The organism is Rufibacter roseus (assembly GCF_001647285.1).
Taxonomy (GTDB): Bacteria; Bacteroidota; Bacteroidia; order Cytophagales; family Hymenobacteraceae; genus Nibribacter; species Nibribacter roseus.
The window spans coordinates 1-57,671 of the sequence record NZ_LRML01000006.1 but is presented as its reverse complement, the minus strand read 5'-3'; the positions used below and the strand labels follow the sequence as shown (position 1 = coordinate 57,671).

Below are 57,671 nucleotides of genomic sequence, written 5' to 3'. Positions count from 1 at the left end.
TCCTTTCACAAACAACTCCACTCCAACCCCAGGGTTCAGATAAGACACCCGAAGGTCAGCAGTGACAACGTGCTGATCTGCAGGCACCAGGCTGACGGCGGCAAAACCCATAACTATATCGGCCAGCGTAGCGGTCACCCCTCCGTGCACAAAGCCTTTATGCTGTTTGTGCTTCTCCTCCAGCTTTAACCTTCCTTCAATGAAGCCTTCTTCAATGGTTTCTATTTCAAAACCCAACAAATGCATGTAAAATTGCCGCTGAAGTTTTTCTTTTACCGTATTTCTAAACTGAGGATTATAACTCTTGATCATTTGGCAAAAGTACAGCCATTTGGTCTGCGCTACAACCTATGGAGAACATACATCCGCTAGCGGAATCATATAGTTTCAAAACCAGAGTAAGAGTCTGCGGACTTCTAGTACAAGACAACAAGCTGTTGCTGGCTCGACATAAAGCCGCTTTCGGTAATGGATACTTCTGGATGCCCCCCGGGGGCGGTCTGGATTACGGTGAAAAAGTAAAAGATTGCCTGCGGCGGGAGTTTAAAGAAGAAACAGGTCTTGAAGTGGAAGTAGGGCGGTTTCTCTATATCAATGAATTTCTGCGGGAGCCCCTGCATGCCATTGAGATATTTTTTGAGGTAAAACTGGTACAGGGCGACCTTGCTTTAGGCATTGACCCTGAACATGCCCCTGACGCGCAGCTGCTGGAAGAAGTAAAGTTTTTGACCACAAGAGAAATTTTTCAATTTCACCGAGAAGAGCTGCACCCAATTCTGCACGCGGTTGTCAACTTTGATGACTTGTTTATACCAAGGCATCAGTTTGTGGATTAGTACAGCTGTCAATATTTGATAAAGAAGCTGTACCAGAAGAATGTTTTGGAGCTGTTTTTCAAAAAACAACTCCAAAACAGCCCTATTAGTCGTTGTAAATACCCACTAACGGCTCCTGCCCTTCCACCCAGCAAGCACGGTACATTCCCTCTGAGTTGAACGGCATGGCTACTTCTCCTTTTGGTGATACAGCTATCAATCCCCCTTCCCCTCCATGGTTTTTAAGCTTTTGGTTTACCACCAACTCTGCCGCCTCCCTTAAAGTCATTCCTTTGTACTCGATCAAACAGGAGACATCGTAGGCCACTACGTGGCGGATAAAATACTCCCCATGACCTGTACAAGAAACGGCGCAGGTTCTGTTATTGGCATAAGTTCCGGCCCCAATGACTGGGCTATCACCAATACGGTTGTAGTTCTTATTTGTCATACCTCCCGTTGAAGTGGCGGCCGCCAAGTCTCCTTGTTTGTCTACCGATACAGCCCCCACAGTACCGAACTTTTTCTCCTGGGTATGGTCGAGCATAAACACGTCAGAATCTCTGAGCATTTGCCACTGCTCATAGCGGTGCTGGCTGAAGAAATATTCATCCGGTTCAAAAGTAAGGCCTCTGCTGCGGGCAAACTCTTCGGCTCCGGCATGGCTCAGAAACACATGATCAGAATGATGTAACACCTGACTGGCCAACTGAATAGGATTGCGTACATTTTGAACTCCTGCCACCGCTCCTGCAGCTAACTGACGCCCATCCATAATGGCGGCATCCATTTCATGGAGGCCCCGCTTATTGAAAACCGAGCCGTGCCCTGCATTGAACAAAGGGCAATCTTCTAACACCACCACTGCCGCCTCCACGGCTGCCAAAGACGTGCCACCTGCCTTAAGTATTTCATAGCCAATGTTCAGTGCCTGCCGCAGCATTGCCCTGTACTCAAGATCCATTTCAGCCGATAAAGAATCTCTGGTAATGGTGCCAGCCCCGCCATGAATGGCCAGGGCAAAAGGAGTGTTTTTTTCCATAGTAGATCGTGATGGGTGAAAAGATACAGGTTCTATAACGTGTGCAAAAACTGCAAACACTACCCTGTTCCGTCTGGTACCGGTGGATAAATTTAAGTGCCGCCAGTGGAATTTTAAACCTGTGTTCTTTGTATATTTGTATGAGTTTACTTTACTAATAATTACTAAATTTATCACCTATGTCTTTTGATGTTCAAGGAAGATTGCACGAAATTTTTGACGAAACCCAAGTGAGTGAAAAATTCCGCAAACGTGAGTTCGTGTTAGAGATTCCGGACGGTTCTTATACGCAGTATGCCAAGTTTCAGCTTACTCAGGACAAGTGCAGTATACTAGACAATTATAAAACTGGCGATGAAGTAAAAGTAGCCTTTAACCTGAGCGGCAAGCCGTTCACTAAAAATGGCACTACTATGTACTTCACCAACCTACAGGCCTGGAGATTAGAGCATGCTAACAGCGGTGCACAGCCTCAGCAGGGCGGAAATGGCGGATATGCACAGCAGCCAGTTAAGTCCAGCTCCTTCATCAGCGATGACATGGACAATGACCTTCCGTTCTAATTCATCCCAGTTCGGTTTATATTAAAATGCGGCTCCTACGGGGCCGCATTTCTTTTTTTAAAGCACTTACAGGTAAATAATTAGAGGCAGCTAAAACAGCAGAGTTTGCGTAATGAGGGTATCTGTAGCCGAAGACTTATACGCATACATGACAGACAAGCCTGACAGAAAAGTTGTAGTGATCACAGGAGCCAGTTCTGGTATTGGCAAAGCCACCGCAGAAGCCTTGGCGAAACAGGGAGTCATGATAGCCATGGTGTGCCGTAATAAAGAACGCGGTGAAAAGGCCATTTCTAAAATTAAAGAAAAAACTCCGGAGGCACAGCTGAGACTGCACCTGGCAGATTTGTCTCTGATGGAAGAGGTTAGAACTCTTGCCAAAGAATTGAATGACAATTACCCTGTGATTGATGTGCTCATCAATAATGCAGGCATGATACCGGGCAAGCAATACATTACCATTGAAGGTTGGGAACAGAGCTGGGCCACTAATCATCTGGCGCCTTTTCTACTGACAAATTTACTCATGGGACCTTTATTGGCGGCAGAGCAAGGTCGGGTGATCAATGTTTCTTCTGAGGCACACCGGCTGGGGCAGCTGGACTTTGACAACGCGGGTAAACCTAAAAACTATAGCGCTATTACCTCCTACGCAGACTCTAAACTGGCTAACATTCTGTTTACTTACGAATTAGCCCGCCGTACCGAATTCACTAATTTAACGATCAACTGCCTGCACCCAGGCGTGGTAGCCACTAACTTCGGCAATTCCAGTAATCTTCTCATCAGATCCATGATGAAAGTAGGGCGGCTGTTCATGAAGTCCCCAAGAGAAGGCGCTAAAACATCTGTTTTTCTGGCTTCTTCCCCATCCGTGAAAAGTATTAGTGGAAAATATTTCAAGAACAGTGTTCCAGTAAAATCTTCTGCCGATTCATACAATACCCACACTGCCCTGCGCCTTTGGAAACTGAGCGAAGAACAAACCGGTTATCAGAACTAGAAAAGTATCTTCTGTGAAAACTAACCACATGCTGGAACTGCAACTGCTGATACTTCAAGGGGAAGGAGAAACTCTGGAGTTCAAGCAGAAAATAACGCACGCTGACCGTATTGCCCGCACCCTGGTTTCCTTTGCCAATACCCGGGGTGGTCAGATATTGGTGGGTGTAAAAGACAATGGCTCCATTTCTGGTGTTGACCCCGAGGAGGAAAAATATACCCTTGAAAAAGCGATAACTTTTTTCTGTGACCCTCCGGTGAAGGTGAGGTATGAGGAGATAGACACGGAAGACGGTACTATCTTGAAAGTGATCATACCGGAAAGTGCCACCAAGCCACATGTAGCTAAATTGAAAGATAATGACTGGCGCAGCTACATCAGGGTAAAAGATGAAAGTGTGCAGACAAGCAAATTGGTGGAGAAATCTTTAACGCTTGAACCAGAACCTGAAGAAGAAAAGCCCCTACCAGACCCTCAGCAATTGCGGATTCTACTTCTGCTACAAAAGCACCAAAAGCTGACTGTAAAACAGTTTATGCACTACGCCAACCTTTCAAAACGCCGCGCCCAGCGCCTACTGGTTGAACTGGTGCTGCAAGGCGTTGTGCGGATGCATGACAAGGAAAAAGAACCTTATTATACGCTAAGCTAATTCTATCTGGAAAGTAAATCTGTTTTTGACGTGTTTTCTGAAAATGAAAGTAAAAACGGAGTTGGTATTTACCTTACAATGCTTCTTTTAACAACACTCCTGCTGCTCATGGCAACATTTGGTTGTAAAATCAGAGGTAGATTTCGTCAGATCATTTCCTGGCGCTAGTTGTCTTTTCTTCAGGCATGATAGGTTTTTCACTTGTGGCCGTACCTTTTACGTAGGTTTTGCTGCCAATATAGTTACCGTTCTCGTCATAGAACTTCCATTCGCCGTCCCAGTAGTAATTCCAGATCCCTTTGTTTCCTTCAAACTGGTAAGCAACTCCTTTGTGCGATACCTTTCCGTTGGGGTGATAATAAGTGGTTATGACTTCCTTTTTCTTCGGCTTGAATTTCTCTTTAAAATAGAGTTTGCCTTCTGGGGAATAGGTTTTCCAGCGGCCCCACTCCTTCCCGTGCTTATAGCGCCCCTTTACCTGCAAAACTTCAGGATTATCGTGCTGAAAGGTTCGCCACTTTCCATGCCTCAGCTCATTTTTATCTACCTTATTCCATGACCATGGCCACACAATGGCATGTGCCTCTAAATTGCCCAGCAGAAGCAAAAGACAAACGGCAGTAGCTTTAAAACCCAAAGCCACAGCAGAATAAGATGACGCTTTCATAAAATTACTTTTTAACTAAAACATTAGTTGAAGTAACGAAATAATTAAATCAATGTCAACTTCTTGTGCAGATAAGCTGAATTTAATAACCTGCATTGCCCGTTCTTCCGTTAAGAACAGTATTGAGAACCTTCTGTGTTATGTACTTAACTAATAGCCTGTGAAGCAACCTTCTAAGCCTCGTAAAAAAGCCAGCTCATCTGTAAAGGAAAATTTAAAAACCAGAAAAGCTTTTGTGTTAGACACCTCTGTCATTCTCTACGACCACAGTGCTGTAGAGCATTTCGGGGAGCATGATGTAGCAATACCTATCACGGTACTAGAGGAGCTGGACAACTTCAAAAAAGGAAACGACATCAAGAATTTTGAGGCGCGGGAATTCATACGGTTTATAGATGCCCTGTCAACAGAACATATGCTGCAGAATTGGATTCCTTTGCAAGGAACTAACAAAGGGCGCTTCAAAGTACTCATGAGCCAAAGCATAGCTGTTGACGCCGAGAAAATCTTCAGCGACAACAAAGCAGACCATAAAATTCTGAACGCTACGCTGGGGTTACAGCAGGAAATGCCTGACCACAAAGTCATATTGGTTACCAAAGACATTAACCTGAGGCTGAAGGCAAGAGCTTTAAATCTGGCTGCTGAGGATTATGAGACCGGTAAAATACAGAATGTCACAAACCTTTACCGCGGCAACGACATCATAGAAGATTTTCCGCAGGAAGTAATCACGCGCTTGTACGAGGATGGTTATTGTCCGGCTGAAGAGGCTTTGCCTAACCCTCCCTCAGATAACCACTACTTTATCTTGCGCAATCATAAAGTTTCTGCCTTAGCGTATTACAACCCGCAAGAAAAGGTACTGGAACGGGTAGACAAAATTACGGCCGTGGGTATAAAACCGCGGAACGCAGAGCAGACATTTGCGCTGCACGCCATTCTGCACCAAGATATCAAACTCGTTTCTATACAAGGAGTGGCCGGAACAGGTAAAACGTTGTTGGCCTTGGCGGGTGCACTTGAGCAGCGGGAAACATACCATCAGATTTACCTGGCCCGTCCTATTGTTCCTTTGAGCAACCGCGACCTTGGCTTCTTACCAGGCGACGCCAACTCGAAAATAGGTCCTTACATGGAGCCATTGTGGGATAATCTTAAGTTTATTCAGAACCAGTTTCCTGACCACAGCCGCGAGAGCAACCGGATAAAAGAAATGGTGGAAGATGATAGGTTAGTTATTACTCCGTTGGCTTACATCAGGGGCCGAAGCTTGTCTAACATCATTTTTATTGTGGATGAAGCTCAGAACCTGACGCCGCACGAGATTAAGACCATTATTTCCCGCGCCGGCGAAAACACAAAAATCATTTTCACAGGTGACATTTACCAAATAGATACGCCTTACCTTGACAGCCAAAGTAATGGTTTATCTTACCTGATAGATAAGGTAAAAAATCATCCGCTGTATGCCCATATCACTCTGCAAAAAGGGGAACGCTCTGAACTGGCCAATCTAGCCAATGAGCTGCTTTAGGTGATAATGTAATGTTATTAGTGGCCAGTGTGTTTTATAGTGGGTATCATGTTTTCAAACTGTTTTTACAAAAAGAGGTCTAAAACGTGTTACTACAGATTCTGATCACTGGCTACTAATTACAACTTACAGTTACCGGCTATATCTTTACTAGATAGCGCTCTTTTAAAATGTTCAGGTGGTGGCGCTCATGTCCCGCTATAATAAAGGCTAATGCCGCTACTGATACCGGGCTACCATTGGCATTACCTATTCGGCTAAATGTTTCTTCAGATAAAGTATTGAAGAAAAAGACAGAGTTTGCCCTGATAACAGCATGTTCCTCTAAAAGACTGCTCAAGGTACGGTCTTTAAAATTTGAATTTGCTACGTAGGTGTTTTCGTCAAAACCAGGCAATGGCTGATTTTCACCACGGGCAACACATAAGGCTCTGTAGGCCATTATTTTTTCTGTATCATTCATGTGCCCCAGTAACTCTTTAATAGACCATTTGCCTGGCTCATAGGCAAAGTCAGCATCGCCCTCAGTAACTCTTCCTAACAGTTGAACCACTTCCTGTTGCTGCTTCTGTAGAAGATCCAGCACATCAGTATCATTGGTAAATAACTGAAGATATGGTTCGTAATATGGATTATATTCTCCGGGCTGAGGTTTTTGAATCATGGTGCAAGAGTGTAGAAATTTTTACAAGTAACTTAAGTTGCGGAACACTTGCAAACCCAGTTGCCACACTTGTGTTGGCAAATACCTTCAGGTTGATATCATACCCCGACAAAACTACTTACGGCTCTTCTACCCTAGACATGTATTTTCAATGCACAAACTTTCACAGAAGTTCTAAGTAAAAATCAAAAGATGTAGTAACATTGAACTATGGAAATAGGAATCACTTCTTTTGTTGAAAATACCCCAGACCCAACCACCGGCAAATTACTTTCTCCGCAGGAGCGGATGAGAAATTTGATGGAGGAAATTGAGCTGGCAGATCAGGTAGGCCTTGATGTTTTTTCCATTGGCGAACACCATAGGCCAGATTTTATAGTTTCGTCACCGGCGGTAGTTCTGGCAGCGGCGGCTGTTAAAACCAAACAGATAAAGCTTTCCAGCGGGGTTACTGTACTCAGTTCTGATGACCCAGTGCGTGTTTTTCAGGATTTTGCCCACGTAGATCTTCTATCAAACGGCAGAGCAGAAATTATGGCTGGCCGAGGATCTTTTATTGAGTCTTTTCCGCTCTTTGGGTATGACCTGCAAGACTACAATACTCTTTTCGCTGAGAAACTGGAGCTACTGTTAAAAATTAATGAGAGCGAGAAAGTAAACTGGAGTGGTAAACATAGAGCCTCAATCAATGATTTGGGAGTTTACCCGCGGCCTGCTCAACAAGAGTTGCCAATTTGGGTGGCAGTAGGCGGCACACCAGAATCGGTGGTCAGGGCGGCTTCTAAGGGTTTGCCCATGGCTTTGGCCATTATAGGTGGCATGCCTGAAAGGTTTGTTCCCTTCACTAACCTCTACAAAGAAGTTTCCCAAAAAGCGGGACACGACGCAGACAAAATGCAGCTCGCCATCAATTCTCACGGTTTTATTGCCGATGATTCACAGAAAGCCGCAGACCAGTACTATGGTTCTTATGCTTACCTCATGAGCAAAATTGGACAGGAGCGCGGGTGGTCTGGCATGAACCGCGAACAGTACGAGCAAATGAGAGCGCCTGAAGGTTCTTTGTTGGTAGGCAGCCCACAACAGGTAATAGATAAGATTCTATGGCAGTACGAGTTATTTGGCAATACCCGCTTTTTGCTGCACATTAGCGTTGGCACCTTACCACATGCGCAGGTTTTACGCGCTATTGAATTACTTGGTACAGTAGTGGCACCTGCCGTAAAGAAAGCACTACAGAAATAGTTATTGGTAAAGTAGGAACAGACTATTGTATTCTCCTTTTCTAATTCGGAGGGTTTAGGTAATTTTTATAAATCTACATTGTTGTTATATGGTATTTATGAAAAATAGAATCTTTACATTCTTAATTGTCATAATCACCTCTTGCAATACTTTTGAGGAGGGCAGACCCTTGAAAGGAATTTTTGGGACACTAGAAAAAGGAGGTGTCAAAGAAAGGGACATTAAATTGATTGTTTTACCTACTGACTCTGGACACTATTACTTGACAGATGATAGGAAAATAATAAAAGAATTAGTTCATGGGTTTTCTGTAAAGCAAGACAGAGAGTGTTTGAAGTTACTTGAGGAAAGGCAAAACTGGTCGGAATTCTCTCTGGAGCCAATTCCTCATAAAGAATTTTTTTTACAAGGAGATATAATTTTCAAGACTAAAGACCAAGAAAGACTATCACTTATTGGGTTCTTCTACTGCAAGGGCTCCAAAACAAACTCGCAGGACTTTACTAACAGAATGTCTAGAGCTGAAAGAATAGACACCTCATTTCAAGAGAGAGAAGCCAACAAGTTCCTTGCATTTTTGGCAGAGAGTAAAGATTTAAAATTGAGGAAGAAGTTCAGTAGAGTAAATGACAGCATTGTAGATATCAGCTATTATAGAATAAAGAAAACACCATATAACAACAGCTAAGCGCCCGTCTCGGCCGACGGCCTCCGCCGTCGTTTAGCCAAACCGATATAAAAAGACCAGAGAATAGAAAATAGATTTTTTCAAATATCTGGGGCTGGAGTTCTTATTGTGTTCCTGTTTTTGGGCTATTTTCCTGAAAATAGGCTTAAAACAGCAATCGCTACACCACTGTAGCTGAATATAGCTTCAGCTTGCACCAAAGAATTTAATGTAACCGAGCTTTTTCTTAAACTACTTATAGAAGTCAATGAAGTTCCTTCTAAAATTTTGTTTGCCTATTTTGGCTTTAGGCGCCTGTACGTCTTCCCATCACACAAATTCTACTTCCTCTGGAGTTTATCAGGCGGCTGGGGTACAGGAGAATAACATCACCCAGTCTTTGTTTCAAGATAAGGATGCCACCATATCAGAGGAGAACATACAGAGAATCATGAACGGCACTTACAGCCTGCCAAATAAATTAAGGGTGGCCCTGGTAAAGCTGGAAAATTCAAAACAGAGGCACTACTATTGGAACGATGAAGATTACCTCAAAACCCAGCAGGCTTATGTAGATTTATTTAGCGAGCAGTTGCTGATTTCTGGAAGAGTTACAAAAAACAATACCATTCCTGATTTACTGCTTCCCTCCTCTCCTGGTTTTACTACTATACGAGAGGCAGCCGTTCGCATGCAGGCCGATGTGGTCTTAGTCTTTACCATTACCAATGATGTTTACTCCCGGTACAAATTCCTGTCAAAAAATGACATCAAAGCTTTTGCCACCACACAGGCCGTATTGATTGATGTACGTACGGGTCTGGTACCTTTCTCTACCGTAGTGACAAGAGATTACCTGTCGCAAAAACAGGAGGAAGAGCTGAACCAGTCTGAGGCGGTTAGGCGAATTCAGAAAGAGGCGGTTTTACTAACTATACAGGAAATTGGTCAGCAGCTAAATGAGTATCTGGCACAATAAAACGTAAGTCTTTAACTACCCGCTAACTCAAGCAACACCTCATAATAAGATTTGTTTACCATTTTAGATTTTAGCCAGGCGTAGTAACTCATAGAGGGTAAATCTTCCTGCTCAGTTGGTTTAAACTGCAGAAGATCTTCTACCTGCTGCAAGAAAATCTTTCTGGATGCCACATCTGGCTGTAGGAAAAGGTGCTCCAACAATTGTAAAAAGCCTGAGGCATTGCTGTAAAATGGCTGCTCCAGCAAGTGCTGGTAATTCTTTTTTACAAGCTTAATTTGCTCCAGTGCTACATCGGGGTTTCCTATCTCATATTGAAGAATTAGCTCTCCTAATTTTTTCTTCAGTACCCACTCCTTGCCCATTACTTTCTCGCACCATTTGTCTGACTTGTTTATGAACAGCAAGGTGTTATTGGATTTTTGGAAAGAGCCCTGTGCGAAATAAAGAAAGCTTAAGCCTAGCCTTGCCGTCAGGAATTCACGGGGTGCCAATGGATTAGATTTTTTCTGCAGCAAATTCTCAAGTGCCTGTATTGCTTCAGGCAGACTGCGCATAAAGGCGTCGTTCGCCGATTTAAGAAATATACATTTTGTATAGAAAGCCCCGTAGTAACTTTTAGCTTCATTTTGCAGAGCATTCTGCAACTGTGCCAAATAATGATTAGACTGCTGAAACTTACGGTTGCGGTAAAGCACATGCGCAATCATGTACAGCAGGTGGACCTTGTAATATTGATTTGCTCTTGAAAATCCGTTTGCGTTGGCTGCCGCGAGGTATTGTTCTATGATGTAAGGTTCAAACGTATAGAAATCTTTGCGAGCCAATACTGCGCTTCTTGCTATTTGCATGAGTTTGTAGAGCAAAGAAGGCCTGCGGCTGATGGCATTCTGCAGGCCATAAGCCGACAACACTTCCTGTATGGTGCTTTCAAACTGCAGGTACCTACCATCAACCCTAGCTTGCTCCAGCCTTTTTTGAATGATGCTACTGGCAATGTTGGCCCGCTCATCTTCATCGGCTATGGCTTTATTCTCATTCCGCTTTTGAATGATCAAGTCCAGATCATCAGAGTAAGCACTGCCGGCCTTTTCTATCTGTAGGTTATAAACTGTATTCAATAGTTCATACTGTTCGTTTTGCTCAGCTGTCTTTTCTGCTTTGCGGAGCATGTTCCAAGCTAGCCGTTCTGCTTGGGCATCAAACAGATACCGGGCAAGCGACAACAGACCCATCACAGTGGAGCTTGCGGTGGGGTCTTCTGTGGTGCGCTTAAGCATGATAAAGTCCGTCAGGTGCTGCATCAGCCGTTTTCGCAGCGCGTAATAAGCCACCGTACTCTCCCCCTCTGGGTAAAGTTGCGCCATTAACTCCTGCGGTTTCCATCTCTTCTTCTGTAGCAATAGTTTAAACAGCTCATAGTCTTTCCGGACTTTCTTCTTTTTCTGCCGCTGGATGAAATAGGTAAACTCTCTCACATCTTCCGGAGAAAGGGTTTCAACAGTAGTTTTTAAATCATCCATGCGTTTGCTATGACTTTAGGTTTGATTAGATTTTCAAAAGTAATATTTTAAAGCTACAAACTATTGTATATCAATGTTTTATTATTATTTATTTAAATTACAAAAGTAAAGAATACGCAAAAATTAGATGTATATGCCTTCACAGCTTATCTACCTTTGGTCAACAACATTCACCTGATACACAACCACTTCATATGAAAACACTTCTACACACCCTGCTTCTTCTGATCTGCTGCCTTCAGGTAGTGGCTCAAGACATTATTGTAAAGCGGAACGCGGACGAAATCAATGCTAAGATTTTGGAAATAACGCCAGAAGTGGTCAAATATAAGCGGTTTGATTATTTAGATGGGCCTACCATTTCACTGGCAAAATCAGAAATTTTCATGATTAAATATGCCAATGGAACCAAGGAAGTTATAACTGCGGCCACTGCCCCTTCACAAAGACCAGCCTTAGCTAATCAATATCAGGAGCACCCCATGCAGCAGGTGATTAAACTGGCAGGGCCCAGGGTAGGATTCACACTTATAACTGGTGCGCAGGTACAGGAGGCTAGAGAAGAATACAACCTCTCCCCTTTTATAACCCAGTTTGGCTGGCAGTTTGAGACCCGCATTTTCACTACTTCTAATGGGTTGTCTGGCCTAGTAGAGTTTGTACCGCTTATTGGTGGCTTAGAGCAAGGAAAGTTTATACCCAGCTTGAATGGCATTATAGGATTGAGAGGTGCTAAGGGGTTTGAGTTTGGCATTGGGCCAAATCTGACACCAACCGGTGCCGGTTTGGCACTAGCCTTGGGTACTAATTTTCATACTGAAGGAATTAATTTCCCGGTTAATCTGGCGGTGGTACCAAGTAATTCAGGGGCACGTTTCAGTCTGCTGTTTGGTTTTAACTCCCGCAAATACTAGAGCAAACAGTAGCCTGCATTGGCCTTATATAGGATAGCCAAGTATTCAGTTTTCTTCTTTGCCACTAGTAATATCTCCATAGCAAATCTACTTCACCCCTATTAAAAAATCAGCATGAAAAGAATTTTACTTTTTTGGCTTCTTCTGCTTTTCACTGTTCATGTGCAGGCACAGGATCTTATCATCAAAAACACAGGCGAAGAAATAAAAGCAAAGGTGCTAGAAATCTCTATAACAGACATTTTGTATCAGCTTTCAGATTCCGCGGGGTCACCTACTTTTTCCATCACTAAAAATGAGGTGTTCATGATCAAATATGCCAATGGAGAAAAAGAATTAATAGCAGCAACTCCTGCCGAAGAAAACATGGATGCCCAGCCTTTGACACCTCAGCAAATGTATGAACTTGGGCGCAGAGACGCTAAAATCTATTACAAAGGCAATGGAGCCATGTGGGGCAGCGCTGTCTCAAGTATTTACACCATGTTACTGGGTCCGATTGTTATTGCCGCAGTTCCACCAAAAATTAAGCCTACTGAAGTTTCTGAACCTTTGCTGCTCAATGACTGGAACTACGTGAGGGGCTACAAAAAACAAGCACATAAAAGAAAAATAGGGAAAGCCGCCACAGGCACTGCTATTGGAGTTGCCACCATATTTATAGGCACTATCATCTTAGTCAGTAATCATAAATAAAAAGCGTTTATATCTAACATTCAATTCAATATACTTTTAAACATTTATATTAAATATCTTATTCTACTTGCTCCTGTTTTAGGGCTCTTTTTCTAAAAGCAGCCCTAAAACAGGAGCTTATTCATTTTATATCAGCGGTAATACAAATTCACCTCTGAAAAAAAACAGCTTACCAACCAGCTTTCACATTTCTGGTTTAAAAAATCAAGCTTTTGCATATTCAGACATATACTATGCAGAAGTTATTATTTTGCGACCGCAATTAGTAAATGTACGCCTATGGCCTGCCTCCTTAATGTATCAGCTTTAGATCAATTTATAGAATCAAATTTTACTTCTGGTGGGCCGGGTGCTGCTATTCTTTTGAAAGTAAACGACGAAACAGTATACCAGAAAACGGTAGGCTTAGCAAATGTGGAGAAACAGGAGCAAGTAACACCCCTTACTAATTTCAGGCTGGCCTCTGTCTCTAAGCAATTTACCGCCATGGGTATTGCATTGCTGGAGCAGAGAGGAAAATTAAATTTTCAGGACTCCCTTCTGAAGTTTTTCCCGGACTTTGGTGCAACAGGTGAAAGTTTAACCTTGCAGCATTTACTCAATCACACCTCAGGCCTTTTAGACTATGAAGCTTTTGTGTCAGAGACCAGAGAAGAGCAGGTCGCAGATCAGGAAGTGCTGCAGATAACCACAGGCCATACCCATACCTATTTCACCCCTGGTTCTGAATTCAGATACAGCAACACGGGTTATGTTTTGCTAGGTCTAATTATAGAGCAGGTATCAGGCAAGTCATTACAGAGTTTTCTGGAGGAAAACATCTTTCGCCCTCTGGGTATGTATTCTACTACTTTGTATGCACCAACTATACCTATTCCGCACAGGGCAATGGGGTATGCCCAAAATGATCTGGCTGAAACAGTATTTTCTGACCAAAGTACCTGCAGCGCTACAAAAGGCGACGGCTGCCTTTATACTTCCGTACAAGAATATGAACTGTGGCACGAGGCATTGAAAGAAAATCCACGGTTTGACCTTGAAACATTGCTAAGGAAATCGTCTGCTGTTATAAACAGCAATAGGAACTGGCACTACGGAATGGGGTGGTTCTTTTCTGAACGGCAAGACGGATCTCTTGAAATGTACCACACGGGCAACACGTGTGGTTTTAGCAATTTAGTTGTTAGATTACCGGCGCATGACCTTTTGCTTATCTGCCTAACCAATATCGCAAATAACCATTTGCTACTTCCTGACCTAGTGCAAAAGGTTTTAAAAACTACTTCTGTAGAACTAGCTTCAAATTTAATCTATGCTCTACCAGAACTTACACGCTAGCGCCTTGGCTGTTTTAGGCTTATTTTCAGAAAAAAACGTCTAAAACAATGCCATTTACCTAACTACCGTTTGCATTTACTTACATTTTTCAAAACTAACAACTGTTTTAATGAAAATTTTAAAAACATTTTTCTAAAACCTTTGGAAGTTGTGATTTGACCTAGTATGTTTGAGCATCATTAAGAAAGAAACATGGTACAGCACAACGCATACTTTTACGGTTTTTACTTTTTTGGACCTCAGCCGGGGCTCAACAGGTAAGACTTTGCGTTGAATAACAATAAGAAACCTTAGAGCCCCGCCAAAAGCGGGGCTTTTTTCATTATGAACAGAGCCATAAAAATCGCCATTCAGGGAGGCGCCGCCTCTTTCCATGAAACCGCCGCGAAAGAACTTTTCGCCGCCTCGTCTATCAGCACTCTGCCCTGCTCTTCCTTTGAAGAGTTGTGCCACACTTTGCAGTCTGGCGTGGCAGACTTTGCGGTCATGGCGGTGCAAAACTCAGTGGCTGGACCCATTCTCCCCAACTACCGCCTGTTGGCTGAACATGGTTTTTCTATCACGGCTGAACGGTGGCTGCTAATAGACCAAATGCTGATGGCGCTGCCGGGGCAGCAGCTGTCTGACATCAAAGAAATTTGGTCTCACCCCATAGCGCTGCTGCAATGCAACCAGTTTGTGGAGGCCCAAACAAACACCACCTCCAAAGCCACCGCCGATACCGCTGACACTGCCCGCGTGATCAAAGAACAGAAAATAGAAGGCGTGGCCGCCATTGCCAGCCGTAAAGCCGCTGAACTGTATGGTCTGGAAATACTGCAGGAAAATGTAGCCAATGAACTGGATAACTTTACCCGCTTTTTGGTCATTGCACCTACCCCTTCATTGAAGGTAGCAAACAAGGTTACTTTGCTTCTGCCCTACCCGGTGGTAAGATTCTCCTTAGACGCCGTGCTTGATGTTTTGTCCACGCGTAACCTTGAGCTGACCATGCTGCAGCCACTGCCCTCTGTTCATCCGGGTCAACCGGAAGCTTGGGTACTGGAGGCCGAGTGCCATAATGCCTGCCAAATAACAGAGGCACTGGCGGCGCTGCAAGTAATATCTCCCAACCTGCAGGTTTTGGGCTTGTACGAGAAAGCAAAAGCCCCACTTCCGCAGAACAGATTGAACGGATGCCTTTCTTCTGTGCTACAAAAAGAACCTGAATTAGTATGATCATTGAAGGCGCAAAACGGCTAGAGCAGGTACAGGAATACTACTTCTCCAGAAAACTGGCGGAAGTAAGAGCCCTGAATGCCGCCGGTAAAAAAATCATTAACCTGGGCATTGGAGACCCAGACATGGCTCCTTCAGAAGAAACCATCAGTGCCTTGGTAAGAACTTCTATGAGCGAAGGAGTTCACGGATACCAGCCCTATAACTCTATACCGGCCTTGCGTCAAGCCATTTCACATTGGTACAAGCGCACGTATGGGGTAGAAGTAAACCCTGAGGAGGAAGTATTACCGCTGATGGGGTCAAAAGAAGGCATTTTCCATGTTTCCATGGCTTTCTTGAACCCCGGTGACAAAGTACTGGTGCCCAACCCTGGTTATCCGGCTTACGCGGCAACTGCCCGCTTAGTAGGTGCTGAACCAGTCTTCTACACGCTCTCAGAACAAAATGGCTGGTTGCCAGATGCTAATGAACTGCAAGAGCTGTTAAAAGACGGTGACGTGAAGCTGATGTGGATTAATTACCCACACATGCCAACAGGCGCCGAAGCCACTGCCGACGCTTTATCAGGTTTAATAGAATTAGCCCGCACCCACCGCTTCCTGCTGGCCAACGACAATCCGTATAGCCTGGTATTGCCCAACGATAAGCCTTTGAGTCTCCTATCTCTGCCGAACGCATTGGAATGCTGCCTTGAGTTCAACTCCCTGAGCAAATCACATAACATGGCCGGTTGGCGGGTAGGCATGATACTGGGTCATAAAGAGTATTTGCAGTGTGTGCTCCGGGTGAAAAGCAATTTAGACTCCGGTATGTTTCTGCCAGTGCAACAGGCAGCCATTCAGGCCCTACAGAATTTTGACGGGTGGCACGCAGAAAGAAACGCAGTATATGCGCAACGCCGCGAGAAGGTTTATGAACTGCTTGACCTTTTACAGTGTTCGTACGAACAGAATACAGTAGGGCTGTTCGTCTGGGGCAAAGTTCCAGAAGCCATTACTGATGTTGAGGCCTTTTTAGACGAAATACTCTACGAAGCCGGTGTGTTTCTGACACCAGGCAAAATATTTGGAACACAAGGAGAGCGATATTTACGAATTTCCCTCTGCTCTGCAGAAGCACAATTAGAAGAAGCCATTAAACGAATTAAATCACATGTAACGGCTACGGCCGCCCTTTCTTTATAATACCATGACAAAGACCTTAAACCTGTCCGCCCAGTCCGTATTCAGAACCACTAACGGACAGCCACTTATCATAGCCGGCCCTTGCAGCGCCGAAAGCGAAGAGCAAATGCTAGAAACAGCCCGTGGCTTAGCCGCTGTACCAGAGGTAACCATTTTCAGAGCCGGTATCTGGAAGCCACGTACCCGCCCAGGTGCCTTCGAAGGCATAGGCAAAGTAGGCTTGAAGTGGTTGAAAACCGTGAAGGAAGAAACCGGATTAAAGACCGCTTGTGAAGTTGCCACGGCTGAGCACGTGAATGATGCCCTTAAACAAGGAGTAGACATTCTCTGGGTTGGTGCACGTACCACAGTAAATCCCTTCTCAGTACAAGAGATTGCTGATGCTCTGGAAGGTGTTGATGTTCCGGTACTTGTAAAAAACCCGGTGAATCCTGATTTGCAGTTATGGTTAGGTGCCTTGGAGCGTTTGAACCGTGCCGGTATCACTGATTTAGGCGCCATTCACCGTGGTTTCTCCAGCTTCGATAGTAAACCGTACCGCAACCACCCGAAATGGAACATGGCCTATGAGTTCAAGAAACTGTTGCCAGAGATTCCGTTGATCTGCGACCCAAGCCACATTGCCGGCAAGCGCTCCCTATTACAGCAAATTAGCCAGGAAGCCCTAAACCTGCAGGTAGACGGCTTAATGATTGAAACCCACTGTAACCCTGATGTAGCTCTTTCTGACGCCGCTCAGCAAGTTACGCCAGAGGGGTTAAGACAATTATTAGATTCATTAGTAGTTACAGTGGCAAACGCTACCGCTACCGCCAACGAAGAAGAACTGGCAGAACTGCGTAACCTGATCGATTACTTAGACAATGAATTGATCAATGTTTTGGCCCGTAGATCTTCTGTGTCAAAGCAGATTGGTATCATCAAGAAAGAAAACAAAATGAACCTGTTGCAAACCGGACGTTGGGAGCAGGTAATGGAGCAGCGTTTAAGCAAAGCACAACGCGAAGGACTTGAAGAAAACTTTGTGAAAGCTATCTTCCAGGAAATTCACCAGTACTCACTGCACACGCAAGCTGCCACCGTAGTACCGGAAATTGCCCCTCAGGTGTAAGTTGAACTTAATCTAACAGATAGACAAGAGTAAGAATTTCAATAAAGATTTTACGTTTACGCTTTTCTTCTTTGGTTAGTACTAAAGCCCCGACTACTAAATAGTCGGGGTTTTGTATTTCTGCGGCATTGGGTATCTGCAGTAAAATACAAAGTAATCTGGGCTCCTCTCTTAATGTTTTACGAAAGCAAATTGCTTTAATATACTCTAAGTTTAAGTTTCCGGTTTAGCACTTGTTTTGAACCTCTTTTAGTTAAAACATGACTAAAAAAGGCGCATTGTTAATTACAATTCAAACTTTATTAGGCACTCCCTTACCAGTACAAAATTTTATACTTAGTAGAAACTGTGTCTGAATACATAAAAAGTTGAGCAGGTCTATTAGCAAATTAATAAGTTATTTTTCAGCCGTGTGATGTAGTAATGATGTAGTACCAGAATGTTAGGTGATGTAGTGTTGATGTACAGACAAACTAGTCATTTTGCGCTACATAAAGGTTATTTGTGTAACAGACAATGATATAATAGTGCCTGTCCTGCGCTACCTCTTCTTCTGTAGTAAAGAAATTTTTCACTAAAACGTAAGATGCCCATGGTGTACTTTTCCTATTTATTGAAATCAGTTTCTAGTCTAAATAAACTATTATTCACAGGTGCTGCCACAGTAGCCATGGGGTTTCAAACCAGTGGCCAAACGTTGGTGTGGGAAGAGAATTTTGATGGTACGTCCATTAATCCAGAACACTGGAGCTTTGAAACTGGAGATGGTTGCAACAGGGGAATCTGCGGCTGGGGGAATGCGGAGTTACAGTACTACACTGATCGTTCTGAGAATGCCCGTATAGAAGATGGCAACCTAGTTATAGAAGCCCGCAGAGAAGGATTTCAAACAAGACAGTTCACTTCTGCCAGAATCAAAACAGAAGGGAAAGTGCAGTTCAAATACGGAACGGTAGAGGCTCGTATAAAGATTCCCAATCTACAAGATGGTTTATGGCCAGCTCTATGGACACTTGGCGCCGTGGGCGGAGTATGGCCTGCCAACGGCGAAATAGACATTATGGAGATGGGCATCAGAGAAGCCGTTCAAGCCGGACTTACCAATCGGCGTGTGGGTGCTGCAGTGCATTGGGAGCATAACAATACAAGAGCTGATTATGGCCAGCACTATGACGCCCCAACTAATCTCTCCAGTGACTACCACACTTACAAAATGGTGTGGAACAGCCAGTCTATCAAAGTATTTATTGATGACCACGAGTTTTTTACTTTCAATATACAGGGAGCCGCGTCAAGTGATTTAGAGGAGTTCCATAACCCGCACTTTCTAATATTGAATCTGGCGGTTGGCGGTAACTATACTGGCATTACAAACCAAGCCAACATTACTGCTCCGCTTCCTGCCAAAATGTATGTAGACTACGTGAGGCTTTATCAGAACCCAGGTGATGTACTGTACCTGGCTAAGGAGAACGTGATTGCTGCCGGTAACTTTGGCGTACTTACTGAAACCACTCCTACTGTTGCCCGCCTGAATTATGATGGTGACGCTAATCTTTATATCTGGAATAATGCACTAACGGCCTTAGAAAATGCGGGATCACCTCTTGAAGGCACTGAAGCTCTAGCTTTCAGAGCTTCCTCTGACAACTGGTTTGGCATGGGCACCGACCACTCCGGAAAAAACCTCTCGGCTTACCTTGCCAACGGAAGCTTAAAATTCCACATGAAGACTTCTTCTGCGGCCACTTTTAAAGTGGGCGTGAAAAATGGCACCACGGAAAGTTGGATACACTTTACCAGCAGCGGTGAACAGTATGGTTTAGTACGAGACGGCGAATGGCACCAAGTCTCTATTCCATTAAGTGCATTCCAGAATCCGGCGGTTGATTTCACCAACCTTACCTCTACTTTTATGTTTGCCGGAGACGCACCAACCGCCAATTTCGACTTTCAGCTAGACAACATTTACTATTCCACTGGCTCCACTTTCCCCAGTGCGCCATTTGTAAGCCTTGCGTCACCAGATCAGAACCAAGTTTATACAGCTCCGGCCTCTGTAACAATAGCAGCCAATGCCTCTGATACTGACGGTACCATAACCAAAGTCCAGTTTTACAGCGGCAATACACTTTTAGGTACAGATGAATCCAGCCCTTATGCCTTCAGTTGGACAAATGTGCCCGCAGGAACTTATGTGATTACTGCCAAAGCTTTTGACAACGAAGGCCACACAACCCTTTCCTCTGCCAGAAACATTACTGTAAATGCCGCCCCCACTATAGGCAACTTTGGAGTTTTTACTGAAACCACCCCTACCACAGACGCACTGAACTACGATGGCGACGCGAACCTGTATCTATGGGATAATACCTTGTCTCCTATTACTACTCCGGCCCCTACTCCACAGGAAGGTTCAGAAGTAATTGCGGTGAAAGTGAACAATATAGGCTGGTTCGGATTTGGCATTGCTAATTCAGACAAAAACCTCTCTGGTTATGCGGCCAACGGAATGTTGAAATTTCATATGAAAACAACGGCAGGCGGCACATTCAAGGTAGGCATAAAAAGCGGCAACCTGGAGAGTTGGATAAATTTTGCTCCTGATGGTCAGCAATATGGTTTAACAAGAGATGGGAACTGGCACCAAGTGGCCATTCCGCTAAGTCAGTTTATGACGGTAACTGGTTTTAATCTAAACAACGTAAATCAGTCATTCATGGTAGCGTCTGTTTCGGCTCCAACTCAGGGACAGGAATATTTCTTTGATAATATTTACTACAGCCTTGAACCCTTGGGTATGTCAGATGAGGAAATAGCTAAAACGGAGACAAACATTTACCCCAACCCTACTACTGGTTTCCTCCAGCTTCAGTCTAAACGCAATTTAGAAGGAAGTACAGTAACAGTTATGGATGTAGTGGGGCGACCAGTTCTTACAAGTACACTAAAGAATGGTACCCTGGATGTTTCTAGGTTGAATTCAGGAGTGTATTTAATGCAAATCCATAACAACGGCAGCACCATGCGCCATCGTTTTGTGAAAGAGTAATGTATTTGGAATAGGTAGACTTGGAAATGTGGCTCCCCTTGGGAGCTATATTTTTTCTAAAGAAAAGGGAGCCTCAAGAGGCTCCCTTTTCTTTTTCTCTACAAATCGACTACCGTTTCTCCAGCTGTTTCCGCAGTTTGTCTTCAATGCTGTTCATGATCGGAAACCACTCATCACCAGATTCAGACGCAAAAACATCTTCGCCAGGTATACCTAATTTCATGCTGACGGTTTTGGTGTTGGTAGCGTGGTTTGGCTCCACCTTAAAATACACGTCTACCCAGTTGATGTCATGCACAAAGCGCTTCATTTTAGTGATTGCGTCACGAACGCGCTGCTGCAGTCCATCGGTAATGGTAATATCAACTGCCTGTACGTCAATTCTGATTCCTTCAAAGTTTTCTGTATAGTTCATAGTTTTAGTTTTAATTGCTTTTAGGTAAAAAAGCTTCATTGAGCTGTTTCACACAACTAAACGTAGATCTGGGGATACTGGTTGATTTTAAATTTATAATCATTGAGAACAATAGACCTTTACTTCTTGTGCTGCGGTTGACTCTGATTGATAGCATTAACCCCGGCTCTTTCAATTCCTCACATATTGTGCCCACTATTCATGCTTCAGTTTATAAACATATTACTTACAGACGCTAATAGTGATTGTTTTAAGTGAAGGGAAAGTTTATCTTGTATGAAGATTAATAGAAGCTATGCTATGAATCAATTTTCATGGTATAGAAAAATAGACTTTTTATCAAAGTAAAGTCCTGCTTGACCGAAGTTGTGGGTGATTGATAAATAAAAAATGAAATACATTCCTTTAGTTATAAGCCTTCTCATGCTTTCCTGCTCTGACGAAAGTTCAGAGAAAGCAGAAACATTGACTGATCAGGGTTTAGCTAAAAAAGCAAATCTACCTCCGCCACCTCCTCCGATAGGCGAACAAATTGACCGCAACAATGAACTTTGTGTAGCTGAAATCGAAAGGGCAAGGTTAGACGCAATGAAAGGAAAACTTGTCTACTCAAAGTACGAGGGAATGAAAATCAGGAGGCATGATGAGGAATTGAAGGAGCTGCTGAAGAAATTCAATATTGCTTATGAGCCCTTGGGAATGAATTGCACAGGCGAATTAAACTGCTATGGTTTATACATGGACAGCCTTATTACTGAGAAGTACGGGGTAAACTTCATCAGCAGCCTGAGTCAGATTGCAGACCACATGTTTGAGGCGAGATGGGCAACCAAGACTTATGAGTACTGGCACGTTGATGTGGAGCCTAAGTATGGTAAAGTTCCCCCAGATACATTTATATTGAGTAAGCTAAATTTACCTGTTGGTTGGGATTATGAACCCATGCAAAGTGAGAGACAGTATATCGAAGCTGAATTTGTAGTTGATACAACAGGCGCAGTGTCAAACATTAAGGTTGGTGATTTTGGTTATAATCTTAAATATTCTAACAATAAGTTTTTAAGTCATCTCAAAAAGCAAATTAAGAGCATAATTGAGGAGATGAAGCCATGGGAGCCAGCTATGTTTAATTCACACAAAGTGAAATGCTGGTACCTTGTAGACATTAACTTAGATAAATAAAACAACCTCCCACAACAATACCTATAGCGCACTAAAACGCGCCATAGCCTAAAGGTTAGCTGCAACTTTAAAAATAAATAGTGAAACAGCTTATCACCATTTTTGCTTTGTCTATCCTCTACGGCTGTTCGTTGTATGACAGGAAGGAAGAAGTTTTCATGACTGACAAGGACTTTGTAGAGTTTTGGCGGTTAGCTTCACCTGACAGTTCTATGTTATTATTAAACTATGGGATTGACCAAGGTACGTTTGGCTATGGACATGCAGGAACGGCAGTATTGAGCCTCAGTGATACGTCAAAAAACCTAAGAGAATATACCTTGCCAAATTCCTTAGTCCGTTTTATATGGCTCGACAACTATACTGTCTCTGCCAAATATGACACTATACCTTTTATACGTAGCGGAGCACAACCCAATTTTAAAGACACTGAATTAAATGGGATTAAGGTTAAAGTTTCTGCCTTTGACTTTATTGAACCCAATGCAAAACTAATAATCGAGCATCGGGAGAAATCACCTAATGGAAAATATGAATTAGTTGCTTACCGCTACATGAACGATGAACACAAACTAAATTTTATTCATGTTTCAGTCATCCCTGCAGGCGGAATTATTCCTAAATATGGGAATTACTTAATTGCAGATATGCAATCGGGCTATGCCTTAAATGGGAAATGGAACAAAGACAATACGATCATCTTCTATTCAAATGACCTTTATTCGGACATGGTGCAATATTATCTTGTCCATAACCGTCCGAATATAAAGTACAAAATAATAAATGAAGATAAGAAATACAGCAGCAAATATAGATGGATAGGGAAAAAGTCAGCAGATAACAAAACCTAAAATGCAGCCTTGGCCGACCGCAAAGCTTGATGTATATACTAAACATTGTAGTGCATTTACAAAAAGATGAAAACATTTAAATATATCTTTTCTACTTTTTTGGTAATATGGGGAATACTAATAGCTTGGGCTAAACTATTCTCAGTAGGTTCTCATTTCCCCTTTCTAACTGTACTAACAGTGATTGCCATCATAATGGGCATTAGCAAGAACAAAAAAGCTGATATCGTCTTCTTCATCTCTGCTTGTCTGTGGATTATTCTAAGTGCTGAAACTATTGGATTTGTAATATTCTTCGATGAAGGCAAATACGGAAGAATGTTGATAGGCGTGATTCCATTTATGATAAGTACAGGACTCCTCCTCACAGCTCAAATAGAATTTAAATTATTAAACACCTTTACTAAGAGATTTGCTTTAGTTCCTTTTTTTCTGATTTTGGGAATTGGCTCGTATGTATATAAACCGACTATTGAAGAAGTCAATTGCTGGTATTATTTGGGTAATGAAAAAACTTACAAAGTACTGTTTGCAGAAGCACCTGAAAGAACTTTTGAGGTTGAGTTATCATCAGAAGAGTTGAAAAAAGAAGTTAAAAATGAAGCCTTGCAATATGAAGGTCGAAATGGTTACTACTGTCCTGAAACAAAAGTTCGCGTGGTCACTAATTTTGGAAAAATATCCTCGGCTGAGATATTATCATTTAGAAATAGTGAAATAGATAAAAAAGTAAATTTTAGTAGTCCAGCGAAGATTCCGTTAGAAAAGGTAAATGGTAAATTGGAGATCCTAAAACCATTCATTCTTAGATTATGGAATTAAGAAACGCACTACAACACTGTATGTAGCAATAGGCTGTTTGGTGGTTAAGGAAAGTTCGGTGGTATTAATGAACAAATTAAAATCTGAAAGATTATCCATTTTGCTACCCTGCTTGCCCTATACCAAACCGTTAGGTGAGACAACATTCATGGAAAACTACGAAGCACTTTTTCAGAGGCTACAATCTAAATCTAGAGGTTTGGGTATTTCACTTAATCCACCAGCTCTAAGAGAAGAACTTCAAGAGTTAGAAAACAGCCTCATGCAAAAGCTTCCAATGGAAGTGGCAAGCTTCTACAGGTTTTGCAATGGTTTTGAGACCGATGACTTTTTGTTTCGAATTTTACCAGTACATGAAGTTCTCAAGTATAAGGATGAATTAGGAGCCACTTCGTTTTATTTTGCCGAGTACATGATTTATAGCGACACCTGGACAATTTCTATACATGGACCTGAACAATATGTAATCATCAATAGTGACCATCAGCAAGAAGAACCGATTTATTTAACAAATTCAATTTTTGATTTTGTAGAAAGGTATATAGGTGGTGGTGGCGTTTTCGGGAACAGCGGACTATATAAGTGGTTAAAACAGAAGAAAGTAAGCAAGAATTAAAGGCCTTCTATACCCAACTCAGATTAATAAAAGTGTACAAGTATACTTGGGAGTAAATCTTCTTATGAAAAACCTCATTTTGCTGGTAGTTCTGTTTCTAATGAATGCTGTAGCTTCTGCGCAGGTAGCTATCATACAGGATAAAGATGGATATACAAATGTGAGGGAGAAACCGAATGGGCAGTCAAACATCATTCATAGAATTAATAATAATGAAGCCTTCTGGTATATCAATGATGAAAGAAAATCTGATGAGGAATGGGTTCTTGTTTATATACCCAAAAACCCCTACTCATTAGGTTCTACTCAGTCAGACTATATTGAAGGTTATATTCATACGTCCAGGCTAAAGCCGCTTGAAAAGCTACAGCCCTACAAAGGCGAAGACTTCTCTTTTAAATATTTACTGGAACCTTTTGCCCTGAACAACAGAATTGTGGACAGATACAACGGGGCCGTGACAGCCATTGCTGGCAGACCAGTATGGGGGACTGATGGGGATTTTCCTAAGACTCAGGTGAAAGACCTACTTGTTACAATTGAGGGGAATAAATTAGACATAAGCAAAGCCTTCTATTGCGATTTGTTTGAATGCACCAATACCTTCAACGTTTACAAAAGCGGTGACTGCTACGTCGTGTACCAATGGAACAGTGATGGAGCAGGCGCTTACCAGGTAGTATGGGTCTTTACTAAAAATGGCTTAAAACAAAGATTGGTGGGGTCAATGATATAAAGTGATTCAGTTCTAGCACTTATCATTTTACTGTCATTTGCTTATTAAATATATGTGCTGGCATGGTAGTCCGGCAAGACCAGAATAGTATATCAAACAACCAGCATGCCTTTCACCTTTTCTCACCCAGCCATTGTATTACCATTCACTTTGCTTCCGCGTAGGTGGTATTCTTTAACAGGTTTGGTGGTAGGCAGCGTTACTCCTGATTTCGAATACTTTCTTAGAATGAAGGTGAAGAGCGAGTTCAGCCACACTCTTACGGGATTATTTTGGTTTGATCTCCCGCTAGGAATTTTGCTCACGTTTCTATTTCACCTGCTCATTCGCAATAGCCTTATTTTGAACTCCCCTACCATGTTTCAGGCAAGGGTAATACTTTATAGTTCGTTCAACTGGCCGCGCTATTTTAAAAAACGGTGGTTTGTGGTGGTACTATCTATTATAGTGGGGGCAGCATCTCATTTGTTATGGGATAGCTTTACCCATTATACAGGTTATTTCGCCCGGGCTTTACCTGTATTGGTGAACACTGTTAAAATAGGCTCTACTACTATACCTATTTATAAAATTTTGCAGCATTCCAGTTCACTTCTAGGAGCAGCAATACTTGCCTACGCTTTCATTCATCTACCCACAGCCGATTCCGTCGTTACAAAGGCAAAGGCAAAATATTGGATTTTAGTTACCATTATTTGTGGTGTTGTAATGATGGGTAGAATTTTAGCCGGCCTGGAGTTTCAACAGTATGGGCATGTAATCGCATCTTTCATTGCTGCTTTGGTAGTTGCGTTGAGTGTGGCGCCCCTTGTCGTGACCAGGAGGTAGTAAGCTGCTAAATATTTTTAGCTTCACATGCTGTTTTACCTATAAAGGTAAACTCCTTTTGATATTCTCTTAATATTCCATTAACTTACTCCAGTAAAAAAACAATGCGGCATCAGATGCGTCTCAAGCAGATCATAACTGAAGAAGCAGCAAAATAAAACTTCAAACACAACCACCCCGCCTCAGAAGTTTTTTTGCCATATTTACTATTTTTACCTCTTTTCTTGCGAAAATCGCAAAAGCTTAATTCCTTCTTCTTCAGCAACTTCAACTAAACCTAACATTTGTTGTGTAATTTTCAACGTTTTAGAAAAAAAATTATCAATATTCACTGGTTTTTCAATATTATATACGATATTTGATAATCATAACATTTAAAATTCTAGTATTGTGTGTGGAATTGTTTGTGCTTTCGATTTAAAGGAATCTGCTGAGGCGTTGCGCCCTCAGTTACTGGAAATGGCGAAATGTATTCGTCACCGCGGTCCGGACTGGAGCGGTATATACAGTAACTCAAAAGCCATATTGGCGCATGAGCGTTTGGCTATTGTAGACCCCATCTCTGGTAAACAACCTTTGTTTAGCGAAGATGGTAATTTGGTGCTTGCTGCCAATGGCGAAATATATAATCACCTGGAACTCCGTAATCAACTTTCAATTCCTTATAATTTTCAGACAAAGTCAGACTGTGAAGTCATACTTGCCTTGTATCAAGAGAAAGGTGCTAAGTTTTTAGATGACCTGAATGGTATCTTCGGCTTTGCCATCTATGACATAGAAAAGGACGAATACCTGATCGCTCGTGACCACATGGGAATTATTCCGCTGTACATTGGCTGGGATCAGAACGGAACGTTCTATGTGGCTTCAGAACTGAAGGCCCTGGAAGGCAGATGCGCCAAGATAGAGTTGTTTCCTCCGGGCCATTACCTCTCCAGCAAAGAAGAAGGTTTCCAGAAATGGTATGGCCGTGAATGGATGGAGTTTGAAAACGTGAAAGAGAATGGAACCAATATTCAGGCTCTACGCGAGGCTTTAGAAGCGGCCGTTCACCGCCAACTCATGAGTGATGTACCTTATGGCGTTTTGCTTTCAGGTGGATTAGATTCTTCCATCACCTCTGCCATTGCCAAAAAATACGCTGAAAGACGCATTGAAACCAATGACGAAGAAGCGGCTTGGTGGCCACAGCTGCACTCCTTTGCCGTAGGCTTGGAAGGCTCTCCTGATTTGGCGGCAGCACAGAAAGTGGCCGATCATATTGGTACCGTTCATCACGAAATAAAATTCACCATACAGGAAGGTATAGACGCCATAAAAGACGTAATCTACCACTTGGAAACGTATGATGTTACCACCATACGTGCTTCTACTCCTATGTATCTGATGGCTCGTGCCATCAAAGCCATGGGCATTAAAATGGTGCTTTCCGGCGAGGGTTCTGATGAATTATTTGGCGGTTACCTGTACTTCCACAAAGCACCTAATGCCAGAGAATTCCATGAAGAGACGGTGCGCAAGTTAGACAAGCTGCACATGTACGATTGCCTCAGGGCTAACAAATCATTAGCGTCATGGGGTATTGAAGGCCGTGTTCCTTTCCTGGACAAGGAGTTCATGGATGTAGCCATGCGCATTAATCCACAGGACAAAATGATCAATGGGGAGCGTATGGAAAAATGGGTGCTTCGGAAAGCGTTTGAAGATTACCTGCCAGCCAGCGTGGCGTGGCGCCAGAAAGAGCAGTTCTCTGACGGAGTAGGTTACAGCTGGATTGACACCCTGAAAGAAATGGTGAACCAGAAAGTGAGTGATGAGCAACTGGCTAACGCCCGCTTCAGATTCCCTATTCAGACACCTTCTACCAAAGAAGAGTACTACTACCGCTCTATCTTCTCCAAACACTTCCCAAGCGACGCAGCGGCTCTTTCTGTACCGTCAGTACCGTCGGTGGCTTGCAGTACACCTATAGCTCTTGAATGGGATGCTTCCTTCAAAAACATGAACGACCCTTCAGGCAGAGCAGTAGCCAACGTACACGCAGATGCCTACAAGAAGAAAGAGGAACTGGCGGAAGTAGCCGGTTAACAATACAAAAATTTAATGCAAGCCCTACTAACTTTACGTTAGTAGGGCTTTTTTTTAAGACATAATAATGTAGAACTAAAGTATAGCTGCTGTTTTAGGCCTGATTTCAGAAAAAGAGATCAAAAACAGTCACTGCTAACAATAAGAGGAGTTCTAGCTGTCTTTATATATATCAGAGCTTTGGGTACTATCTGCTCAACTGGTTTCACCCAGGTTACTTACTATCTCCATACTTGCCATCCTATTTCCACCCTGTTCGTACTCTAACTAGTTCATTAAATAAACTAAAATTGAAAGTACTTCATGAGAGACCTTTTCCGGCCCCTACTGGCGCTTATTCTCCTGTTGCAATTCTGCGTAATACCGGCGTTTGGGCAGCTAAAGCCTTTAGATGCCGAGTTGACCAACTACACATACCCCTTCCCGGTATCTCATTATCCTGTTCAAGCCCAGAATCAAAAACTAAAAATGGCTTATATGGATGTGAAACCTCAGAAACCCAGTGGCCAGACGGTAGTGCTTTTACACGGCAAAAACTTTAATGGTGCCTATTGGGAGGAAACAGCCAAAGCCTTAAGCAACAATGGCTACAGGGTAATTATACCAGATCAGATTGGCTTCGGGAAGTCCACTAAGCCTGAATATTACCAGTACACGTTTCAGGCGCTGGCAATGAACACCAAAGGTTTACTAGACAGCCTCGGAGTAAAGAAAGCAGCAGTATTAGGTCACTCCATGGGTGGAATGCTGGCTACGCGTTTTGCTCTTATGTACCCTTCTTTTACAGAAAAGCTTATTCTTACCAACCCTATTGGCCTGGAAGACTGGAAAAAGTGGGTTCCCTATCAGCCAATTGAGCAATGGTACGCCAACGAACTGAAGCAAACCCGAGAAGGCATAAAAAAATACCAACTGCAGAACTACTACGGCGGCCAGTGGAAACCTCAGTATGACCAGTGGGTTAATTTATTAGCAGGTTGGACAGTTGGTCCTGATTACCCTTTGATTGCCTGGAACGCCGCCCTCACCTATGACATGATTTTCACTCAACCGGTGGTGTATGAGTTTGATCAACTCAAAATGCCCACCCTGCTCATTATTGGGCAACGCGACCGTACCGCTTTGGGAAAAGCGCAGGCCAGCCCTGAAGCGCGCGAGAAATTGGGTAACTATCCTGCTTTAGGAAAAGAGACTGCAAAAAAAATACAAAATGCCAAATTGGTGGAACTAGATAATGTGGGGCACCTCCCACACATAGAGGCATTTGACCGCTTCATAAAGCCGTTACTACAGTTCCTTAAATCCTAGTTTTTCATTTTCGTTTATAGAAATTCGCACATTCTGTTTTGGGCTTGTTTTCTTTAAAACAGGTCTAAAACAGAATTTTTTGTTTCTGCATTAAACCTTATCAAGCCGCTGCCATCTAAACACAAACCAATGCTGAAATGAAAAAAATAAGTTTACTGTTCTTTCTGTTTTTCCTCTCTTTTTTAGGCTACAGCCAGACTGGCTCCATTAATGGTCAAGCAGTGGGCGAAGGATCTCCTCTTATCTCCGCTACTGTTTCTCTTTTGAATGCCCGTGATTCATCAGTAGTCAATGGGGTCTCTACCGATGTAGAGGGTCAATTTAGATTTCCTGCCGTTCGAAACGGACAATATTTAGTTAAAATTACCTATTTAGGGTTCAACGACCTGATCAAACGTGTAGAAGTAGCCGGGGCTCCGGTTAATTTAGGCACCCTTGCCTTAACATCCGGCGCTACTACTTTAAAAGAAGTAGAAGTAGTAGGGCGCGCGGCAACCGCCATCACCAGAGGTGACACCACTGAACTGAACGCTGCTGCCTTTAAAGTTAACCGAGATGCCAACGCAGAGAACCTTATACAGAAGATGCCGGGTATAACCGTGCAGAATGGTGAGGTACAGGCTCAGGGCGAACGGGTACAGCGTGTATTGGTAGACGGTAAAGAATTTTTTGGGGAAGACCCGAACGCCGTACTTAAAAACCTGCCCGCCGAAGTAATACAGAAAATACAGGTATTTGACCGCCAAAGCGACCAATCGCAGTTTACAGGCTTCAGCGATGGCAATGAGCAAAAAACCATCAACATCATTACCAAACCCGAAATGCGCAACGGCAAGTTTGGCCGAATCAGCGCTGGTATTGGTACCGACGGCCGATACCGTTTAAGCGGCAACATCAATGAGTTTGACGGCGATCGCCGCGTATCAATTGTAGGTTTGAGTAACAACGTAAACGAACAGAACTTTTCATCTGAAGATTTAGTGGGTGTAGCCAGTGCCTCTAGCCGAGGCGGTGGCCGTGGTGGACGCGGTGGCGGAGGACCCCGTGGAGGCGGCGGTGGCGGCTGGGGCGGCGGCAATAACACCGGGGATTTCCTGGTGAATGCCAACAACGGTATTGCCCGCACCAACGCTATTGGTATTAATTACTTGGACAAATGGGGCCAGAAGGTAGACGTACAGGGCAGCTACTTCTTCAACCACTCCAACAACGACTACAACTATTCTTCTTTCCGTCAGTTTCAGACAGATTCCGAAGACGAAATGAACGTGAGGGAGCTTGGTAATTCAGATGCCAAAAACCAGAACCACCGTCTGAACCTCCGCATTACCTATAACATAGATTCAGCCAACTCTTTGATCATCCGCCCGCGGCTAAGCCTGCAAATGAACGACGGTACCAGCCTGACAGAATCTAGACTCAATTCTGTTTCTTCTCTGCGTGATGACAACATGTTGATTAACAATTTTGACAACCTGTTTCAGTCAGACCTCACAGGCATTAACTTCAACAACAGCATTTTGTGGCGCCACAGCTTTGCTAAAAGGGGGCGTACCTTCAGCGTGAACCTAGAAAATGGTTACAACCAGAACAAAGGGGACAGCCGCTCTGAAATTGCCTATCTTTTTGATGTGGTTAACGAAGGAGATGATTCGCTGCTGTACCTGAACTCAAGCCTGAACAACCAAGGTTACAATGTCGGAGCCAACCTCAATTACACAGAGCCACTCACCCAGAATACACAGTTGCAGTTAACCTACAACACCAACTACAACAATTCAGACGGTGACAAACGTACGTTTCAATTCCGCCCAAGAACCGAGGCCTATGACAGCCTGGTCACAAATCAATCTAGCACGGTAGACAACAGAACCCTTACCCAAGAGCTTGGCGGCGGCTGGCGCTACAACAGCAAGGATTTCCAGATGATGCTGAGTGCCCGCTACCAGTGGCTGCAGTTGGCAACTGATCAGCTGTACCCAACTACTATTGACACCACCAGAACCTACCACAACATTTTACCCTTTGCCATGTTGCGGTACAACCTAAGCCAAGATAAAAACCTGCGGTTGTTCTACATGGGCCGTACACAAACGCCGTCAGTAGAGCAGTTACAGAGTGCCGTAGACATTTCAAACCCTACGTTGCTTACCCAAGGGAACCCTAGGTTGGGTCAAAGCTTTAGCCATAACCTGAACATGCGGTACCAGGCGAATAATCCTGAAAAGTCATCCTCGTTCTTCTTCTTGTTCGGTGGTTCTTTTGCACAAAACTACATTGGCCGCAGCACCTACCGCAACAACTCCCCTGCCGTGAATGGACCTGGTAGAAATGAAGAGCCAATCACCACTCCTTCTGGAGTACCTTTATCTCGTGGTCAGCAGCTTTCTTACCAAACGAATTTAGACGGACAATACACCATGCGTTCATTCCTGAACTATGGAATTCCGATCAGTTTCATCAAGTCTAACCTGAATCTGAATCTAAACGCAAATTACTCTAACACCCCTTCTTTGTACGCCGATTATAGAACCGACTATAGGGAAGTATCGAACGCTACCAAAGCCTTGAACATGGGTGGTGGAGTTGTCATTAGCAGTAATATCAGCGAGAATCTAGACTTTTTGATATCAACCAATGCCAGCTACAATAACGTGAAGTATGAGTTTCTGACTACGCAGAACAACAACTACTACAGCCAAAACAGCCAGTTCAGATTGAATTGGATTATCTGGCAAGGTCTTACCGTTACTTCTGAGCTAAACCACCAGTACAATGGAGGTCTGGCCGAAGGCATAGATGCCAACTATCTTCTTTGGAATGGTGGCATTGGCTATAAGTTCATGAAAGACCGCCAGGCAGAAATCAGGTTGTCCGCGTTTGATTTGTTAGGCCAGAATACAAGCATTCAGCGTAATGTGACCAACGCTTACATTGAAGACGTGCAAACCACTGTGCTGCAACGTTACTTTATGGTCAGCTTCAATTATAACCTGCGTCAGTTTGGTTCTTCCAGAAGGTAATTTCTTCTGATCAAGCTTCTGTTTTGGGCCTCTTTTGCGAAAAGGAGGCCCAAAACGTTTTATAACCCTTTGGAGATAACAAAAGCTGTTAGTAAGAAGGAAATTGTCGCTGTCTTCCATCATACCTTTCATTAGCAGCCAATATCATTATGAAAACATTTCTATTGTTTTTAAATGAAAATAGAACCCTTTTTCGGTTTCTGCTTTGACTTTATTCAGCCACGCTTTACTTTCGGGTTGAGGAGAAGATGAAGTTGTTTTACTTCTGTTTTAGAGCAGTTTTAGGTAAAACAGGCTCAAAACAGAAAGACTCTCTATATGTCTCCCTTCTCCCCTTTTTCTTTTCATTTAAACCTGGTTCCCTTTTTCTGGTGATTTACCGCTAAAGCCGCTCCAGACAACATACATGAACACACAAAAGCTTCAGGCGCTTGCCAATCAACTAGAAGGAGAATTCTTTTTTGACAGCACCATGCGTACGCTTTACGCCACCGATGCCTCCGCCTATCGCGAGGTTCCCCTGGCAGTAGCCTTTCCGGCGTCGGTGCAAGACATTAAAACCCTTATCAGCTTTGCCCGCAAAGAAGGAACCTCCATCATTCCGCGTACCGCTGGCACCTCATTGGCTGGTCAGGTGGTGGGCAATGGCATTGTGGTTGATGTTTCGCGCGCATTTACTAAAATATTGGAGGTAAACGCCGAAGAAGGCTGGGTGCGGGTACAGCCGGGAGTAATCAGAGATGAGCTGAACATGTTCCTGAAGCCCTACGGCCTTTATTTCGGACCAGAAACCTCTACTGCCAACCGCGCCATGATTGGCGGCATGGTAGGTAATAACTCCTGTGGTTCAAACTCCATTATTTACGGTAGCGCTCGCGAGCACTTACTGTCTGTAAAAGCAATACTGAGCGACGGTTCCGAAGCTGAGTTTGGAGCTCTGACCTTAGACGAATTTGAAGCCAAAACACGAGGCGAAGGCACCTCTGGCCCACTGGAGACGCGTCTTTACCAAGGCATCAAGTCTATGCTAAGCCATGTTCCGTCACAGGAGAACATAAGGGCTCATTTCCCTAAACCCAGCATTGAACGCCGTAACACTGGCTATGCCATTGATCTGTTACTGGAAACCGAGCCTTTTACTTCTGGCAAAGAACCTTTCAATTTCTGCAAACTCATTGCGGGCTCAGAAGGCACTTTGGCCTTCTTGACCGAAATAAAGCTGCACGTAAACCCATTGCCTCCCAAAGAGGCGGCGCTGGTTTGTATTCACTGCCACACCATTGACGAGTCACTTCGAGCTAATTTGGTTGCCCTAAAACACAAGCCAACGGCGAGTGAACTCATGGACCACTACATTTTGGAGTGTACCAAAACCAACATTGAACAAAGCCAGAACAGGTTCTTTGTGAAAGGAGACCCTGGAGCCATTTTGGTAGTGGAATTGGCCAGCGACAGCCCTAAAGAAATTGAACAGCGTGCGCACGCTTTGATTCAAGATTTAGAGGCGGCTGGTTTGGGGTATCACTACCCGGTGGTGTATGGCCCAGACATCAAAAAGGTATGGAATCTGCGCAAAGCAGGTTTAGGATTGCTGTCTAACATACCCGGCGACGCTAAGCCTGTAGCAGTAATTGAAGATACTGCCGTAGCCGTAGAAGACCTGCCAGATTTTATTGCGGAATTCAATGAGACCCTGAAAACGCATGACCTTTATTGCGTGCATTACGCCCATGCCGGCTCTGGTGAACTTCACCTCCGCCCCATTATAAACTTAAAAACCGCTGAAGGAAATCAACTCTTCCGTACCATAGCCACTGAGATTGCGCACCTGGTGAAAAAGTACCGCGGCTCTTTGAGCGGTGAGCATGGTGATGGCCGCTTGCGCGGTGAATTCATTCCATTCATGATTGGGGAAGAAAACTACCGGCTGGTGGAAGAAGTGAAACGGGTATGGGACCCGGAGAACATCTTCAATCCTGGAAAGATTGTGAATACTCCCAGCATGAACACCTACCTGCGCTATGAGCCAGGCCAGGAAACTCCGGAGTTTGACACCGTCTTCAAATTCAGTCAGGCAGGTGGTGTATTAAGGGCAGCAGAATTGTGCAACGGTTCCGGCGACTGCCGTAAAACACATTTAACTGGCGGCACCATGTGCCCTAGCTATATGGTAACCCGTAATGAGCGCGACACCACGCGTGGACGTGCGAACGTGATGCGTGAGTTTTTAACCCGCTCCCCCAAAGCCAACCGGTTTGATCATCATGAAATAAAGGAAGCCATGGACTTGTGTATCTCCTGCAAAGGCTGCAAGTCTGAGTGCCCCTCTAACGTGGACGTAGCTAAACTGAAGGCCGAGTTTCTGCAGCATTATTATGATGCCAACGGTATTCCTTTCAGAACTCGGTTGATCGGTAATTTCAACAATGCCAACAAACTGGCGTCTCTACTTCCGGGGGCTTATAACCTACTGTTCAAGAATAATTTTACCGCTAATCTCTTCAAAAAATCTATAGGTTTTGCCACCAAACGTTCTTTACCGCTCCTGCACAACACCACGCTCAAAAGCTGGTTTAAAAAGCATCAGAAAGAAAGAGGAGACAAAACTTTTAAAAAGAAGGTATATCTGTTCTGTGATGAATTCACGAATTACAACGATACACCAATCGGCCAGAAGGCGGTGCTGTTACTGGAGAAGTTAGGCTATGAAGTAATCATACCAGAACATGAGGAAAGTGGCCGCACCTATCTCTCAAAAGGTTTGGTGCGTGACGCCAAAAAACTGGCCCAGCGTAACGTGGCGCTTTTGCATGAACTGATTACCGCTGAAACGCCCCTCATTGGAATAGAACCGTCTTGTATCCTCACCTTCCGTGATGAATATTTAGATCTGGTGAATGATGATCAGGTAGAAGCTGCCCAAGCACTTTCCATCCATTGTTTACAATTTGACGAATTCATTGCCCGTGAAATCCTGAACAAGAACATAGATACCAATCTGTTCAAGGAGGAAGAGCGGCTGATCAAATTGCACGGACATTGCCACCAGAAGGCGTTGAGCAGTGTGCTCTACACACAACAAATGCTCACGCTGCCAAAAAACTATAAGGTAGAGGTGATTCCTTCTGGCTGCTGCGGCATGGCTGGTTCCTTTGGTTATGAAGCCGAGCATTTTGATGTGTCCATGGCTATAGGGGAATTAGTGCTTTTCCCAACGGTACGCCAGCAACCTGAAGAAGTCATTATTGCCGCCCCTGGAACAAGTTGCCGCCACCAGATTCACGACGGTACCGGCAGAACCGCTCAACACCCGATAGAGGTATTGTATGAAGCGTTAAAATAGTAGTGCTAAATGTAGCAGCAGAGGAATTATTGTAGCTTCTGTATTTGGTAAAGACGACCCTTAAATTCTATCACTAAACAGTTTTATAAATAACTTTTATTTAATATTCTATTAAAAATAACTACATGAAAATAAGCTTAATATTCACTATTCTTTGTTTTGTAATTAGTCTTTCTTATAGCGTAGGCCAGACATCAAATGATCTTAGGCTAAAGAAAGGAATTTTTAGAAACTTTGAAGAATTCAAGAATAATAGTCCTACTGTTGAATTTGATTATAGTATAGTCCCATTTACCATTTAATAAAGGAACTGGCTTTTTAAATGCATCTGGCAGTGTTAGTTTATACAACATTAACATTGATAAAAAAACAGGACGTTCCATAGGCTATATCTTTGGGTTTAGTGACGGAATAAACTTTTATATTAAAACCTCTGATTCAGCACTTGGTCCGAAAACAGAATTTTCCAAAACTGAGAAAATTGGAAACTACCTCTATTTTACCGACTATGGAATACGAGGATCGGGAGGATATGGTAATAATACTTTTCAATTAGTTGAAAAGGTTCTTGATGTAAATACTGGAAAAACTATTCTTCTGGACAAAAAGTCATTAAGAAAAATAATAGCAACTGAAACTGAATTGCTTTTGGAGTTTGAAAAAGAAGAAAAGAAAAATAAAAAGTTGAAGTCATATTTAAAGAAGTACGTTGAGTTAACTACTAATTATTAATCTTCTATCAAAAAAAAGTATATATAGTTTTTAAAAGCAGAAAGGGCAGAATTTATATTCTGCCCTTTCTGCTTTTGATTTGTTCAACTATTCAGACTTCAAATATTTAGCAGCTTCAATAAAAGTGGGGTTCCAAATTTCCTTTTCATGTTTCTTCAAGAAACCTAATAACTCAGCGTGTGCCTTTCTTGATACATTTAGACTGTGCTCTCCCCCAACTCCATGAAAAAGGAAAACGATCATGCGTCTGTTTTGTATAGCCTCTTTTACCAGCGCAATCAGTTCCTCCCCGTTTTGTCCGTTACCGCTGTGGCATCCAATCATATAAACATCCGTAGCTTGTCTAGGCAACATTTCTTTCTGCACCCCTCTGGCAGCCACAAAATTCTCTTTGACCATGGGAACAAAAGACTCACCCCCTGCTTTCGTGTCTCCACAGGGGTAGGCAAAGGTGCGCTCTGTTTTGCCATCCAATGCCTGCAGCACGGTATTAGTCATCTTTATTTCATCTGATAACCTCCGTATAGAATATTTGGCCAAGTCATACTCTGAAACAAACGATCTTCCGGGAAGGCTGCCATCGCAAGGGTGGAAAAGGGTGTGGTTAGCCAATTCATGTTTATTATTGGCAACTTTTTCCCACTCGGGCAGGCGCTGCCTAAAAGCTTGGGCACCGGCAGTCAAGTAGAAGGTGCCTTTCAATCCTAAGGAATCTAGAGCCGGTAGAACATGGTCAAGGTGCACGTTTAACGCATCATCATAGGTAAGCACCACAGCGGCTTTTTTCTTGTTCCAATCTTGTGCTATACCTGGTGAGGCAATAAAACAAAAGATTAAAATAACCAATGCTCGCAGCAGATGGGGTTTTACAAACGTGGGGTTAATTTTCATAGAAGTAAATATACCGAAAGTGCTTCTCAAAAAATACTTATTCAACCATTCTGTCTTGCATCAAATTATACTTTCAGTTTGAATTAAACATATGTAGATATTTTAGAGCCCACAGAAGGTTCTTCTACAGATAAAACTCTGTTTTGGAGCTGTATTTGAAAAATCAGCCCCAAAACGATTCTAGTTTAGAAGGGATTAAAAAAGCTATAAGTAATCATTAGATGGTGAATACTTAAGCTATTTAAGGTCTTCTATTATTTTGAATTACTCTTCAGACCTCAGATTTGGGAATGCCCAATGCAGCCGTACAGCCAATATGCGTATCAAAATAATGATGCCAATTGCAACCGCTACCGGTACGCCTTCAGGCAATGGAGCCAAGCGCATCAGCAGATAAGCTCCTCCCCCCGTCAAGCACGCAGTTGCATAGACTTCCCGCCGGAAAATCAGCGGAATCTCGTTGCAGAGAATGTCTCTTACTACTCCCCCGAATACTGCTGACACAACCCCCATCACCAAGGCAATGATGGGTGGCACTCCAATCCTTAAGGCTTTCTCCATGCCTAGTATGGTAAAAAGAGCAATTCCTGCGGTGTCAAATAAGAAGAGGGTGCGCCTCAGCCTATTTATCTGCTTCCGGAACAACACTGCCACCACCACTGAGATAAACACCGTCAGCAAGTATCTCTCTTCCTGAATCCAAACGGGTCGTAAGTTTAGGAGTAAGTCTCTAACGGTTCCTCCGCCAAGAGCGGTTACAAAAGCTATGACAGAAGCGCCAAACGGATCTAATTTCTTTTCTGCCGCGGTAAGAGTTCCGCTAATAGCAAAAACAAAAGTACCTATGATTTCCAGAACAGGGATAAAGGGGAGCACGTGGAGTTGATCCATGGTATTTGGTTATTTATCCTGAAACTACGCAAATACAGTTTGCAGAAGCAACTTAAACTGAACATTTCCTGTTTTTAGCCCGTTTTCAGAAAACACACCTGAAACGCAAGAGCGCCTGCCTACACTGGTTATCTGCGTTCACTGGAAATTTCGTACTTTCGCATACCAATCACTAGCAACCTAACAAATGTCAGTTACTACTGTACAACCATACAAACCTGTCAATCATATCCGCATTGTAACGGCTGCCTCTTTATTTGATGGCCACGATGCTTCTATCAATATCATGCGCCGCATTATTCAGGCATCGGGTGCTGAGGTCATTCACCTTGGCCACAACCGCTCGGTGCAGGAAATTGTGGATTGCGCCATTCAAGAAGATGCTCAGGCTATTGCCCTCACCTCCTACCAAGGTGGTCACCTGGAGTATTTCAAATACATGTACGACCTCCTGAAGGAGCGTGGCAGCAGCCACATTCGCATTTTTGGCGGTGGTGGCGGTGTTATTCTGCCTTCTGAAATTGAGGAGTTGCACGGCTACGGCATTGCCCGCATCTACTCCCCTGACGACGGACGCGCTATGGGTCTTCAAGGCATGATCAATGACATGCTGGAGAAATGCGACTTCCCAACAGGTCAAAACCTAAACGGCGAGGTGAAGCACCTACAGCAAAAAGACGCCAAATCCATTGCTCGTCTTATTTCTGCCGCTGAAAACTTTCCTGAGGAATATGCCAAGGTGAAGAAGCAGCTGTTCTCTTGTATTGAACAACAATCAACAAATAAGAATCAGCAATTAGCAACACCTGTCTTGGGTATTACCGGAACCGGTGGTGCAGGTAAGTCCTCACTGGTAGATGAGTTGGTGCGCCGCTTCCTGATGGATTTTCAGGACAAAACTATTGCCATTATCTCTGTTGACCCCTCTAAACGCAAAACTGGTGGTGCCCTTTTAGGCGATAGAATTCGCATGAACGCCATCAGTAACAGCCGTGTGTACATGCGTTCATTGGCTACCCGACAGAGCAATTTAGCCTTGAGCCGCTACGTGCAAGACGCGGTAGACATTGTGAAGGCGGCCAACTTTGATCTGATCATTTTAGAAACCTCTGGTATTGGTCAGTCAGACACGGAGATCATAGAGCACTCAGATGCCAGCCTGTACGTAATGACGCCTGAATACGGCGCAGCAACCCAGCTGGAGAAAATTGACATGCTCGATTTTGCTGATATCATTGCGCTGAACAAGTTTGATAAACGCGGTGCACTAGACGCATTGCGCGATGTCAAAAAACAGTACAAGCGCAATCATCAGTTATGGGATGTGAGCGATGAGGAAATTCCGGTGTTCGGCACCATAGCCTCTCAGTTCAATGACCCCGGCATGAACCGCCTGTACAAAGCCGTGATAGCTAAAATCTCTGAGAAGACAGGTGTAAACTTTGATTCTAAGATGCAAGCCACCGGTGAGATGTCAGAGAAAGTGTACATCATTCCGCCTAGCCGCACCCGTTACCTTTCTGAAATTGCCGAGAACAACCGCAACTATGACAAATGGGTCGTAGAACAGGCTGGAGTGGCGCAGAAACTTTATGGCTTACGTCAGTCTATCGAAGCCATTCAGACCATTGAGGTAGAAGACAAAGACCGCCTGATAAAACAGTTGGAGTATGCTTATGAAGAAACGGCTCTAAAACTGGATGGGCAGAATAAAAAGTTGCTGGAGCAATGGCCAGAGAAGCGCCAAAGCTACAAAAATGAGTTCTATGAATTCAAGGTGCGAGACAAGGTTCTAAAAGTGAAAACCCACACCAACAGCCTTTCGCAACTGGAAATTCCTAAAGTGGCTACGCCAAGGTATGAAGCCTGGGGCGATTTACTTAAATGGAACCTGCAGGAGAATGTGCCGGGCGAATTCCCGTACACAGCGGGCGTTTTCCCGTTCAAGCGCGAAGGCGAAGACCCGACCCGTATGTTCGCCGGTGAAGGCGGACCTGAGCGTACCAACCGTCGTTTTCATTACGTGAGCAAAGGACTGCCGGCTAAGCGCCTGTCTACGGCCTTCGACTCGGTAACGCTTTACGGTGAAGACCCAGATCTACGCCCTGACATTTACGGTAAAATTGGCAATTCCGGGGTGAGCATTGCCTGTCTGGATGATGCCAAGAAGCTGTACTCCGGCTTTAACCTGGCGCATCCAATGACTTCTGTGTCTATGACCATCAATGGACCAGCTGCTATTTTGACCGGTTTCTTTATGAACGCAGCCATTGACCAACAGTGCGAGCTGTACATCAAAGAAAATGGTCTGGAGGAAGAGGTTGAAGCGCGAATCAAGGCTATTTTCGAAAAATCAGGCCAAAAACGCCCGCGCTACCAAGGCGAATTGCCAGAAGGGAATGACGGTTTAGGCCTGATGCTCTTGGGCGTAACCGGAGATCAGGTCTTACCAGCCGATGTCTATGCTCAGATTAAAGAGAAAACCTTGGCCTCTGTTCGTGGAACCGTTCAGGCTGACATTCTGAAAGAAGATCAGGCGCAGAACACCTGTATCTTCAGCACAGAGTTTGCCCTACGGTTAATGGGTGACGTGCAGCAGTACTTCATTGACCACAACGTCCGTAACTTTTACTCTGTTTCCATCTCGGGCTACCACATAGCAGAGGCGGGCGCTAACCCTATCACTCAGTTAGCATTTACGTTAGCCAATGGCTTTACTTTTGTAGAATACTACGTGAGCCGTGGCATGGACATCAACGCGTTTGCTCCTAACCTAAGCTTCTTCTTCTCTAATGGTATAGATCCTGAGTACGCTGTCATTGGCCGTGTAGCTCGTAGAATTTGGGCGAAGGCTATGAAATTGAAGTATGGCGCCAATGCTCGATCCCAGATGTTGAAGTACCACATCCAAACCTCAGGGCGTTCACTACACGCACAGGAGATAGACTTCAACGATATTAGAACTACTCTGCAGGCTCTGTATGCCATTTACGATAACTGTAATTCACTACATACGAATGCTTATGATGAGGCTATTACCACGCCTACAGAGGCCTCTGTGCGCCGCGCCATGGCCATTCAGTTGATCATCAACCGAGAGTTAGGCTTGGCTAAGAATGAGAACCCACTGCAAGGCTCCTTCATCATAGAAGAACTAACTGATTTGGTAGAGGAAGCGGTGTTGCTGGAGTTTGACAGAATTACTGAACGTGGTGGCGTGTTAGGTGCTATGGAAACCATGTACCAGCGCGGCAAGATTCAGGAGGAAAGCTTGTACTACGAAACCCTTAAGCATACCGGAGAATACCCGATCATAGGTGTGAATACCTTCCTGAGCAGCCAAGGCTCACCTACTGTTATTCCTTCAGAAGTAATCAGAGCCACAGAAGAAGAAAAGCAGTACCAGATCTCTATGCTGAAAGATCTGCACGCCCGTTTCTCAGAGACGGCTCCTGCCCAATTAAAGCACCTGCAGGAAGTGGCCATACAGAACGGCAACATCTTTGAGGCCATCATGGAAGCATCTAAGTTCTGTTCTCTTGGTCAAATTACCAATGCACTGTTTGCCGTAGGCGGGCAATACCGGAGAAACATGTAATTAAAAAGAGTCCAGTGTCTGGGTCTTGAATTCAGAACTTGACTTGTTTTTGACCTGTTTTTATAAAAGGAGCCGATAAACGTCGGCTCCTTTTATTATACAACTTGAATTAGAATCAAACTAGCGCATAAAAAAAGGAAGACTTGTAGGCCTTCCTTTTTTTATGATATTTACAAGCAACTTATTATTTGGCAGCGGCTTCGCTGTTTTTCATGTCCTGAACTTCCTTACGGATGTCCTGAGCCATGTTTTTAAGATCTTGCATGCCTTTTCTCACGCGAGTACCAGCAGCAGAGTTCTTCTTGTCATAGAATTTTTCGAAGTCACTCTCAAGTGAAAGAACCAGATCCTTCAGTTTGGAAAAATTGTTCATTAGAGCTTGTTTTAAAGGTTTAACAATTCGTTTAATGGCTCTAATATAGGAATTATAAAATAAGGTGCAAAAAAATATCTGATTGCATTATTTTATTACCGAAGGCCTTTTCTAGACTGCTACTGGTGTTTTAGTATAAAGTCCTTTATCTAGCTTGCTTGACACCGCCTCAAAGGCGGCAATGGTCTCAGCCACATCGTCTAGGGTATGTACCGCGGTAGGAATCAGGCGAAGCATGATAACATCCTTAGGCACAACAGGATACACTACAATTGAGCAGAAAATGCTGTAATTTTCGCGTAAATCAAGGGTAAGAGAAGTAGCGTCAGAGATCTGTCCGTTCAGCAACACAGGCGTTACCGGCGACTCAGTGGTGCCAATGTTAAAGCCCTTCTCGCGTAACCCAGACTGTAAGGCATTTACTACTTTCCAGAGATTGGCTTTCAGCTCTGGCTGCGTACGAAGCAGTTCTAAACGCTTCAGGGCACCAATCACCAATGGCATAGGCAGTGACTTAGCAAAGATCTGTGAACGCATGTTGTAACGCAGATATTCTACCACCTGTGCTTCCGCGGCTACGAACGCTCCAATGCTGGCCATTGACTTAGCAAAGGTAGAGAAGTACACATCAATGCCGTTTTGAATTTCTAAATGCTCACCAGTACCGGCACCGGTAGTTCCCATGGTTCCGAAGCCGTGAGCATCATCTACCATCAGTCTAAATTCATATTTTTCTTTCAGGGCCACTACTTCGCGCAGCTTGCCCAGATTGCCACTCATACCAAACACACCTTCGGTTATTACCAAAATAGCACCTCCAGTTTCGCCTACTAAGCGGGTAGCTCGCTGCAATTGTTTGTCAAGGCTTTCTATGTCGTTGTGCTGGTACACAAAACGCTTGCCCTGGTGCAGGCGTACCCCATCAATGATACAGGCATGCGACTCGGCATCATAAACAATCACGTCACGGCGGTCTACTAAGGTGTCAATGATAGAAACCACTCCTTGGTAACCGAAGTTTAAAAGCAGAGAGGCAGGCTTCTGTACAAAGTCAGCTAACTCTTTCTCCAGTTTCTCATGGTAGGTAGTATTACCAGACATAATACGGGCTCCCATTGGCGTAGCCATACCCCAATCAGCGGCGGCATCGGCATCGGCTTTTCTTACTTCCGGGTGATTAGCCAAACCAAGGTAGTTGTTCAAACTCCAGGTGAGCACTTCTTTGCCTCTAAACACCATACGCGGTGAAATTTCCCCCTCCAATTTAGGGAAAGCAAAATATCCGTCTGCATAGTGAGAATGGCTGCCAAGCGGTCCGCGGTTGGCTAATAACTTTTCAAATAAATCCACTTTAGATAAGATTAAGGCGGTTGATGATAGTCCGACCTTTAAAAGTCAGCATTATTTATCAAATAATGAACTAGAAAGGCCTGCAAATTTACATTGAATGCTAACAAATACAAAGCCAAAAGCGTGATAGAATGAATTATAGGCTTCCATTTTTATGTTTGGGCCGAATGTTCGTTCTTTGATAGATAAACAATGCTTACTCTGTTTTGATGAAAAAAATTGAGAAGATACTAGTAGCAAACCGCGGCGAAATTGCATTGCGTGTCATGCGCTCTGCCCGTGAAATGGGAATAAAAACCGTTGCCATTTATTCTGAGGCCGACCGTCAGGCCCTGCACGTGCGCTATGCCGACGAAGCCGTTTGCGTTGGCCCCCCCGCCTCCAGCGCGTCTTACCTTAGAGGCGATGTTATTTTGGAGGTTTGTAAAAACTTAGGCGTTGATGCCATACACCCTGGCTATGGCTTTTTATCTGAGAATGCACAATTCGCCAAGCAGGTAGAAGAAGCAGGAATCACTTTTATTGGTCCTTCGCCAGAGGCAATAGAGTTAATGGGAAGTAAATTGGCCGCCAAAGCAGCTGTAGCCACTTACAATATTCCCATGGTGCCTGGCACAGAAGGTGCTATCACTGATGTAGAAGAAGCCAAGACCATTGCCACACAAATAGGTTTCCCTATTCTGATCAAAGCCAGCGCAGGCGGAGGCGGAAAAGGAATGCGGGTGGTGGAGCGTGTAGAAGATTTTGAGGAACAGATGAAGCTGGCCGTAAGTGAGGCGACATCCGCCTTTGGTGATGGTTCTGTTTTTATTGAGAAATACATAGGCTCCCCGCGCCACATTGAGATTCAAGTATTAGGTGATACCCACGGCAATATTGTGCATTTGTTTGAGCGGGAATGCTCCATCCAACGCCGTCACCAGAAAGTAGTGGAAGAAGCACCTTCAGCAGTGTTAACTCCCGAGCTACGGGATGAGATGGGCCGCTGCGCCGTAAACGTAGCCAAGGCCTGTGATTACGTAGGGGCTGGCACCGTTGAATTTCTTTTAGACGAGAACAAGAACTTCTATTTTCTGGAGATGAACACCCGTCTGCAGGTAGAGCATCCGGTCACAGAACAAATTACTGGGCTTGACCTGGTGAAAGAGCAGATAAAGGTAGCACAGGGAGAGCCTCTCTCCTTCCGCCAAGAAGACCTGAAAATACAAGGACACGCGCTGGAACTGCGGGTATACGCCGAAGACCCAACGAATAACTTTTTACCAGACATAGGAAAATTGGTTACCTATAAGCTGCCTCAGGGCTTAGGAGTGCGTGTAGACGATGGTTTTGAAGAAGGAATGGAAATTCCCATCTACTATGACCCTATGATTGCCAAGCTTGTCACCTTCGGCAAAAACCGTGAAGAAGCTATTGAGAAGATGATCAGAGCCATTGACGAATACCATATCACTGGTATAGAGACTACTCTTTCCTTCGGAAGGTTTGTGATGCAACATGAGGCTTTCCGCTCCGGTAACTTTGACACCAAGTTTATTGAGCGCTACTTCAAAGATCCGTCGGTGCTGAAATCATCTCCAGCCCCAGAGGAAGAAGAATTGGCCGCTGTTTTAGCCGCCCTTTTTGCCGGCCAAGCGAAAAAGTCAGCTCCTCAAGAAGCGGTTGCCCAAACCACTCCTTCAGGTTCAGGTTGGAGAAAGAATAGATTAAAATAGGCTACAACATTTCTATAGATATTGACTTATAGTCTCTACCATGGCGCAAGTGTCCGCTTGCGCCATTTAAATGATCCGATACACTCAAAATGATCAGTAGCAGGAAAGAAAGCGAAAGCCGTTTTTAGTCTATTTTCATGAAAACAAATCAAAAACGGCTTCTGTGTAAATCAACATTATACCTGCTACAGTAAATCGAAAAGATTCCGCACCCCTAAATTCCGCTCTTTGGTAAATCCTTCGCCATAGGTTACTCCTATAGAGTGTCCCATTTCAAGAGCGCGTGCCTCAATAAAACGAATGAAATCTGGGGAAGATATATACGTGGCAGGTTCATTGGTATTCTTTGTACCTGGAGTGTGAAACTGGCTACTAAAAGCGTAAATAGCTTCTTTCTTTTTTTCCCAATAAGGCGTGATGTCAACTACCAAATCCGGAGTAATCAACCGGTCTTGGATGTAATGGTAAACGGCTTTCGGTCGCCAAGCCTCCTGCTCCTGCCCATTTTCATCTTGTGTTTTCACCATTCTTAGCCCTGACAAGAAGCAGGACTCTGATACAAGCTGGCTGCCACGCCCGTGATCTGGATGGCGGTCATGAATGGCATTCATAAGTATAATCTCAGGACGGTATTTCCGGATAGCGGCCACTACTTTCAATTGGTGTTCCCGGTCATTTTGGAAAAAGCCATCGGCCATACCTAAATTCTCACGGGCATCCAATCCTAAAATTCTGGTGGCTTCTTCAGATTCTTGTGCTCTGGTTTCCGGTGTGCCTCGGGTACCAAGCTCGCCGCGGGTTAAGTCAACAATACCTACTTTTTTGCCTTGCGCCTGGTGGGCAAGTATAGTACCCACACACCCAAGCTCCGCATCATCTGGATGGGAGGCAAAAGCAAGTAAATCTAGTTTTATAGACATTGAATTTTTATCTGATACGAAGCCTGCGGCCTATGGCAAGTGTTGTTCTGGTAGAAATTCGGTTCAGGCGGGTAATCTGCGAGACCGACACTCCATACTTACGGGCTATAGTTCCTAATACATCTCCCCTTCTAACAGTATGGTACACCGTTCTGCGCGCTGCTTTGGCCCGTGATGACGTTTTTTTGGCTCTATTATAGTAGTTGAACAGTGCAGAAGTTATTTGGAAGTTTTCTCCTTTTAAAAGGTATTCAGGAAAATCATACAATTCTTCCGGATCTATGGGATTTCCTTGGTAACGTACTTCATAATGCAGGTGTGGCCCGGAGCTACGTCCGGTACTGCCGCCCCAGCCAATCAACTCTCCGGCTTTCACATACTGCCCCACTTTGGCGACTGGCTTGCTCATGTGACCATACAGGGTTTCCAGACCGTTCACATGGCGTACTACAATGTAGTTGCCGTAACCGCCACCGTCCCACTTTGAGATACGCACAACGCCGTCAAAGGCGGTTTTCACTGAATCGCCGGTGTCCAGATCCAAATCAGTGCCATAATGCCAGCGGTACCCTCTAAAGCCAAAATCAGAGGTAACAGGTGTTTTTACCAAAGGCATTTTATAAGGGTGTTTCTCATCAAAGAGCTTGATGTCTATGGTGTCTTCAATTTGGCGACCGTCCTTACGGTAAGGATTGATGTTATGGGTATCCCAAATGGCGTAATAGCCGGCAATTTTCACCCATACACTGTCATCTACCTGAATCTCTTCAGATATCTCAACAATGCTCTGCTCCCCCAGATCCAGGGTACTTGTGTCTTCGGCTACAATAGACAACTTTTTGATGGGGCTAAAGATGCCACGGGTGCTCTTTTCGCCGTCCTGAAATACCTCGTGTTTAATCAAAACCGAAGTATCTGGCTTCACATACTTTATTTTAGGAGCCTTAATCTTGAACAAGTCTTTTTTCGCCCCCTTCTGTGCCTGAGCGTCTTGTAAAAGCCCAAAAAGGGAGCTAAAACAAAGCAGAAGAAAGAAAGGTATTTTTCTTATTAGCATTTACTCAAATTATTCACCGAAGCCGGTGTCAGTTGGATTCGGTTTTAAAACTGAATACCTGCCATTTTATTGCCTTATGGGTAAAATGGCAGGTACTTTCACTTTTTAGTGTGCCTCTAGTGAAGCCAGGTAGCGCTCTGCATCCAGAGCGGCCATACAGCCCGTTCCGGCAGCGGTCACAGCCTGTCGGTATACATTGTCCTGCACATCTCCGCAGGCAAACACCCCGTCCACGTTTGTTTTAGAGGTGCCCGGAATGGTCTTCAGATATCCATTGGCATCATGCTCCAGGTAAGGCTGAAATATTTTTGAATTTGGTTCATGGCCAATAGCCACAAAGAAACCCTTTACGGCAATCTCTCTTGTTTCACCGGTGCGGGTATCTTTCAAACGAACTCCTTCTACACCAAACTCACCTAAAATCTCCTCAGTAATACTGTTCCAGAGTATTTCAATATTTGGCGTATTCTTCACTCTGTTTTGCATGATGGTAGAGGCACGCATTTCATCGCGTCTAATGATCATGTACACTTTAGAGCAAAGGTTAGACAGGTAGTGTGCTTCTTCACAGGCGGTATCTCCAGCCCCTACAATAGCTACTTCCTGGCCACGGTAAAAGAAGCCGTCGCACACGGCGCAGGCCGAAACCCCACTTCCGTTTAAACGCATCTCCGACTCAAGACCAAGCCATTTTGCTGAGGCTCCGGTGGCAATGATTACCGTTTGTGCTTCTATTTCTTTTTGCTCATCTATGACCACCTTATGTGGCTTTCCGGAGAAATCAACGGAAGTGGCAATACCGTAGCGAATATCGGCCCCAAAACGCTCAGCCTGCATACGGAAATCTTCCATCATCTGAGGTCCGTTCACTCCATTGGGGTAACCTGGGTAATTTTCTACATCATTAGTAATGGTCAATTGACCACCGGGTTGCAAGCCTTGATACATTACCGGTTTCAAACCTGCCCGGGCGGCATAGATAGCAGCCGTATAGCCAGCAGGTCCAGAACCTATGATCAAGCACTTCACACTCTCCTTTTGGGTATCCATAGCGGGTATTGATTTTGGAGTGCAATATTACGAATTATTTCACAGACCCTTGGCAGATACCCAAGGGCAATGGCAACAGCACATTTAAACAAACTTTCCTTAGGGAAACTTTAACCTGTCGGGCTTTGAAACAATTCTTCAGAAAAAATAATTCTGCGAATAGAGTACTCTTCTGTTTTTGGCCTATTTTAGGAAAAAGAGGTTAAAAATAGAAAGCCCTGGCTTGTTAGGCCAAGGCTTTAGTATAGGCAATATAATATTGATTAACCTAAGTAAGGCTTCAATGCTTTGCTGCGGGAAGTATGACGTAAACGACGGATTGCTTTCTCTTTGATCTGGCGAACACGCTCACGGGTAAGGTTAAACTTCTCCCCGATTTCCTCCAAAGTTAAAGAATGCTCGCCGTTCAAACCAAAGTAAAGAGTGATCACATCTGCTTCACGCTTGGTTAAGGTAGAAAGGGCACGTTGTACTTCTTTGCGAAGTGAGTCGTTCATCAGACCAGAATCCGGAGTCTCTTCGTCATCATTTTCCAACACGTCTAACAGACGGTTTTCCTCGCCTTGTACGAAAGGTGCATCTACTGATACGTGACGGCCCGATATCTTCAAGGTATCCACCACCTCAGCAGTAGTAAGTTCCAGAACCTCAGCAATTTCTTCAGGAGAAGGCTCACGTTCAAACTTCTGCTCTAGCTCGGAGAAAGACTTAGATATTTTGTTTAAAGAACCTACCCGGTTCAATGGCAAACGAACAATTCTAGACTGCTCGGCCAAAGCCTGCAGAATAGACTGACGGATCCACCAAACGGCATAGGATATAAATTTAAAACCACGGGTTTCGTCAAAACGCTTAGCAGCTTTGATAAGGCCAAGGTTTCCTTCATTGATCAAGTCACCAAGGGAAAGACCTTGGTTCTGGTATTGCTTTGCCACCGACACCACGAAGCGAAGGTTGGCTTTGGTTAATTTTTCGAGGGCGAACTGGTCGCCTTCTCTGATGCGCTGGGCAAGCGTTACCTCCTCGTCCGGGGTGAGCAAGTCCACCTTACCTATCTCCTGTAAATACTTATCAAGGGATTGGCTTTCGCGGTTGGTAATCTGCTTGCTTATTTTCAGCTGTCTCATTGGAGTGTATGTCTATCTGTGTAATTCTGTGTATGTAGGACTGGTGAGGTAACACCTTCCATGGCTCCAAAAGTTCTCTTTCAGTTGAAACAAGTTCAAACTGCTTCTGTTTTAGGCTTGTAATTTAAAAAACAGGCCAAAAACCCAACCACTTCCGTTTCATTGGTAAGAACGGAAATGGTTGGGCTATGGGTATAAAAAACGTTAGTCTTTTTTAGGTGCGTCCTGGCGCTCAGGCCTTGGCAACAAAGCTTTGCGCGAAAGCTTGAATTTGCCAGTTTTAGGGTCTACATCCACCAGTTTTACCTGGATTTCTTCGCCTAATTCCAGTACACCTTCCATGCTTTCTAAACGCTCCCACTTCACTTCAGAAATGTGCAGAAGACCATCTTTACCTGGCATAAACTCCACAAACGCTCCGTACGGCTGAATTGATTTCACCTTACCGGTATACGTCTCTCCTACCTCAGGCACAGCTACAATGGCCTTGATTTTAGAAACAGCCATTTGCATGGCTTCTTGGTTTGTTGCGAACACGTTCACGTAACCTTTGTCGTTCTTCTCCTCAATCTGGATCACCGCACCTGAATCACGCTGGATCTGCTGAATCACTTTACCACCTGGTCCAATGATAGCGCCAATAAATTCTTTGTCGATGATGATGTTTTGAGAACGAGGGGTATGAGGCTTGAAGTCTGCGTTTGGCTGCGCAATAGTTTTGTTCATCTCACCTAAGATGTGCAGACGACCGTTTTTTGCCTGTGCCAATGCCTGGCCTAAAATTTCAAAAGAAAGGCCTTTTACTTTGATGTCCATTTGGCAAGCGGTGATGCCTTTGGCAGTACCGGTTACTTTAAAGTCCATGTCACCCAAGTGATCTTCGTCTCCTAGGATATCAGAAAGAACGGCAAAATTGCCTGTCTCCTCATCCATGATCAGACCCATGGCAATACCTGACACAGGAGCTTTAATCTGGATACCGGCATCCATTAACGCCAGCGTACCAGCACAAACAGTTGCCATTGAAGAAGAACCGTTTGATTCCAGAATGTCAGAAACAATACGGATGGTGTAAGGGTTTTCATCTTCTGGCGGCAATACCTTCTTCAACGAACGCATAGCCAGGTTTCCGTGCCCTACTTCCCTACGGCCTGTACCACGCATAGGCTTGGCCTCACCGGTTGAGAATGGAGGGAAGTTGTAGTGCAGCATGAATTTGTTGAAGCCAGAGAACATAGCTCCGTCAATCATCTGCTCATCTAATTTAGTACCCAAGGTAACAGTGGTCAAAGACTGTGTCTCACCGCGGGTAAATACGGCTGAACCGTGTGCAGAAGGAAGATAGTTCACCTCAGACCAAATAGGACGAATTTCATCTAAGGCACGTCCGTCTAAACGGCGGCGCTCTTTCAACACCACATCACGTACTGCTTCTTTTTCAGCATCATGGAAGTATTTTCCAATCAGCGTGCTGTCATAGGTATGGTCTTCTGGTAAAGAAGCTACAAACTCCTCTTTAATAGCTTTAAAGGCAGCTTTACGCTCAGCTTTTACATTGTTGCCTGAAGCAGCCACTTGATAGGCCTTATCATAAACGGCTTTGAAAATGCGCTCTTTCAGCTCTTCATCGTTTGTTTCATGGCTGTACTCGCGCTTTGTAGTGTTACCTACTTCCTGAGCTAACTCAACTTGCACTTGTACTTGCTCTTTGATCGCTTCATGGGCAACCCGGATAGCTTCCAACATGTCTTCTTCAGACACCTCGCTCATTTCACCTTCCACCATGGCTACGCTGTCAGCAGAACCACCAACCATCAGGTCAATGTCAGCACGGCTAAGCTCAGACAACAAAGGGTTGATCTGGAACTGACCATCAATGCGTGCTACACGAACTTCAGAGATTGGTCCGTTGAAAGGAATATCAGATACCGAAATAGCAGCAGAGGCGGCTAAAGCAGCCAAAGCATCCGGCAAAATCTCAGGGTCAGCAGAGATCAAGTTGATGATAACTTGCGTTTCAGCATGATAATCGTCTGGGAACATTGGCCGCAGTATACGGTCTACCAAACGGCTGATCAGAATTTCGTAGTCAGAAAGACGGGCTTCTCTTTTCAGGAAACCACCTGGAATCTTACCTGAAGAAGCAAATTTCTCTTGGTAATCTACTGAAAGCGGCAGAAAGTCTACCCCTTCACGAGCCTCTTTGTTAGAGACCACAGTCGCCAACAACATGGCGTTTCCGCACTTCACCACCACAGAACCATCGGCCTGTTTGGCCAACTTTCCGGTTTCTATGTTGATGTCACGGCCATTGGCCATGCGGATAGTTTTATTTATAGCGTTATATGACATCGTTCTTGATATAAGATCCAATCAATGTAAAAGGCACCCACAGACAAGAGCCCGGGGCGCTAACAGAAAGAGGGGAAATGTAAAGGCAATAAAAAAGATTAGGGAATCCCGTTTATGAATTCCCTAATCTTATGATGATGTTATTTACGAATGCCTAATTCAGCGATAATAGCACGGTAGCGGTTAATATCGGTCTTGGTCAGGTAGTTCAGCAATCTTCTTCTCTTACCAACCAATTTCAGAAGGCCTAAACGAGTAGAAAAATCTTTCTTGTTAGACTTCAGGTGATCAGTCAGGTGGTTGATACGAGCCGTGAACAGGGCGATTTGTGACTCAGCAGAACCAGTGTCAGTTGCTGATTTTGCAAAACCGCTGTTTTGGAAGATCTCTTTTTTTGCTTCAGTAGTTAATTTCATTGCGTGTAACTGTACTTGTCTTTTTTATCGCAGTTATTATAAGGCGCAAAGATAGAAATAAATACCTAATATTAAAAAATATAGCGCCAAATAAAAGAATGAAAAGGTTTACATGGCTTTGCCACGCCTGAACCTTGCGGTAATTTTTCGCCAAATATCCACCTCCAGAAGGCTAGAGTCGTTGCGAGCCTGTATCAAAAAGAAAATGCCAACCGGAAGTAAAATCATATTGGCCGCCCACATTCCTACTGGTACCGGTGCCACACCTTCACGACCCCATTTCTCACCTAAAATACTCAGCACGTAGTAAATAATAAAGAACGCGATGGAGATAATCACCGGCATGCCTAGTCCGCCTTTTCTTATGATGGCTCCTAACGGGGCACCAATCAAGAACATGACAAAGCAGGCAAACGCTTGGGTAAACTTTTTATAGATCTCTATTTCATAGTTGTTCCGCTCACGCTGTATGCTGGAAAGCCTGGAGGCATAAGAACTGGTATAACTCTTCACGTTACGGGCTGCCTCAGCGGCTATCTGCACATCTTGCAGGCTTGGCTTTGGCAAAGGCTTCGGTTCAAACTTCTTTTGTTTAAGGGAGTCTGGCAGCAAACTTGAGTTCTGGTAAGAATAATAAGACCTTAGGTTCGGCTCCAACATATTGGTCTCTGCCACCTTCTGCTTATCAAGCGAGTCAGTTACCTGTGTAAGCTGATTGATGTTTTTCATCATCTTGTTCTCCGAAAACCACTGCGAGTTGGTGCGGGTCATCTGGAACGATGAAAGGTTTACCACCATTTTATTCTTGGTAAAACCCTGCCGTGCATAGCCGCTGCTTTGCTGGTAGCTGCTTGGGTTGCCTTTGTCTTCTACAAACGTTTTACCGTTGAACATCTCCAACACCAGATACTGATCATTGTGCTGAGTGTACATTTTACCGGAATCGGCCAACATGACCACGGTGTTTCCTTGCCCGTTGCTGTGGTCATAGATCATGATGTCCTTCAGCGTTTGGCCGTCTTCAAACTTCTTACCTACCCTGATACTGCGGTTGGGCAAGCCATTGTAAAAGGCCCCTTCTTTTAAATCTAATGAAGGCTTTTTCTGCCGAATATCCCACATGAGGCTGTACGCCCTCAAGTTGGCCTTGGGAACGATGGTGTTATGAAAAAAGAAGGCGGCAATGGTGAGAAGTACTGCAAAAAAGAAAACTGGCCGCAGGGTACGCACCAAGGAAATGCCCGAAGTTTTAATGGCTGTCAACTCATGGTGCTCACCCAGGTTCCCGAAGGTCATGAGCGAAGAGAGCAGAATGGCCAGTGGAAATGCCATGGGTGCCAGGTTCAAACTAAAATAGAACAGCAGTTCACCAATAACAAGGGCGCCCAAGTCTTTCCCTACTAGGTCATCTAAATACTTCAGAATTACTTGCAGCAACAGAATGAACTCCACCACCGCAAACGTGAGCACAAAGGGTCCTATAAAGGACTTTAAAATAAGCTTATCTAATTTTTTCATGTAGAAAGACCGCGCCTTCCAGGAAGGGCTATACAGACATAACCCTTATAGACCGGAAAAAGTGGCTGAAATTACGAAAACAGTTGATAGGATTAGTTATCCGCCTATCAACTCTCGCAAATTCTGCACCAGGTTGTCCCAAAGCTCAGTCAGTTGTTCAACGTCCCCCACATCTGTATAGTCTACAATGCGTAAAAATTGTTCTTGGGTCAGTTCACTTGTTTCAATAGAGAAGTCAATATAGCTATAGTCACCGGGTACGCCTTTGTTTGTATTGAGAAAAGTGAAGCGGACAGACTTGTTCATGCGGTGGCTGGTCATGTCAGCTAAGTGATCCTGATTATCCCAGATAAGGTTGAAGCGGCGCTCCCCCACCTGGGCCACATCTTCGCAGAGCCATTGTGAAAGCCCTGAGGAAGTGCTCAGGTACGGATAAAGCATTTTTGCAGATGCATTGAGCGAGTACTCACGAATAAACTTTATTTTACTCATATTTTTGTTGAGCTAAAGTAAATGGAAAGGGTATAGTAATCAGGTCGGTAATAACTTTCTCAAATAAGGGAAAATATTTTACACAAAAAAGTTTGTGCAGTTATAAATCTTCTCCCTACATTTGCACCACAATTCGGCGGGGTAGCTCAGATGGTTAGAGCGCAGGATTCATAACCCTGAGGTCGGCAGTTCGATTCTGCTCCCCGCTACACAAAAAGCTCCGACACGTAAAGTGCCGGAGCTTTTTTTATGCTTTGATAAACGTTAGCCTAAGTATTTGTATGAATAGAGTTCTTGTTCTGGAACCTTAATATGCAGCCAGCTGATCAATAGCTAATTTTCACCACCTCTACCCTTTCCTCCTCCCTTCCTAATTTAAGAGTTACTGCTTGGCCTATTTTTGCTCCTATAACAGCCTTGGCAATGGGAGCTACAAAAGCTATTTTACCCTCATTGATAGAGGCTTCGTCTACCCCAACTATAGTGAATGTTCTTTTGGTGGCAGGTTTGCCACCGCTTAAGGTAACTAATGTAACGGTTGCGCCAAACCGTACTTCATCTGTAGGTTGTTGGGCAGGGTCAACCACTTTGGCCGTGGCTAGCCGTTCATTAAGGGCATTGATCTGTCCTTTTATTATGGTTAATTGGCGGGTACGGTTTGCCTCATCTTCCCTATTGGCTTCAGCACGCCCTCTCTGCGCTTCAAGTTCCTCTAGCTCATTCTTAAGAGAGGACAGCCCATAGGGAGTGACATAGTTCTGTACGCCAGGCGGAAGGGCAGCCCGAGGTGGAATAATGGGCGGTTCACCTGCATCGTCTTCTTTTACAAAAGCTCGGCTCATGCCGCTATAAACGTATTTTCTCTTTAAGGAGTTTTGTAGTAATTCTAAGATTGATTTAGCCCTTATTTGCTAAAAACAGAGCTAAAACAGCATTATTGAATCCATATTTTAATGGATCTTGAGGATGCTGTAGTTTGTGCGAAACAACTGATTACTAACACTAAACATAACTATGGCTTTAACCTTATTTCTAAAAATTAGCCTAAAAATATTGTCCAAAACGAATAAGAGCTTAGTAGCCCAAAATCTAGTAATTAAAAAAAAAAACGCTGAGCAGTGCTTTATAATATTAAGAAGACCTGCCCTCCAAAAAGGAAAGCAGGTCTACTGGTGCAAATATGATCTTATCGGTTATTCTTATCTAATGGCACTGGCAGATGGATCTTTTACTACTTTTTCTGCCAACTCAAGCGCCTGATAGGCATTCACTAAACCGCCAGTTGCAGAAAGCGAAGAAAATTTGGCCTTCTTCTTTTTGTCAGAGGTACGATTAGGCAGGTTCACCTTTAAGTTAGAATGAACTGTGGCCGATTTCAACAACACATCTTTCAATTGGGCAGCAGTCAATTCGGGATAATAGGACCACACCAAGGCGGCCACGCCAGATACAACTGGCCCAGAAAAGCTGGTGCCGTCAACTTTTACATATTGGTTCTCGGGGAACAAAGAAACCACATCAACGCCTGGCGCAAATATGTCTACAGTCTTTTGCCCGTAGTTGGAGAATTTACCGGCCAAGTTCTCGTCAAGCAGCATAGATGAGGCTCCTACCTCTATCCAATTGTTCACTTTCTCTCCTACCAATGTTGTTTTGGAAGGATAGTGCATTTCTTCGTCTATGTTGGTGGCATCATTACCGGCAGAGTGAACCATCAACACGTTATGCTCCTGGGCATATTTAATAGCCTCGTCTACCAACTGCTTCTGTGGCGAATAGGTTTTCCCAAAACTCATGTTAATGATATTGGCACCGTTGTCTACTGCGTATCTTATTGCCAAGGCAATGTCTTTATCGTACTCGTCGCCGCTGGGTACCGCACGTAAGGCCATTATCTCTACATTTTCGGCAATTCCGTCAATACCTATGTTGTTGTTCCGGATACCGGCAATTATTCCGGAGACTGGGGTGCCATGGTTTGGCCGTGGGCCTTTCACATTGCTATTGCCGTAGCCTCTGTCATTGATGTCTTCTACATTATCGGCTAAGGCCTTACGAGGTGTGAAATCAAGGTTCAGGTGATACTCCAGAAAGCGCTTGTAGTGCTCCTTCATTCCCTTTAGAGCCTCCTGTGATAGCCCAAGGTCATACTTCTCTAAAAGCCAAGCCTTCGCTCTCGTTACGTTTTCATCAGAAGAAGAAATTCCCGCCACATCTTCTTTTGTGAGGGCATGTTTCTCTTTCTTCAGATGCTGCGCCAACAGGGTCTCTACATAATTTAAAGATTTTTCGAAGGCAATGATGTTCTCCTGAGTTTTCACGTACTCGGCTAACTCTTTATCATATTTCTTCTTGACCTCCTGGTACAATTTATATTCGTTCATCTTTCCGGCAGGCACCTCGCTGTTTGATTTTATATTGGCATACTTAGGAGAAAGATCCCTTAGGATACGGACATACTCATAGGTTTCAAACTCAATATCTTCACCGGTAGCGGTGCCCAAAAAGCCCCAACCATGAACATCGTCTACATACCCGTTTTTATCATCATCTTGTCCGTTACCCGCAATTTCCTTTTTGTTCGTCCAGATTCGGCCTTTCAGATCTTCATGAAATATGTCTACCCCACTGTCAATCACCGCCACTACCACTTTCTTTTTAGGCTGTTTTCCTTTCAGTAGCTGCTGATAGGCCTGGTTCACACTTGCACCTTGTATTTGATCTAACTTGGCGTCTTGGTTATACCAGTTCAGATATTTTTTGTCAATTTTATCTAAAGGTACTCCTTCATCTTGTGCGCTGGCTGTAGTAACTACACCAATCATAAACAAGCAGGATATACCAAAAGGTATAAGGCAATTCTTCTTTGTCTTCATATAAGGATAGCTTTATTCTAAAATAATCAAGATTGACTTGTATAGGCTTTTATAACATATACCTTACCAATTTTCATAGAACTACTGAACAAGATACTATAATCTGCCTTTAGATTCATAACAAATTAAAAGATTACTCTTAACTGATCCTCTTTAAATTAAGCATTAGCAACTGCCGTTCTTCTATAAAGCTATGTCGCGTGGGTACTTCTGTAAATTATTAATAAC

47 protein-coding genes and 1 tRNA gene (1 of these 48 running past the window's edge) are annotated in these 57,671 nt (G+C 44.0%); 28 read left to right on the top strand and 20 right to left on the bottom strand.

Annotated features, from left to right (window positions below):
• Positions 1-246: the 5' portion of a PaaI family thioesterase gene (locus A8O23_RS10285; RefSeq protein WP_317039535.1), read on the bottom strand. Its footprint begins 138 nt before the window's first position; the window shows 246 of its 384 coding nt (coding positions 1-246); the start codon lies at positions 244-246; its stop codon lies off the left edge, out of view.
• Positions 247-350: 104 nt separating this feature from the next.
• Here A8O23_RS10285 and A8O23_RS10280 point away from each other — a divergent pair, with 104 nt between their 5' ends.
• Positions 351-836 carry an NUDIX domain-containing protein gene (locus A8O23_RS10280; RefSeq protein ID WP_066620610.1) on the top strand — a complete coding sequence of 162 codons (486 nt, stop codon included), beginning with the start codon at positions 351-353 and terminating at the stop codon, positions 834-836.
• Positions 837-921: 85 nt separating this feature from the next.
• Here the strand turns inward: A8O23_RS10280 and A8O23_RS10275 are convergent, their stop codons facing one another.
• Positions 922-1,857 (bottom strand): isoaspartyl peptidase/L-asparaginase family protein, encoded by a 936-nt coding sequence (locus A8O23_RS10275; RefSeq protein WP_066620607.1) that lies wholly within the window; start codon positions 1,855-1,857, stop codon positions 922-924.
• Between the two features lie 179 nt (positions 1,858-2,036).
• On the opposite strand from A8O23_RS10275, the gene A8O23_RS10270 reads away from it, so the two are divergent.
• From A8O23_RS10270 to A8O23_RS10260, 3 genes are all read left to right on the top strand, one after another.
• Positions 2,037-2,420, top strand: a complete 384-nt coding sequence (locus A8O23_RS10270) for a DUF3127 domain-containing protein (protein ID WP_066620599.1) — start codon at positions 2,037-2,039, stop codon at positions 2,418-2,420.
• Between the two features lie 112 nt (positions 2,421-2,532).
• Entirely contained in the window at positions 2,533-3,423 is an 891-nt protein-coding gene (locus A8O23_RS10265) for an SDR family oxidoreductase (protein WP_082882990.1), read from the top strand.
• A 13-nt stretch (positions 3,424-3,436) separates the two neighbouring features.
• A complete protein-coding gene (locus A8O23_RS10260; protein WP_239693380.1) occupies positions 3,437-4,075 on the top strand; it encodes an AlbA family DNA-binding domain-containing protein in 639 nt (212 codons plus the stop codon).
• Between the two features lie 151 nt (positions 4,076-4,226).
• Here the strand turns inward: A8O23_RS10260 and A8O23_RS10255 are convergent, their stop codons facing one another.
• Complete coding sequence (locus A8O23_RS10255; RefSeq protein ID WP_066620593.1) at positions 4,227-4,742, bottom strand: toxin-antitoxin system YwqK family antitoxin; 516 nt, start codon at positions 4,740-4,742, stop codon at positions 4,227-4,229.
• A 160-nt stretch (positions 4,743-4,902) separates the two neighbouring features.
• Here A8O23_RS10255 and A8O23_RS10250 point away from each other — a divergent pair, with 160 nt between their 5' ends.
• The gene (locus A8O23_RS10250) at positions 4,903-6,279 is read left to right on the top strand and encodes a PhoH family protein (RefSeq protein WP_082882989.1); all 1,377 of its coding nucleotides are present in this window, start codon (positions 4,903-4,905) and stop codon (positions 6,277-6,279) included.
• 139 nt (positions 6,280-6,418) lie between these two features.
• Here A8O23_RS10250 and A8O23_RS10245 read toward each other — a convergent pair whose 3' ends face one another.
• Positions 6,419-6,943 (bottom strand): DinB family protein, encoded by a 525-nt coding sequence (locus A8O23_RS10245; RefSeq protein WP_066620590.1) that lies wholly within the window; start codon positions 6,941-6,943, stop codon positions 6,419-6,421.
• A 210-nt stretch (positions 6,944-7,153) separates the two neighbouring features.
• Between A8O23_RS10245 and A8O23_RS10240 the strand changes: the two genes are divergently transcribed.
• The 3 genes from A8O23_RS10240 (at position 7,154) to A8O23_RS10230 (ending at position 9,834) form a co-directional block, all read left to right on the top strand.
• Positions 7,154-8,188 (top strand): LLM class flavin-dependent oxidoreductase, encoded by a 1,035-nt coding sequence (locus tag A8O23_RS10240; protein WP_066620587.1) that lies wholly within the window; start codon positions 7,154-7,156, stop codon positions 8,186-8,188.
• Positions 8,189-8,285: 97 nt separating this feature from the next.
• Positions 8,286-8,876 carry a hypothetical protein gene (locus A8O23_RS10235; RefSeq protein WP_153042156.1) on the top strand — a complete coding sequence of 197 codons (591 nt, stop codon included), beginning with the start codon at positions 8,286-8,288 and terminating at the stop codon, positions 8,874-8,876.
• A 247-nt stretch (positions 8,877-9,123) separates the two neighbouring features.
• Positions 9,124-9,834, top strand: coding sequence for a hypothetical protein (locus tag A8O23_RS10230; RefSeq protein ID WP_066620582.1), 711 nt, complete (start codon positions 9,124-9,126; stop codon positions 9,832-9,834).
• Between the two features lie 11 nt (positions 9,835-9,845).
• Here A8O23_RS10230 and A8O23_RS10225 read toward each other — a convergent pair whose 3' ends face one another.
• The gene (locus tag A8O23_RS10225) at positions 9,846-11,357 is read right to left on the bottom strand and encodes a hypothetical protein (protein WP_066620579.1); all 1,512 of its coding nucleotides are present in this window, start codon (positions 11,355-11,357) and stop codon (positions 9,846-9,848) included.
• A 194-nt stretch (positions 11,358-11,551) separates the two neighbouring features.
• On the opposite strand from A8O23_RS10225, the gene A8O23_RS10220 reads away from it, so the two are divergent.
• The 7 genes from A8O23_RS10220 (at position 11,552) to A8O23_RS10190 (ending at position 20,873) form a co-directional block, all read left to right on the top strand.
• Positions 11,552-12,271 carry a hypothetical protein gene (locus A8O23_RS10220; RefSeq protein WP_066620577.1) on the top strand — a complete coding sequence of 240 codons (720 nt, stop codon included), beginning with the start codon at positions 11,552-11,554 and terminating at the stop codon, positions 12,269-12,271.
• A 114-nt stretch (positions 12,272-12,385) separates the two neighbouring features.
• On the top strand, positions 12,386-12,967 hold the full coding sequence (locus tag A8O23_RS10215) for a hypothetical protein (protein ID WP_066620574.1): 582 nt from the start codon (positions 12,386-12,388) through the stop codon (positions 12,965-12,967).
• Positions 12,968-13,246: 279 nt separating this feature from the next.
• The gene (locus tag A8O23_RS10210) at positions 13,247-14,305 is read left to right on the top strand and encodes a serine hydrolase domain-containing protein (protein ID WP_066620571.1); all 1,059 of its coding nucleotides are present in this window, start codon (positions 13,247-13,249) and stop codon (positions 14,303-14,305) included.
• Between the two features lie 324 nt (positions 14,306-14,629).
• On the top strand, positions 14,630-15,523 hold the full coding sequence (locus A8O23_RS10205; RefSeq protein ID WP_066620568.1) for a prephenate dehydratase: 894 nt from the start codon (positions 14,630-14,632) through the stop codon (positions 15,521-15,523).
• Entirely contained in the window at positions 15,520-16,710 is a 1,191-nt protein-coding gene (locus A8O23_RS10200) for a pyridoxal phosphate-dependent aminotransferase (protein ID WP_066620566.1), read from the top strand. The genes A8O23_RS10205 and A8O23_RS10200 overlap by 4 nt, the downstream gene beginning before the upstream one ends.
• A 4-nt stretch (positions 16,711-16,714) precedes the next feature.
• Positions 16,715-17,821, top strand: coding sequence for a chorismate mutase (locus A8O23_RS10195; protein ID WP_066620564.1), 1,107 nt, complete (start codon positions 16,715-16,717; stop codon positions 17,819-17,821).
• Between the two features lie 670 nt (positions 17,822-18,491).
• Complete coding sequence (locus tag A8O23_RS10190) at positions 18,492-20,873, top strand: Ig-like domain-containing protein (RefSeq protein WP_161486719.1); 2,382 nt, start codon at positions 18,492-18,494, stop codon at positions 20,871-20,873.
• Positions 20,874-20,982: 109 nt separating this feature from the next.
• Here the strand turns inward: A8O23_RS10190 and hpf are convergent, their stop codons facing one another.
• Entirely contained in the window at positions 20,983-21,288 is a 306-nt protein-coding gene (hpf, locus tag A8O23_RS10185; protein WP_066621326.1) for a ribosome hibernation-promoting factor, HPF/YfiA family, read from the bottom strand.
• A 390-nt stretch (positions 21,289-21,678) separates the two neighbouring features.
• Between hpf and A8O23_RS10180 the strand changes: the two genes are divergently transcribed.
• The 10 genes from A8O23_RS10180 to A8O23_RS10135 all read left to right on the top strand — a co-directional run bounded on the left by A8O23_RS10180 (position 21,679) and on the right by A8O23_RS10135 (position 36,085).
• On the top strand, positions 21,679-22,470 hold the full coding sequence (locus tag A8O23_RS10180) for a hypothetical protein (RefSeq protein WP_066620559.1): 792 nt from the start codon (positions 21,679-21,681) through the stop codon (positions 22,468-22,470).
• 80 nt (positions 22,471-22,550) lie between these two features.
• The gene (locus A8O23_RS10175) at positions 22,551-23,321 is read left to right on the top strand and encodes a hypothetical protein (RefSeq protein ID WP_153042155.1); all 771 of its coding nucleotides are present in this window, start codon (positions 22,551-22,553) and stop codon (positions 23,319-23,321) included.
• A gap of 66 nt (positions 23,322-23,387) precedes the next feature.
• Positions 23,388-24,143, top strand: coding sequence for a hypothetical protein (locus A8O23_RS10170; protein WP_066620553.1), 756 nt, complete (start codon positions 23,388-23,390; stop codon positions 24,141-24,143).
• Between the two features lie 148 nt (positions 24,144-24,291).
• Positions 24,292-24,759: an SMI1/KNR4 family protein gene (locus A8O23_RS10165; RefSeq protein ID WP_153042154.1), complete on the top strand. Its 468-nt coding sequence runs from the start codon at positions 24,292-24,294 to the stop codon at positions 24,757-24,759.
• Between the two features lie 64 nt (positions 24,760-24,823).
• On the top strand, positions 24,824-25,495 hold the full coding sequence (locus A8O23_RS10160) for an SH3 domain-containing protein (RefSeq protein ID WP_066620538.1): 672 nt from the start codon (positions 24,824-24,826) through the stop codon (positions 25,493-25,495).
• A 105-nt stretch (positions 25,496-25,600) separates the two neighbouring features.
• Complete coding sequence (locus A8O23_RS10155; RefSeq protein ID WP_066620536.1) at positions 25,601-26,323, top strand: DUF4184 family protein; 723 nt, start codon at positions 25,601-25,603, stop codon at positions 26,321-26,323.
• 390 nt (positions 26,324-26,713) lie between these two features.
• Complete coding sequence (gene asnB, locus A8O23_RS10150; protein ID WP_066620534.1) at positions 26,714-28,411, top strand: asparagine synthase B; 1,698 nt, start codon at positions 26,714-26,716, stop codon at positions 28,409-28,411.
• A 303-nt stretch (positions 28,412-28,714) separates the two neighbouring features.
• Complete coding sequence (locus tag A8O23_RS10145) at positions 28,715-29,719, top strand: alpha/beta fold hydrolase (protein WP_066620532.1); 1,005 nt, start codon at positions 28,715-28,717, stop codon at positions 29,717-29,719.
• 137 nt (positions 29,720-29,856) lie between these two features.
• Positions 29,857-32,742 (top strand): TonB-dependent receptor, encoded by a 2,886-nt coding sequence (locus A8O23_RS10140; RefSeq protein ID WP_066620530.1) that lies wholly within the window; start codon positions 29,857-29,859, stop codon positions 32,740-32,742.
• Between the two features lie 406 nt (positions 32,743-33,148).
• Positions 33,149-36,085, top strand: coding sequence for an FAD-binding and (Fe-S)-binding domain-containing protein (locus A8O23_RS10135; RefSeq protein WP_066620525.1), 2,937 nt, complete (start codon positions 33,149-33,151; stop codon positions 36,083-36,085).
• Positions 36,086-36,904: 819 nt separating this feature from the next.
• Here A8O23_RS10135 and A8O23_RS10130 read toward each other — a convergent pair.
• Both A8O23_RS10130 and A8O23_RS10125 read right to left on the bottom strand, forming a co-directional pair.
• Positions 36,905-37,708: a polysaccharide deacetylase family protein gene (locus A8O23_RS10130; RefSeq protein WP_066620518.1), complete on the bottom strand. Its 804-nt coding sequence runs from the start codon at positions 37,706-37,708 to the stop codon at positions 36,905-36,907.
• A gap of 264 nt (positions 37,709-37,972) precedes the next feature.
• Positions 37,973-38,599, bottom strand: a complete 627-nt coding sequence (locus A8O23_RS10125) for a trimeric intracellular cation channel family protein (protein ID WP_066620515.1) — start codon at positions 38,597-38,599, stop codon at positions 37,973-37,975.
• A 187-nt stretch (positions 38,600-38,786) separates the two neighbouring features.
• On the opposite strand from A8O23_RS10125, the gene A8O23_RS10120 reads away from it, so the two are divergent.
• Positions 38,787-42,197 (top strand): methylmalonyl-CoA mutase family protein, encoded by a 3,411-nt coding sequence (locus A8O23_RS10120; RefSeq protein WP_066620512.1) that lies wholly within the window; start codon positions 38,787-38,789, stop codon positions 42,195-42,197.
• Positions 42,198-42,381: 184 nt separating this feature from the next.
• Here A8O23_RS10120 and A8O23_RS10115 read toward each other — a convergent pair whose 3' ends face one another.
• Both A8O23_RS10115 and A8O23_RS10110 read right to left on the bottom strand, forming a co-directional pair.
• Positions 42,382-42,570, bottom strand: a complete 189-nt coding sequence (locus A8O23_RS10115) for a histone H1 (protein WP_066620510.1) — start codon at positions 42,568-42,570, stop codon at positions 42,382-42,384.
• A gap of 111 nt (positions 42,571-42,681) precedes the next feature.
• Positions 42,682-43,920: an aminotransferase class I/II-fold pyridoxal phosphate-dependent enzyme gene (locus A8O23_RS10110; RefSeq protein WP_066620508.1), complete on the bottom strand. Its 1,239-nt coding sequence runs from the start codon at positions 43,918-43,920 to the stop codon at positions 42,682-42,684.
• A gap of 209 nt (positions 43,921-44,129) precedes the next feature.
• Here A8O23_RS10110 and accC point away from each other — a divergent pair, with 209 nt between their 5' ends.
• Positions 44,130-45,635, top strand: a complete 1,506-nt coding sequence (gene accC / locus A8O23_RS10105) for an acetyl-CoA carboxylase biotin carboxylase subunit (RefSeq protein WP_066620506.1) — start codon at positions 44,130-44,132, stop codon at positions 45,633-45,635.
• A 185-nt stretch (positions 45,636-45,820) separates the two neighbouring features.
• Here accC and bshB1 read toward each other — a convergent pair whose 3' ends face one another.
• From bshB1 to A8O23_RS10065, 8 genes are all read right to left on the bottom strand, one after another.
• Positions 45,821-46,549: a bacillithiol biosynthesis deacetylase BshB1 gene (gene bshB1 / locus A8O23_RS10100; protein WP_066621324.1), complete on the bottom strand. Its 729-nt coding sequence runs from the start codon at positions 46,547-46,549 to the stop codon at positions 45,821-45,823.
• Positions 46,550-46,562: 13 nt separating this feature from the next.
• Positions 46,563-47,513, bottom strand: a complete 951-nt coding sequence (locus A8O23_RS10095) for a peptidoglycan DD-metalloendopeptidase family protein (RefSeq protein ID WP_239693379.1) — start codon at positions 47,511-47,513, stop codon at positions 46,563-46,565.
• A 204-nt stretch (positions 47,514-47,717) separates the two neighbouring features.
• The gene (trxB, locus tag A8O23_RS10090; protein WP_066620496.1) at positions 47,718-48,662 is read right to left on the bottom strand and encodes a thioredoxin-disulfide reductase; all 945 of its coding nucleotides are present in this window, start codon (positions 48,660-48,662) and stop codon (positions 47,718-47,720) included.
• Positions 48,663-48,925: 263 nt separating this feature from the next.
• Positions 48,926-49,789 (bottom strand): sigma-70 family RNA polymerase sigma factor, encoded by an 864-nt coding sequence (locus A8O23_RS10085; RefSeq protein ID WP_066620493.1) that lies wholly within the window; start codon positions 49,787-49,789, stop codon positions 48,926-48,928.
• A 204-nt stretch (positions 49,790-49,993) separates the two neighbouring features.
• Positions 49,994-52,141, bottom strand: coding sequence for a polyribonucleotide nucleotidyltransferase (gene pnp, locus A8O23_RS10080; RefSeq protein ID WP_066620491.1), 2,148 nt, complete (start codon positions 52,139-52,141; stop codon positions 49,994-49,996).
• A gap of 140 nt (positions 52,142-52,281) precedes the next feature.
• Positions 52,282-52,557, bottom strand: a complete 276-nt coding sequence (rpsO, locus tag A8O23_RS10075; protein ID WP_066620489.1) for a 30S ribosomal protein S15 — start codon at positions 52,555-52,557, stop codon at positions 52,282-52,284.
• 108 nt (positions 52,558-52,665) lie between these two features.
• The gene (locus A8O23_RS10070) at positions 52,666-54,075 is read right to left on the bottom strand and encodes an LptF/LptG family permease (protein WP_066620488.1); all 1,410 of its coding nucleotides are present in this window, start codon (positions 54,073-54,075) and stop codon (positions 52,666-52,668) included.
• Positions 54,076-54,171: 96 nt separating this feature from the next.
• Positions 54,172-54,567: an START-like domain-containing protein gene (locus A8O23_RS10065; RefSeq protein WP_066620487.1), complete on the bottom strand. Its 396-nt coding sequence runs from the start codon at positions 54,565-54,567 to the stop codon at positions 54,172-54,174.
• Positions 54,568-54,702: 135 nt separating this feature from the next.
• On the opposite strand from A8O23_RS10065, the gene A8O23_RS10060 reads away from it, so the two are divergent.
• Positions 54,703-54,776, top strand: a tRNA-Met gene (locus A8O23_RS10060).
• A gap of 117 nt (positions 54,777-54,893) precedes the next feature.
• On the opposite strand, the gene A8O23_RS10055 is transcribed toward A8O23_RS10060, so the two are convergent.
• Both A8O23_RS10055 and A8O23_RS10050 read right to left on the bottom strand, forming a co-directional pair.
• A complete protein-coding gene (locus tag A8O23_RS10055) occupies positions 54,894-55,409 on the bottom strand; it encodes a GreA/GreB family elongation factor (RefSeq protein WP_066620485.1) in 516 nt (171 codons plus the stop codon).
• A 357-nt stretch (positions 55,410-55,766) separates the two neighbouring features.
• Positions 55,767-57,443, bottom strand: a complete 1,677-nt coding sequence (locus A8O23_RS10050) for a S8 family peptidase (RefSeq protein ID WP_066620482.1) — start codon at positions 57,441-57,443, stop codon at positions 55,767-55,769.
• Positions 57,444-57,671: the final 228 nt, after the last annotated feature.

Coding starts and splice junctions, on each gene's coding strand:
- A8O23_RS10165 (WP_153042154.1), top strand. CDS start 24,292: ATGGAAAACTACGAAGCACTTTTTCAGAGGCTACAATCTAAATCTAGA.
- A8O23_RS10115 (WP_066620510.1), bottom strand. CDS start 42,570: ATGAACAATTTTTCCAAACTGAAGGATCTGGTTCTTTCACTTGAGAGT.
- A8O23_RS10070 (WP_066620488.1), bottom strand. CDS start 54,075: ATGAAAAAATTAGATAAGCTTATTTTAAAGTCCTTTATAGGACCCTTT.
- A8O23_RS10280 (WP_066620610.1), top strand. CDS start 351: ATGGAGAACATACATCCGCTAGCGGAATCATATAGTTTCAAAACCAGA.
- A8O23_RS10195 (WP_066620564.1), top strand. CDS start 16,715: ATGACAAAGACCTTAAACCTGTCCGCCCAGTCCGTATTCAGAACCACT.
- A8O23_RS10230 (WP_066620582.1), top strand. CDS start 9,124: ATGAAGTTCCTTCTAAAATTTTGTTTGCCTATTTTGGCTTTAGGCGCC.
- A8O23_RS10125 (WP_066620515.1), bottom strand. CDS start 38,599: ATGGATCAACTCCACGTGCTCCCCTTTATCCCTGTTCTGGAAATCATA.
- A8O23_RS10240 (WP_066620587.1), top strand. CDS start 7,154: ATGGAAATAGGAATCACTTCTTTTGTTGAAAATACCCCAGACCCAACC.
- hpf (WP_066621326.1), bottom strand. CDS start 21,288: ATGAACTATACAGAAAACTTTGAAGGAATCAGAATTGACGTACAGGCA.
- pnp (WP_066620491.1), bottom strand. CDS start 52,141: ATGTCATATAACGCTATAAATAAAACTATCCGCATGGCCAATGGCCGT.
- A8O23_RS10135 (WP_066620525.1), top strand. CDS start 33,149: ATGAACACACAAAAGCTTCAGGCGCTTGCCAATCAACTAGAAGGAGAA.
- A8O23_RS10225 (WP_066620579.1), bottom strand. CDS start 11,357: ATGGATGATTTAAAAACTACTGTTGAAACCCTTTCTCCGGAAGATGTG.
- A8O23_RS10265 (WP_082882990.1), top strand. CDS start 2,533: ATGAGGGTATCTGTAGCCGAAGACTTATACGCATACATGACAGACAAG.
- A8O23_RS10055 (WP_066620485.1), bottom strand. CDS start 55,409: ATGAGCCGAGCTTTTGTAAAAGAAGACGATGCAGGTGAACCGCCCATT.
- A8O23_RS10050 (WP_066620482.1), bottom strand. CDS start 57,443: ATGAAGACAAAGAAGAATTGCCTTATACCTTTTGGTATATCCTGCTTG.
- A8O23_RS10275 (WP_066620607.1), bottom strand. CDS start 1,857: ATGGAAAAAAACACTCCTTTTGCCCTGGCCATTCATGGCGGGGCTGGC.
- rpsO (WP_066620489.1), bottom strand. CDS start 52,557: ATGAAATTAACTACTGAAGCAAAAAAAGAGATCTTCCAAAACAGCGGT.
- A8O23_RS10210 (WP_066620571.1), top strand. CDS start 13,247: ATGGCCTGCCTCCTTAATGTATCAGCTTTAGATCAATTTATAGAATCA.
- A8O23_RS10085 (WP_066620493.1), bottom strand. CDS start 49,789: ATGAGACAGCTGAAAATAAGCAAGCAGATTACCAACCGCGAAAGCCAA.
- A8O23_RS10270 (WP_066620599.1), top strand. CDS start 2,037: ATGTCTTTTGATGTTCAAGGAAGATTGCACGAAATTTTTGACGAAACC.
- trxB (WP_066620496.1), bottom strand. CDS start 48,662: ATGGATACCCAAAAGGAGAGTGTGAAGTGCTTGATCATAGGTTCTGGA.
- A8O23_RS10145 (WP_066620532.1), top strand. CDS start 28,715: ATGAGAGACCTTTTCCGGCCCCTACTGGCGCTTATTCTCCTGTTGCAA.
- A8O23_RS10120 (WP_066620512.1), top strand. CDS start 38,787: ATGTCAGTTACTACTGTACAACCATACAAACCTGTCAATCATATCCGC.
- A8O23_RS10215 (WP_066620574.1), top strand. CDS start 12,386: ATGAAAAGAATTTTACTTTTTTGGCTTCTTCTGCTTTTCACTGTTCAT.
- A8O23_RS10130 (WP_066620518.1), bottom strand. CDS start 37,708: ATGAAAATTAACCCCACGTTTGTAAAACCCCATCTGCTGCGAGCATTG.
- A8O23_RS10200 (WP_066620566.1), top strand. CDS start 15,520: ATGATCATTGAAGGCGCAAAACGGCTAGAGCAGGTACAGGAATACTAC.
- A8O23_RS10245 (WP_066620590.1), bottom strand. CDS start 6,943: ATGATTCAAAAACCTCAGCCCGGAGAATATAATCCATATTACGAACCA.
- A8O23_RS10065 (WP_066620487.1), bottom strand. CDS start 54,567: ATGAGTAAAATAAAGTTTATTCGTGAGTACTCGCTCAATGCATCTGCA.
- A8O23_RS10255 (WP_066620593.1), bottom strand. CDS start 4,742: ATGAAAGCGTCATCTTATTCTGCTGTGGCTTTGGGTTTTAAAGCTACT.
- A8O23_RS10220 (WP_066620577.1), top strand. CDS start 11,552: ATGAAAACACTTCTACACACCCTGCTTCTTCTGATCTGCTGCCTTCAG.
- A8O23_RS10205 (WP_066620568.1), top strand. CDS start 14,630: ATGAACAGAGCCATAAAAATCGCCATTCAGGGAGGCGCCGCCTCTTTC.
- accC (WP_066620506.1), top strand. CDS start 44,130: ATGAAAAAAATTGAGAAGATACTAGTAGCAAACCGCGGCGAAATTGCA.
- A8O23_RS10140 (WP_066620530.1), top strand. CDS start 29,857: ATGAAAAAAATAAGTTTACTGTTCTTTCTGTTTTTCCTCTCTTTTTTA.
- A8O23_RS10170 (WP_066620553.1), top strand. CDS start 23,388: ATGAAAACATTTAAATATATCTTTTCTACTTTTTTGGTAATATGGGGA.
- A8O23_RS10160 (WP_066620538.1), top strand. CDS start 24,824: ATGAAAAACCTCATTTTGCTGGTAGTTCTGTTTCTAATGAATGCTGTA.
- A8O23_RS10180 (WP_066620559.1), top strand. CDS start 21,679: ATGAAATACATTCCTTTAGTTATAAGCCTTCTCATGCTTTCCTGCTCT.
- A8O23_RS10235 (WP_153042156.1), top strand. CDS start 8,286: ATGAAAAATAGAATCTTTACATTCTTAATTGTCATAATCACCTCTTGC.
- A8O23_RS10190 (WP_161486719.1), top strand. CDS start 18,492: ATGGGGTTTCAAACCAGTGGCCAAACGTTGGTGTGGGAAGAGAATTTT.
- A8O23_RS10155 (WP_066620536.1), top strand. CDS start 25,601: ATGCCTTTCACCTTTTCTCACCCAGCCATTGTATTACCATTCACTTTG.